This is a genomic window from Streptomyces sp. NPDC037126 (assembly GCF_055605965.1).
The window spans coordinates 1-57,671 of sequence record NZ_JBVJTD010000013.1 but is presented as its reverse complement, the minus strand read 5'-3'; the positions used below and the strand labels follow the sequence as shown (position 1 = coordinate 57,671).

40 protein-coding genes and 2 pseudogenes (1 of these 42 running past the window's edge) are annotated in these 57,671 nt (G+C 74.1%); 23 read left to right on the top strand and 19 right to left on the bottom strand.

Annotation, left to right across the window (positions count from 1 at the left end):
* From ACZ7FF_RS26215 to qcrB, 7 genes are all read left to right on the top strand, one after another.
* Positions 1-15,332, top strand: partial view of a non-ribosomal peptide synthase/polyketide synthase gene (locus ACZ7FF_RS26215; RefSeq protein ID WP_470814806.1) — the 3' portion only. The gene continues 4,807 nt to the left of window position 1, outside the view; the window shows 15,332 of its 20,139 coding nt (coding positions 4,808-20,139); its start codon lies beyond the left edge, outside the window; its stop codon occupies positions 15,330-15,332.
* Positions 15,333-15,512: 180 nt separating this feature from the next.
* Complete coding sequence (locus tag ACZ7FF_RS26210; protein WP_470814805.1) at positions 15,513-15,716, top strand: MbtH family protein; 204 nt, start codon at positions 15,513-15,515, stop codon at positions 15,714-15,716.
* Positions 15,717-15,978: 262 nt separating this feature from the next.
* The gene (locus tag ACZ7FF_RS26205; protein ID WP_470814803.1) at positions 15,979-16,653 is read left to right on the top strand and encodes a GNAT family N-acetyltransferase; all 675 of its coding nucleotides are present in this window, start codon (positions 15,979-15,981) and stop codon (positions 16,651-16,653) included.
* Entirely contained in the window at positions 16,650-17,909 is a 1,260-nt protein-coding gene (locus ACZ7FF_RS26200) for an MFS transporter (protein WP_470814801.1), read from the top strand. Before ACZ7FF_RS26205 ends, ACZ7FF_RS26200 begins: the two co-directional genes overlap by 4 nt.
* A 43-nt stretch (positions 17,910-17,952) precedes the next feature.
* Entirely contained in the window at positions 17,953-20,412 is a 2,460-nt protein-coding gene (locus ACZ7FF_RS26195; protein WP_470814800.1) for a SpoIIE family protein phosphatase, read from the top strand.
* Between the two features lie 143 nt (positions 20,413-20,555).
* Positions 20,556-20,831, top strand: a complete 276-nt coding sequence (locus ACZ7FF_RS26190; RefSeq protein WP_470814798.1) for a hypothetical protein — start codon at positions 20,556-20,558, stop codon at positions 20,829-20,831.
* A complete protein-coding gene (gene qcrB / locus ACZ7FF_RS26185; protein WP_470814796.1) occupies positions 20,828-22,321 on the top strand; it encodes a cytochrome bc1 complex cytochrome b subunit in 1,494 nt (497 codons plus the stop codon). The genes ACZ7FF_RS26190 and qcrB overlap by 4 nt, the downstream gene beginning before the upstream one ends.
* Here the strand turns inward: qcrB and ctaF are convergent.
* Entirely contained in the window at positions 22,257-22,640 is a 384-nt protein-coding gene (gene ctaF / locus ACZ7FF_RS26180) for an aa3-type cytochrome oxidase subunit IV (RefSeq protein ID WP_470814795.1), read from the bottom strand. The two genes, qcrB and ctaF, sit on opposite strands and share 65 nt — an antisense overlap.
* Complete coding sequence (ctaD, locus tag ACZ7FF_RS26175; protein WP_470814794.1) at positions 22,637-24,319, bottom strand: aa3-type cytochrome oxidase subunit I; 1,683 nt, start codon at positions 24,317-24,319, stop codon at positions 22,637-22,639. Before ctaD ends, ctaF begins: the two co-directional genes overlap by 4 nt.
* 144 nt (positions 24,320-24,463) lie before the next feature.
* Between ctaD and ACZ7FF_RS26170 the strand changes: the two genes are divergently transcribed.
* From ACZ7FF_RS26170 to ACZ7FF_RS26145, 6 genes are all read left to right on the top strand, one after another.
* The gene (locus tag ACZ7FF_RS26170; RefSeq protein ID WP_470814793.1) at positions 24,464-24,832 is read left to right on the top strand and encodes a DUF6479 family protein; all 369 of its coding nucleotides are present in this window, start codon (positions 24,464-24,466) and stop codon (positions 24,830-24,832) included.
* Between the two features lie 142 nt (positions 24,833-24,974).
* Positions 24,975-25,136: a hypothetical protein gene (locus ACZ7FF_RS26165; RefSeq protein ID WP_470814791.1), complete on the top strand. Its 162-nt coding sequence runs from the start codon at positions 24,975-24,977 to the stop codon at positions 25,134-25,136.
* 124 nt (positions 25,137-25,260) lie between these two features.
* On the top strand, positions 25,261-26,328 hold the full coding sequence (locus tag ACZ7FF_RS26160) for a glucose-1-phosphate thymidylyltransferase (protein ID WP_470814790.1): 1,068 nt from the start codon (positions 25,261-25,263) through the stop codon (positions 26,326-26,328).
* Positions 26,325-27,296: a dTDP-glucose 4,6-dehydratase gene (gene rfbB, locus ACZ7FF_RS26155; protein WP_470814788.1), complete on the top strand. Its 972-nt coding sequence runs from the start codon at positions 26,325-26,327 to the stop codon at positions 27,294-27,296. Before ACZ7FF_RS26160 ends, rfbB begins: the two co-directional genes overlap by 4 nt.
* On the top strand, positions 27,293-28,156 hold the full coding sequence (gene rfbD, locus ACZ7FF_RS26150) for a dTDP-4-dehydrorhamnose reductase (RefSeq protein ID WP_470814786.1): 864 nt from the start codon (positions 27,293-27,295) through the stop codon (positions 28,154-28,156). The genes rfbB and rfbD overlap by 4 nt, the downstream gene beginning before the upstream one ends.
* Positions 28,157-28,960, top strand: a complete 804-nt coding sequence (locus ACZ7FF_RS26145; RefSeq protein WP_470814784.1) for a class I SAM-dependent methyltransferase — start codon at positions 28,157-28,159, stop codon at positions 28,958-28,960. It begins immediately after the preceding gene.
* On the opposite strand, the gene rfbC is transcribed toward ACZ7FF_RS26145, so the two are convergent.
* The 5 genes from rfbC to ACZ7FF_RS26120 form a co-directional block, all read right to left on the bottom strand.
* Positions 28,950-29,558, bottom strand: coding sequence for a dTDP-4-dehydrorhamnose 3,5-epimerase (rfbC, locus tag ACZ7FF_RS26140; RefSeq protein ID WP_470814782.1), 609 nt, complete (start codon positions 29,556-29,558; stop codon positions 28,950-28,952). The two genes, ACZ7FF_RS26145 and rfbC, sit on opposite strands and share 11 nt — an antisense overlap.
* Positions 29,559-29,562: 4 nt before the next feature.
* Positions 29,563-31,500, bottom strand: a complete 1,938-nt coding sequence (locus tag ACZ7FF_RS26135; protein ID WP_470814780.1) for a glycosyltransferase family 2 protein — start codon at positions 31,498-31,500, stop codon at positions 29,563-29,565.
* Positions 31,501-31,625: 125 nt separating this feature from the next.
* Entirely contained in the window at positions 31,626-32,210 is a 585-nt protein-coding gene (locus ACZ7FF_RS26130) for a hydrolase (protein ID WP_470814778.1), read from the bottom strand.
* Between the two features lie 7 nt (positions 32,211-32,217).
* Positions 32,218-33,606 (bottom strand): MFS transporter, encoded by a 1,389-nt coding sequence (locus ACZ7FF_RS26125; protein WP_470814777.1) that lies wholly within the window; start codon positions 33,604-33,606, stop codon positions 32,218-32,220.
* On the bottom strand, positions 33,603-34,040 hold the full coding sequence (locus ACZ7FF_RS26120; RefSeq protein WP_470814775.1) for a MarR family winged helix-turn-helix transcriptional regulator: 438 nt from the start codon (positions 34,038-34,040) through the stop codon (positions 33,603-33,605). The genes ACZ7FF_RS26125 and ACZ7FF_RS26120 overlap by 4 nt, the downstream gene beginning before the upstream one ends.
* Before the next feature lie 125 nt (positions 34,041-34,165).
* Here ACZ7FF_RS26120 and ACZ7FF_RS26115 point away from each other — a divergent pair, with 125 nt between their 5' ends.
* The 5 genes from ACZ7FF_RS26115 (at position 34,166) to ACZ7FF_RS26095 (ending at position 40,524) form a co-directional block, all read left to right on the top strand.
* Complete coding sequence (locus ACZ7FF_RS26115; RefSeq protein ID WP_470814773.1) at positions 34,166-37,216, top strand: FAD-binding and (Fe-S)-binding domain-containing protein; 3,051 nt, start codon at positions 34,166-34,168, stop codon at positions 37,214-37,216.
* A 2-nt stretch (positions 37,217-37,218) separates the two neighbouring features.
* On the top strand, positions 37,219-38,328 hold the full coding sequence (locus ACZ7FF_RS26110) for an enolase C-terminal domain-like protein (protein WP_470814771.1): 1,110 nt from the start codon (positions 37,219-37,221) through the stop codon (positions 38,326-38,328).
* Between the two features lie 65 nt (positions 38,329-38,393).
* Positions 38,394-39,401, top strand: a complete 1,008-nt coding sequence (locus ACZ7FF_RS26105; protein ID WP_470814770.1) for an SDR family oxidoreductase — start codon at positions 38,394-38,396, stop codon at positions 39,399-39,401.
* Between the two features lie 9 nt (positions 39,402-39,410).
* Positions 39,411-39,911 (top strand): metallophosphoesterase family protein, encoded by a 501-nt coding sequence (locus ACZ7FF_RS26100; protein ID WP_470814768.1) that lies wholly within the window; start codon positions 39,411-39,413, stop codon positions 39,909-39,911.
* A gap of 22 nt (positions 39,912-39,933) precedes the next feature.
* Positions 39,934-40,524, top strand: a complete 591-nt coding sequence (locus ACZ7FF_RS26095) for a GNAT family N-acetyltransferase (RefSeq protein ID WP_470814766.1) — start codon at positions 39,934-39,936, stop codon at positions 40,522-40,524.
* Between the two features lie 135 nt (positions 40,525-40,659).
* On the opposite strand, the gene ACZ7FF_RS26090 is transcribed toward ACZ7FF_RS26095, so the two are convergent.
* From ACZ7FF_RS26090 to ACZ7FF_RS26060, 7 genes are read right to left on the bottom strand one after another with little or no spacing between them, the layout of a single operon-like run.
* Entirely contained in the window at positions 40,660-41,313 is a 654-nt protein-coding gene (locus tag ACZ7FF_RS26090) for an SRPBCC family protein (protein WP_470814764.1), read from the bottom strand.
* Between the two features lie 17 nt (positions 41,314-41,330).
* Positions 41,331-42,437: an XdhC family protein gene (locus tag ACZ7FF_RS26085; RefSeq protein WP_470814762.1), complete on the bottom strand. Its 1,107-nt coding sequence runs from the start codon at positions 42,435-42,437 to the stop codon at positions 41,331-41,333.
* On the bottom strand, positions 42,430-43,602 hold the full coding sequence (locus ACZ7FF_RS26080; RefSeq protein ID WP_470814761.1) for a vWA domain-containing protein: 1,173 nt from the start codon (positions 43,600-43,602) through the stop codon (positions 42,430-42,432). Before ACZ7FF_RS26080 ends, ACZ7FF_RS26085 begins: the two co-directional genes overlap by 8 nt.
* A gap of 5 nt (positions 43,603-43,607) precedes the next feature.
* Positions 43,608-44,483, bottom strand: coding sequence for an AAA family ATPase (locus tag ACZ7FF_RS26075; protein WP_470814759.1), 876 nt, complete (start codon positions 44,481-44,483; stop codon positions 43,608-43,610).
* Positions 44,484-44,498: 15 nt separating this feature from the next.
* Positions 44,499-45,353: an FAD binding domain-containing protein gene (locus ACZ7FF_RS26070; RefSeq protein ID WP_470814757.1), complete on the bottom strand. Its 855-nt coding sequence runs from the start codon at positions 45,351-45,353 to the stop codon at positions 44,499-44,501.
* The gene (locus tag ACZ7FF_RS26065) at positions 45,350-47,836 is read right to left on the bottom strand and encodes a xanthine dehydrogenase family protein molybdopterin-binding subunit (protein WP_470814755.1); all 2,487 of its coding nucleotides are present in this window, start codon (positions 47,834-47,836) and stop codon (positions 45,350-45,352) included. The genes ACZ7FF_RS26070 and ACZ7FF_RS26065 overlap by 4 nt, the downstream gene beginning before the upstream one ends.
* Complete coding sequence (locus ACZ7FF_RS26060; protein WP_470814753.1) at positions 47,833-48,333, bottom strand: (2Fe-2S)-binding protein; 501 nt, start codon at positions 48,331-48,333, stop codon at positions 47,833-47,835. Before ACZ7FF_RS26060 ends, ACZ7FF_RS26065 begins: the two co-directional genes overlap by 4 nt.
* Positions 48,334-48,586: 253 nt before the next feature.
* On the opposite strand from ACZ7FF_RS26060, the pseudogene ACZ7FF_RS26055 reads away from it, so the two are divergent.
* The 3 genes and pseudogenes from ACZ7FF_RS26055 to ACZ7FF_RS26045 form a co-directional block, all read left to right on the top strand.
* Positions 48,587-48,847: pseudogene (locus ACZ7FF_RS26055) on the top strand (GTP-binding protein); the annotation flags it as partial.
* Positions 48,848-49,280: pseudogene (locus ACZ7FF_RS26050) on the top strand (GTP-binding protein); the annotation flags it as partial.
* A gap of 69 nt (positions 49,281-49,349) precedes the next feature.
* Positions 49,350-51,203: an endoglycosylceramidase gene (locus tag ACZ7FF_RS26045; RefSeq protein WP_470814751.1), complete on the top strand. Its 1,854-nt coding sequence runs from the start codon at positions 49,350-49,352 to the stop codon at positions 51,201-51,203.
* Positions 51,204-51,268: 65 nt separating this feature from the next.
* Here ACZ7FF_RS26045 and ACZ7FF_RS26040 read toward each other — a convergent pair whose 3' ends face one another.
* On the bottom strand, positions 51,269-52,522 hold the full coding sequence (locus tag ACZ7FF_RS26040) for a YncE family protein (protein WP_470814749.1): 1,254 nt from the start codon (positions 52,520-52,522) through the stop codon (positions 51,269-51,271).
* Between the two features lie 162 nt (positions 52,523-52,684).
* On the opposite strand from ACZ7FF_RS26040, the gene ACZ7FF_RS26035 reads away from it, so the two are divergent.
* Both ACZ7FF_RS26035 and ACZ7FF_RS26030 read left to right on the top strand, forming a co-directional pair.
* A complete protein-coding gene (locus ACZ7FF_RS26035) occupies positions 52,685-53,347 on the top strand; it encodes a TetR/AcrR family transcriptional regulator (protein WP_470814747.1) in 663 nt (220 codons plus the stop codon).
* Positions 53,348-53,481: 134 nt separating this feature from the next.
* Positions 53,482-54,507 (top strand): alcohol dehydrogenase, encoded by a 1,026-nt coding sequence (locus ACZ7FF_RS26030; RefSeq protein ID WP_470814745.1) that lies wholly within the window; start codon positions 53,482-53,484, stop codon positions 54,505-54,507.
* Position 54,508: 1 nt separating this feature from the next.
* Here the strand turns inward: ACZ7FF_RS26030 and ACZ7FF_RS26025 are convergent, their stop codons facing one another.
* From ACZ7FF_RS26025 to ACZ7FF_RS26010, 4 genes are all read right to left on the bottom strand, one after another.
* Positions 54,509-55,741: a glycosyltransferase gene (locus tag ACZ7FF_RS26025; RefSeq protein ID WP_470815066.1), complete on the bottom strand. Its 1,233-nt coding sequence runs from the start codon at positions 55,739-55,741 to the stop codon at positions 54,509-54,511.
* Positions 55,742-55,865: 124 nt separating this feature from the next.
* Positions 55,866-56,423 carry a DoxX family protein gene (locus tag ACZ7FF_RS26020; protein WP_470814743.1) on the bottom strand — a complete coding sequence of 186 codons (558 nt, stop codon included), beginning with the start codon at positions 56,421-56,423 and terminating at the stop codon, positions 55,866-55,868.
* 235 nt (positions 56,424-56,658) lie between these two features.
* Positions 56,659-57,000, bottom strand: coding sequence for a hypothetical protein (locus ACZ7FF_RS26015; protein WP_470814741.1), 342 nt, complete (start codon positions 56,998-57,000; stop codon positions 56,659-56,661).
* A partial coding sequence (locus tag ACZ7FF_RS26010) for a cytochrome c oxidase subunit I (protein WP_470814739.1) occupies positions 56,997-57,671 on the bottom strand: 675 nt, incomplete at its 5' end. The genes ACZ7FF_RS26010 and ACZ7FF_RS26015, both read right to left, overlap by 4 nt.

The window sequence follows — 57,671 nt, the reverse complement described above, 5'->3', positions numbered from 1 at the left end:
CCGCCCTGCGCACGTCGGTGGTGTGGGAGGGGGTGCCCGCGCCGCTCCAGATCGTGCACCGCCATGTGCGGCTCCCCGTCGAGCAGCTGGACTGGCGCCCGGTGGCCGCGCGCGAGCGGGCCGACCGGCTCGGCCGGCTGCGCGCCGACGACCTGGCCCGCGGTCTCGACCTCGACCACGCGCCGCTGATGCGGCTCACACTGGTGCGCCTGCCCGACGCCCGCGTACACCTCCTGTGGACCTCCCACCACCTGATCCTGGACGGCTGGAGCCTCGCCCAGGTGCTCACCGAGGTCTTCGCGGAGTACGCCGCGCTCACCTCCGGCACCGAGCCCCGGCCGCCGCTGCGGCGCCCGTTCGGCGACTACGTGCGCTGGCTGGCCGGCCAGGACACCGCCGCCGCCCACGCCCACTGGCGTGACGTCCTCGACGGCTTCGCCACCCCCACCCCGCTGCCCGCGGACCGGGCCCGGCGGCCCGGGCACGACAGCCGCTCGGTGGGCCTGCACACCGCCGGACTGTCCGAGGAGGTCTCGGCGCGGCTGGCCCGTACCGCCCGGAGCGCCGGGCTGACCCTCGGCACCGTGGTCCAGGGGGCCTGGGCGCTCCTGCTCTCACGCTACGGCGCCGAGCGCGACGTGCTGTTCGGGACCACGGTCTCCGGCCGCCCCGACGACCTGCCCGGCGTCGAGTCGATGGTCGGCATGTTCATCAACACCCTGCCCACACGCGTCCGCGTGGACGGCGGCCGCAGCGCCGTCGCCTGGCTGCGGGAGCTGCAGGAGGCACAGGCGCAGGCGCGGCGGTTCGCCGCGGTCTCGCTCTCCGAGCTGACCGGGCTGAGCGACGTGCCCGCAGGCAGCCCGCTGTTCGACAGCATGGTGGCCTTCGAGAACTACCCCTTCGACGAGGCCGGTCCGGCCGGCTCGGGGATCCGCCTGGCCGAGGTGTCCTCGACGGACGCCACCAACTACCCGCTCGTGCTGCGGGCCCACCAGAGCGATCGCCTCGGCTTCGACCTCGCCTACGACCCGGAGCTGTTCGACGCCGCCACCGTACGGACCCTCGCCCGGCGGCTGTGCCTGCTGCTGACCGGGCTCGCCGACGACCCGGACCGCCCGCTCGCCCGGCTGCCCTGGACCACCGCCGACGAGGACCGGCGCGTCCTGCGGGACTGGAACGGCACCGAGGAGGGCCGCCCGGCCGACACCCTCGTGGACCTCTTCGAGGCCCAGGCCGCCCGCAGCCCCCATGCCGAGGCCGTCGCCTGTGGCGAGGACCGACTCGACTACGCCACGCTGGACGCCCGGGCGAACCGGCTGGCCCACCGGCTGGCCGAACTGGGCGCCGGGCCCGAGCGGTTCGTCGCCCTCGCGCTGCCCCGCTCCACCGACCTGGTCGTGGCCGTCCTCGCCGTCCTCAAGAGCGGCGCGGCCTACCTGCCCATCGACCCCGCGCTGCCCGCCGAACGCGTCACGCAACTCCTCGCCGACGCCGCGCCGGTGGCCCTGGTGACCGCCTCGGGCGCGCCGGCCGGCACCACCGTTCCCCTCCTGCCGCTAAACGACCCCGAGGTGCGCGCCGACCTGGCCCGGCGCCCGGCCACCGCCCCCGCGGACCCGGCCCGCCGCCCGGAGCCCGAGAGCCCGGCCTACGCCATCTACACCTCCGGCTCCACCGGCCGGCCCAAGGGTGTCGTCGTTCCGCACGCGGGCGTGGTACGGCTGTTCACCCGCACCGCGCACTGGTTCGGCTTCGGCGCCGACGACGTGTGGACGCTGTTCCACTCCTACGCCTTCGACTTCTCGGTGTGGGAGCTGTGGGGTCCGCTGCTGCACGGCGGCCGGCTCGTCGTCGTCCCCGAGGACACGGCCCGCTCCCCGGAGGACTTCCTGCGCCTGCTCGCCGACGAGCGGGTCACCGTGCTCAACCAGACCCCGTCCGCGTTCTACCCGCTGACCCGCGCCGACGCCGAACTCCCCGACGTGAGCGCCCGGCTGGCGCTGCGCACGGTCGTCTTCGGCGGCGAGGCGCTGGACGTGTCCCGGCTCGCCGGCTGGTACGCCCGCCACCCGGACACCGCGCCCCGGCTGGTGAACATGTACGGCATCACCGAGACCACCGTGCACGTCACCTACGCCCCGCTCGACCGCGACACGGCCCGCGCCGGCACGCCCAGTCCCATCGGCAGCGGCATCCCCGACCTGCGCGTCCATGTCCTCGACGACGCGCTCGCGCCCGTACCGCCCGGCGCCGTCGGCGAGATGTACGTGGCGGGGGAGGGCCTGGCGCGCGGCTACCTCGGCCGCCCGGGCCTGACCGCGTCCCGCTTCCTCGCCGACCCGTTCGGGCGGCCGGGGACCCGCATGTACCGCACCGGGGACCGGGCGCGCCGCCGGGCCGACGGCACCCTGGAGTACCTGGGCCGCGCCGACCAGCAGGTGAAGATCCGCGGGTACCGCATCGAGCCCGGCGAGATCGAGGCGGCCCTGCACGCCCACCCGCACGTGGGCGCCGCGGCCGTGGGTGTCCACGAGGACTCCTCCGGCACCCGGCGCCTGGTCGCCCACGTCGTCGGCACCGGCACCGGCGAGCACGCCGTACCGCCCCCGCCCGCCGCCGAACTCCGCGCCCACCTCGAACGGCTGCTGCCCGCGCACATGGTGCCCGCCGCCTATGTGCCCGTCCCGGCCCTGCCGCTCACCGTCAACGGCAAGCTCGACCGGCGCGCCCTGCCCGCCCCGGGCCCCGACGGGTTCGCCACCGGCGGCGAGCGCACCGCGCCGCGGACACCCGCCGAACGCCTGGTCGCCGCCGCGTGGGCGGACGTCCTGGACACCGACACGATCGGCGTCGAGGACAACTTCTTCGCCCTCGGCGGCGACTCCCTTCTCGCCGTCCGCGTCACGTCACGGCTGCGCGCCGCCTTCGGCCGGGACGTGACGCCCCGGCTGCTGTTCACCCACCCCGTCCTGTCCGGCCTCGCGGCCGCCCTCGGCGACCCGGCCGACGGGCTCGGCGCCCCGGACGACGTCATCCCGGCCCTCCCCGCGACCGAGCCTGCAGTCCTGTCGTACGCCCAGCAACGCCTGTGGTTCCTCGACCGGTTCGAGCCGGGCAGCACGGAGTACACGACCCTGTCGGCGCTGCGCCTCGTCGGCCCGCTCGACGTGCCCGCCCTGCGGACGGCACTGGACGGACTGGTCGCCCGGCACGAGTCCCTGCGCACGACGTTCGCCGAACACGACGGCACCGCACGGCAGATCGTCCACCCGGCGTACCCGGTGGACCTCCCCCTGGAGGACGTCCCCGACGCCGCCGCCCTGGACGCCCTCCTGGAGCGCGCCGCCACCACCCCGTTCGACCTGGCCGCCGGACCGCTGCTGCGCGCCCGCCTGGCCCGCCTCACCGCCGGGGAGCACGTCCTCGTCCTGGCCCTGCACCACATCGTCACCGACGGCTGGTCCCTGGGCGTGCTGGGCCGCGACCTCGGCGAGCTGTACACGGCGGCCCACGAGAGGCGCGCCCCGGACCTGCCCGCCCTGCCCGTCCGCTACGCCGACCACGCCGCCTGGCAGCGCACCCGCACCGACCGCGCCGAGGCCGACCTCGCCCACTGGCGCCGGGTCCTCGACGGCGTCACCCCGCTGGAGCCGCCCACCGACCGCCCCCGTCCAGCCGTCCGCACCCGCGAGGGCGCCCTGGTCACCTTCACCCTGCCCGTGGCGCTCACCGAACGGCTCACCGAGCGGGGCCGGGAGGCCGACGCCACCCTCTACATGACCCTGGTGGCGGCCTGCCAGCTGCTGCTGGCGCGCTGGGCCGGCCGGCACGACCTGACCGTGGGCACCGTCACCGCCGGCCGCGACCGGCCCGAACTGCACGACCTGGTCGGCATGTTCGTCAACACGCTGGTCCTTCGTGCCCACGTCCCCCCGGAGCTGACGTTTCGTCAGCTGCTGACCCAGGTGCGCGGCACCGTCCTGGACGCGTTCGCCCACCAGGAGGTCCCCTTCGAGCGGCTGGTGGACGCCCTCCAGCCGGAGCGGGACACCAGCCGCACCCCGCTGTTCCAGGTCATGGTGGCCCTGCACAACCTGGGCGCCGAGGCACCCCGGCTGCCGGGACTCCGGGTGGAGCCCGTGACCCCGCCGGTCCGCAACGCCACCTTCGACCTCGCCTTCGACTTCGTGCAGCACGACGGCGGCCTCACCGGCCACCTGGAGTACAACACCGGTCTCTTCGACCCGGAGACCGCCGAGCGCCTGGCCGCCCGGCTGCGGATCCTGCTCGAAGCGGCGGCGGCGGACCCCGAACGCCCCGTCGGTGAACTGCCGTTGATGACCGAAGCCGAGCGCCGGCAGGTGCTCCGGCAGGGCGAGGGTCCGCGGCTGCCCCGGCCGGACACCACCTTCCCCGCCCTCTTCGAGGCGCAGGCCGCGCGCACACCGCGCCGCACCGCCCTCGTCGCCCCCGACGCCGTCCTCGACCTCGCCGCGCTGAACGAGCGGGCCAACCGGCTCGCCCACCACCTCATCGGGCTCGGCGCCGGCCCCGAGCGCGTGGTCGCGGTCCGCCTGCCACGCACCGGCGACCTGGTGGTGGCGGTGCTGGCGGTCCTCAAGTCCGGCGCCACCCTGCTCTGCATCGACCCCGGACTCCCGCAGGCGCGAACCGAGTTCCTGCTCCAGGACACCCGGCCGCACACCCTGCTGACCGGCCTCGACGACGTGGCCTGGGACCGGCTCCCCGCGCACGACCCCACCGACGCCGACCGCGTCCGTCCGCTGCTGCCGGGGCATGCCGCCTACATCGTCCACACCTCCGGCTCCACCGGCCGCCCCAAGGGCGTCGTCGTCGAGCACCGTCAGCTGGTCAACCTCTGCCACGACCACCGCGCGAACCTGCTCGCCCCGCACACCACCGACGGGCGGCGGCTGCGGGCCGCGCTCAGCGCCTCCTTCTCCTTCGACACCTCCTGGGAAGGCCCGCTGCTGCTCGCCCTCGGCCACGAGGTGCACCTCGTCGCCGAGGACGTGCGCCTGGACCCGGAGGCGTTCTGCGCCCAGGTCGCCGAGCACCGGCTCGACCTGGTGAACGTCACCCCGTCCTTCCTGCGGGAACTCACCTCAGCCGGCCTGTTCGCGCCCGGCCGCCACCACCCGGGCCTCCTGCTCGTCGGCGGAGAGACCGTCCCCGCCGCCACCTGGCGCGAACTCGTCCGCGCGGGACGGGAGTCGGGCGTCACCGTGTACAACATGTACGGGCCCACCGAGTGCACCGTCGACGCCGTCTACGGCCGCCTGGCCGACCGCCCCGACCAGCCGGTCATCGGCCGTCCCGGCGGCAACCTGCGGGCGTACGTCCTCGACGCCGCCCTGCGCCCGGTGCCCCCCGGAGTGCCCGGCGAGCTGTACCTGGCCGGGGACCAGGTGGCCCGGGGCTATCTGAACCGGCCCGGGCTGACCGCCGCCCGTTTCCCCGCCGACCCGTACGGCGCACCGGGGGAGCGGATGTACCGCACCGGCGACCGGGCCCGCTGGGACAACCACGGCCTGCTGGAGTTCCTCGGCCGCGTCGACGAGCAGGTCAAGATCCGCGGGTTCCGCATCGAGCCCGGGGAGGTCGAGGCCGCGCTGCTCGCGCATCCCGGCGTGGCGGACGCCGCGGTGACCGCGCGCGAGCACGCGGGACGCCTGATGCTCGTCGCCTACGTGGTGCCCGCGGGCGAGCGCGTCCCCTCGGGGGACGACCTGCGCGTCGAACTGCGCCGCACGCTCCCGGACCACATGGTGCCCGCCGCCTTCGTGCCGCTGGCCCGCATCCCGCGCACCACGGGCGGCAAGACCGACCGGCGCGCCCTGCCCGCGCCTCCCGACCGGCCCGACGACGCCACCCCGTACGTCGCCCCCCGACCCGGCACCGAGGAACGACTCGCCGCGATCTGGGCCGAGGTGCTGGGCATCGAACGGGTGGGCGCCCGGGACAACTTCTTCGCCCTCGGCGGCGACTCCATCCTCAGCATCCAGATCGTCTCCCGCGCCCGGCAGGCCGGCTTCGCCCTCACCACCAAGGACGTGTTCCGCCACCAGACGGTGGCCGAACTCGCCCTGGGCGTGGGCACTCCCGCCGCCCACCCGGCCGCCGCCGACGTCCCGCCCGCCGAGGCCCCGCTCACCCCCATCCAGCACTGGTACCTGGACGGCCGCGACCCGGCCGGGCCGCTTCGCTTCGGCATGACCCAGCGACTGGAACTGGCCCCGGACACCGACCCGGAGGCCCTGCGCCGGGCGGTGGAGGCCCTCGTGGACCACCACGCCGCGCTGCGCAGCCGGTTCCGGCACACCGGCACCGGCTGGCTCCAGGAGGTCCTGCCCCAGGCGCCGGCGGCCGTGTTCACCCGGCACGACGTGGCCGGGCTGGACCCCACGGCGCTGGAGGCCGAGGCGCAGCGGCTCACCGAGGAGGCACAGGCCGCGCTCGACCCGGTCGCGGGCCGGGTCGTACACGGCCTCCATCTCGACCCCGGACCGGACCGCCCCGGCCAACTCGTGCTCACGGCACACCACTTGGTGATCGACGGAGTCTCCTGGCGCATCCTGCTGGGCGACCTGGAGACCGCGTACCGGGCGGTGGCGGCCGGACAGCCGGCCGAACTGCCGCCCGCGGGCACCTCCTACGGCCGCTGGGCGCAGCGGCTCGCGGCGCACACGCGCGCAGGAGCCCTGGACGGCGACCTGGCGTACTGGACGCGCGCGTGCGCGGCCCCGGCCGAGCTGCCCGCGGGGCGCCCGGGCCGCAACACCCACGGCACCGCCGCCACCGTCACCGTGGAACTGGACCCGGAGACCACCGGCGCCCTGCTGCGGAAGGTCCCCGAGGCCTACCGCACCCAGGTCAACGACGTCCTGCTCAGCGCCCTCGGCCACACCCTGGCCCGCTGGTGCGGCCGCGGCACCGTGTTGCTGGGCGTGGAGGGCCACGGCCGCGAGGACCTCTTCGACGACCTGGACCTGTCGCGGACGGTGGGCTGGTTCACCGCCGAGTTCCCCCTCGCCCTGCGGGTCGACCCCGAGGTGGGCTGGCACGACACGCTCCGGTCGGTCAAGGAACAGCTGCGCGGGGTCCCGCTGCACGGCCTGAGCCACGGCGCCCTGAGCCGGCTCCTGCCCGGCAGCCCGCTCGCGGGCACCCCCGCCCCGCAGGTCGGCTTCAACTACCACGGCCAGTGGGACACCGGCGGCGGCGACGGCCTGTTCCGCGCCGCCCTGCCCCCGGCCGGCCGCGACACCGACCCCGACGAGCCCCGCCCGTACCTGCTGGACGTCACGGGTGTGGTGCAGGAGGGGAGGCTCGAACTGGGCTGGACCTACCCGGCCGAGATCTACGACGAGGACACCGTCCGCGCACTGGCCGAGGACACCCTGGCCGCCCTGCGCGCCATAGTGGAGCACTGCGCCCGCCCCGGCGCCGGCGGCCGCACCCCCTCCGACTTCCCGCTGGCCGGCCTCACCCAGGACCAGCTGGACCGTCTGGTCGGCGACGGCCGGCGCGTCGAGGACGTCCTGCCGCTGACCCCGCTGCAGTCCGGCATGCTCTTCCACGGGCTCGTCGACACCGAGGGCGCCTACTTCGACCGCACCGCCGTACGGCTGTCCGGGGTGGCCGACCCGCAGGCGTTCGCCGAGGCCTGGCAGCAGGTCGCCGACCGCACCCCGGCGCTGCGCACCAGCGTGCACTGGCAGGGGCTGCCGGACCCGGTCCAGGTGGTCCACCGCCGGGCCGGGCTGCCCGTCACCCACCTCGACTGGCGGCACCTGGACCCGGGGCGGCGGGCGGCGGAGACCGAGCGGCTGCTCGCGGCGGACCGCGCGACGGGCCTCGACCTCACCACCGCACCGCTCACCCGCCTCACCCTGGCCGCCCTGCCCGGCGACGAGGTGCTCCTGCTGTGGTCCACCCACCACATCGCCCTGGACGGCTGGAGCACCGGGCAGCTGCTCACCGAGGTGTGCGAGCGCTATGCCGCGCTCACCGGTGGCGCACAGGCGGCGCCCCCCGTCCGGCGGCCGTTCGCCGACTTCCTGCACTGGCTGCGCGGCCAGGACGAGACGGCCGCCGAACGGCACTGGGCCGGCAGCCTCGCCGGCTTCGCCGCCCGCACCCCGCTGCCCTACGACCGCACGCCCACCGAGGCGCACCGCGCCCGCTCGGCCGCGGCCGTCACCCGCGCACTGGACGAACCGGTCTCGCGGCGGCTGCGGGAGACCGCCGCCCGCGCCGGGCTCACCGTCAACACCCTGGTGGAGGGCGCCTGGGCGCTGCTGCTGGCGCGCGGCTGCGGACGCGACGACGTGGTGTTCGGCACCACCGTCTCCGGCCGCCCGGCCGAACTGCCTGGCGTCGAGGGCATGATCGGCATGTTCATCAACACCGTGCCCACCCGGGTGCGCATCCCGCGGGGTGCGGTCCTGCCGTGGCTGCGGGACCTCCAGGAGCGGCAGAGCGACGCCCGCCGCTTCGACTTCCTCGCCCTGCCCCGTATCCAGGCCGCCTGCGAAGTGCCGCCCGGCGAGGCCCTGTTCGACAGCATGGTCGTGTTCGAGAACTATCCCGTCGACGAGGCGGCCACGGCCCGCACCGGCGTCCGGGTGGCGGAGGTCCGCGCCGACGACGCCACCACGTTCCCCTGGTGCCTGCGCGCCGACCTCACCGAACGGCTCGGCTTCGACCTGGCCTACGACCCCGCCCTCTTCGAGCGGGACACCGTCGAGCGTGCCGCCGACCGCCTGGCCGGCCTGCTGACCGCACTCGCCGACGGCCTCGACGGCACCGTCGACGGCCTGGACGCGCTCACCCCGGACGACCGGGAACTGCTCGCGGCCTGGAACGACACCGCCCGCCCGGCGGACCCGCGCAGCCCCGTCGACCTCTTCGCCGAGCAGGCCCGCCGCACCCCGGACGCCCTCGCGGTGCGCGACGGCGCACACCGGCTCACCTACCGGGAACTCGCCCACTGGTCCGGGCGGCTCGCCGCCCGGCTGCGGGCGGACGGCCTGGCCGCCGAGGACCGGGTGGCGCTCCTGATGGACCGCTCGGCCGAACTCGTCGTCGCCCAGCTCGCGGTCCTCATCGCGGGCGGCGCCTACGTCCCGGTCGACACCAGGGCACCCGAGGACCGCCGCCGGGCCCTGCTCGCGCAGGCGGGCGTGACGGCGCGGCTCACCGCGCCGGAGGTCGCGGCGGCCCGGTTCCCCGAGCCGCCCGACGGCACCCCGCACGCCGCGCCCGGGGGCACGACCGTCCGCGGCGGGACGGAGGGCGCCACCGTGCCCGAGGGCGACCACCTTCGCGCCGACCTTCGCACCGGCGGCACGGACGAGGCGTGGCTGCCCGCTGCCTCGGAGAACGACGCCCGGCGTACCGGCGTCGCGGACACGCCGCCGCAGCCCCCCGTCGCGTCCGGGGCCGCCACCGCCGTAGTGGACCTGCCGCCCGCCGATCCCGACCGGCTGGCCTACGTGATGTTCACCTCCGGGTCCTCCGGCCGGCCGAAGGCGGTCGCGGTGCGGCACCGGGACGTGGCGGCGCTCGCCACGGACGGCCGCTTCGCCGACGGCGTGTGCGCACGGGTGCTGCTGCACTCGCCGGTGGCCTTCGACGCCGCGACCTTCGAGGTGTGGGCGCCGCTCCTCACCGGCGGCTGTGTGGTCGTCGCGCCCGGCGAGCCCGTGGACGCGGCCCTGGTACGAAGGCTCGCCGCCGACGGCGGGCTGACGACGCTCTGGCTCACCGCGGGCCTCTTCCGGCTGCTCGCGCAGGACGCGCCGGACTGCTTCCGGGGCCTGAGGCAGGTGTGGACCGGCGGTGACGTCGTCCCCGCCCCGGCCGTGCGCCGGGTACTGGACGCCTGCCCGGGCCTCACCGTCGTCGACGGCTACGGGCCCACCGAGACCACCACCTTCGCCACCTCCTTCCCGCTCACGGACGCGGCGGCGGTGCCGGACACCGTGCCCGTCGGACACCCGCTCGACGACATGCGGGTCCACGTCCTCGACGGCCGGCTGCGGCCCGTCCCACCGGGCTGCCAGGGCGAGCTGTACCTGGCCGGGGAGGGGCTGGCCCGCGGCTACCTGGGCCGCCCCGGCGACACCGCGGCACGCTTCCTCGCCGACCCCCTCGGCGCGCCCGGCACCCGCATGTACCGCACCGGCGACCTGGCCCGGCGGCGCCCCGACGGCACCGTGGAGTTCCTCGGCCGCGCCGACGACCAGGTGAAGATCCGCGGCTTCCGGGTGGAGCCCGGCGAGGTCGAGGCCGCCCTCGCCGCGCATCCGGACGTCCACGACGTCGCGGTGCTCGCCCGCGAGGACCGGCCGGGAGCCAGGCGGCTGGTGGCCTACGTCGTCGGCCCGGCCGGACAGGACCCGGTAGGGCTCGGCGACTTCGCCGCCAGGGCCCTGCCCGACTACCTCGTCCCGTCCGCGTTCGTGCCGCTCGACGCCCTGCCGCTGAGCGGCAACGGCAAGGTCGACCGGACGTCCCTGCCGGCACCGGAGGCCCGCGCACCGCGCGAGCGCGTCGCACCCCGCACCCTGGCCGAGCGGCGGACGGCGGAGATCTTCGCGCAGGTCCTCGGCACCGAACCCCCAGGGGTGGAGGACGACTTCTTCCAGCTGGGCGGCGACTCGATCCTCAGCATCCGGCTCGCCTCCCGCCTGAGCGAGGCCTTCGGCGCCGGCCTCACACCCCGGGAGGTGTTCAGCCACACCACACCGGCCGCGCTGGCGCGGCTGCTCACCGACCAGGCGGGCACCGCACGCCCGGCCATCGTGCCGGTCGAGCGCGAGGCACCCGCGCCCATGTCGTACGCCCAGCAACGCCTCTGGTTCCTGGAGGAGTTCGCGCCCGGTGGCGCCGAGTACATCACCGCCCTCGCCCTGCGGCTGCGCGGCGCCCTGGACACCGGCGCCCTCGGCGCGGCGCTCACCGGCCTGGCGGCCCGGCACGAGGCGCTGCGCACCACCTTCGACAGCGTGGACGGCCACGGCGTCCAGATCGTCCACCCGCCGCAGGCCGTGCCCCTGTCCTCGCACGACCTCTCCGTGCTGTCCGGCACCGCGCGCGAGGACGCCCTGCGCCGCCTGCTCGCCGACGAGCGCACCCGTCCCTTCGACCTGCGCGAGGGCCCGCTGCTGCGCGCCACGCTCGTCCGGCTGGCCGGCGACGAGCACGTCCTCGCCCTCACCCTGCACCACATCGTCACCGACGGCTGGTCGAACGGCGTGCTGCTCGGGGACCTCGCCCACCTGTACCGCACCGAGTTGGGCGTGGAGACGGACCGACTACCCCCGCTGCCGGTGCAGTACGGCGACTACGCCCACTGGCAGCGCTCGGCCGCCGGCACCGCGGCGGACGGGCAACTCGCCTACTGGAAGGACGCCCTGGCCGGCGCCGAGCCCCTGGAGCTGCCCACCGACCGGCCCCGGCCCCCGGTACGCACCAGCAACGGGGCGACCACCAGGCTGGTGCTGCCCGCCCAGACGGTCCGGCGTCTCACGGGGCTCGCCCGGGACCGGGGCACCACCCTGTTCACCACGCTCGTCGCCGCGGCCCAGGCGTATCTGGCGCGGCTCTCCGGGGGGCGGGACATCGCCGTCGGCACCGTGACCTCCGGCCGCGACCGGCCCGAGACCCAGGCCCTCGTCGGGTTCTTCGTCAACACCCTCGTGCTGCGCTCCCGGGTCGACACCGGGCGGCCGTTCACCGAGTTCCTCACCGGGGTGCGGCAGACGGTGCTGGACGCCTTCGCCCACCAGGACGTGCCGTTCGAACAGGTGGTGGACGAGGTGCGGCCCGTCCGGGACACCAGCCGCAGCCCGCTCTTCCAGGTCATGGTCGTCCTGCAGAACACCCCCGCCGCCGACCCCGACCTGCCCGGCCTGCGCGTCACCGACGTCGAACCCGACTCCCAGCAGGCCGCGTTCGACCTCACGCTGGAGTTCGCCGAGACCGGCATCGGAGCCCTGGACGGCCTGATCACCTACAACACCGACCTGTTCGACCGGGACACCGCCGAACGGATGGCCCACCAGCTCGCCACCCTGCTGACCGCCGTCGCGGAGGACCCCGGACGTCCGCTCGGCGCACTCCCGCTGACCTCCCACGACGAGCTGAAGATCCTCCTGGACCAGGGGCGGAGCGGCTTCCACCCGGTGCCCGAGGCGACCCTGCCCGACCTGTTCGAACGCCGGGTGGCCGCCGCCCCGGACGCGGTCGCGCTCGTGGACGGCGAGCGGGAACTGACGTACGCCGAGGTCGACCGGGCCGCCAACCGGCTGGCCCACCGGCTGATCCGGTACGGCGTGGGACCGGAACGCGTGGTGGCCCTGGCGCTGCCCCGCTCGGCGGAGACGGTCGTGGCCCAGCTCGCCGTCACCAAGGCCGGCGGCGCCTTCCTGCCCGTGGACCCGAACTACCCCCAGCAGCGAAGGGAGTTCATGATCCGCGACGCGGGCGCCCACCTGGTGCTCGACGACCCGGCCGCGATCTGGACCGGCGGCGGACCGGAGTCCGCGCCCACGGACGCCGACCGTTTTGCCGCGCTCACCCCCGGCCACCCCGCCTACGTCATCTACACCTCGGGCTCCACCGGCACCCCCAAGGGCGTGGTGGTCACCCACCGGGGACTCGCCTCCTTCGCCGCGGCCGCCGCCGAGCAGTACGCGGCGGGTCCCGGCGACCGCGTACTGCAGTTCGCCTCGCCCAGCTTCGACGCCTCCGTGCTGGAACTGTGCGTCTCCCTCCTCTCCGGAGCCACGCTGGTGACCGGCGAGGAGGGCCCGCTGGTCGGGGAGCGGCTGGCCGAGGTGCTCGCCGCGCGGCGCGTCAGCCACACGCTGATCCCGCCCGCCGCCCTGGCCACCGTCCCGCCCGGCACCGCCGGCGCCCTGACCGGACTGCGCACCCTGATCGTCGGCGCAGAGGCCTGCCCGGCCGACCTCGTCGACACCTGGGCCGGGGGCCGGCGGATGATCAATTCGTACGGGCCCACCGAGGCCACCGTGGTCGCCACCTGGACCGGCCCGCTGGCCCCGGGCGCGGGCGCCCCGCCCATCGGCCGTCCCGCCGCCGGCACCCGCGTGTACGTCCTGGACGCGGCCCTGCGTCCCGTACCGCCGGGCGTGACGGGGGAGTTGTACGTCGCGGGGCCCGGACTGGCCCGCGGCTACCTCGGCCGGCCCGGGCTGACCGCCCAGCGGTTCCTCGCCGACCCGTTCGGCGCGCACGGGGAGCGGATGTACCGCACCGGTGACCTGGTGCGGTGGAGCGGCGACGGCCGACTGCGCTTCGCCGGACGCGTGGACGACCAGGTCAAGCTGCGCGGCTTCCGCATCGAGCCGGGCGAGATCGAGAGCGCGCTGCGCCGCAGCCCCCTGGTCCGGGACGCGGCCGTCGTCGTACGCGCCGACGCGCCCGGGGAAGGGGCGGCCCCCGGACCCGCCCGGCTCGTCGCCTACGTCGTACCGGCGGATCCCTCCGACGACGACGTGCCCGCCGGTGAGCTGCGGGAACACCTGGCCGGGCTGCTGCCGCCGCACATGGTGCCCTCGGTCGTCGTGCCGCTCCCGCGGCTGCCGCTCACCCCGAACGGCAAGACCGACCGGCGCGCCCTGCCCGCACCGGCGGCCGGCCGGACGGCGCACGGCCCGCGCACCGCCCCGCGCACCGCCCCGCGCACCGACACCGAGCGGCGCATCGCCCGGATCTGGTCCGACGTCCTCGGCATCGAGGAGATCGGCGCCGACGACAACTTCTTCGCCCTCGGCGGCGACTCGATCCTGACCATGCAGGTGGTCTCGCGGCTGCGCCGGGACGGCCTGCACGTGGCCACCCGGGACCTGTTCACCCACCAGACCGTCGCCGAACTCGCCGGTGTCGTGACGCAGGCGCCCCGGCACGCCGGGGCCGGCCCGGTGACCGGCGAGGTGCCGCTCACCCCGATCCAGGAGTGGTTCCTGACCACCCCGCGCGCCGCCCACCACCATTTCAACCAGTCCGCGCTGCTCGAACTGGACGGCGCCCCCGACCCGCGGGCGCTGCGCGCCGCCCTGGACGCCCTGCTGGAGCACCACGACGCCCTGCGCATGCGGTTCACCCGGGAGGAAACCACAGGCGGCTGGCGGCAGTTCAACCCGCCGCCCGCCGAGCAGGACGGCCTCCTCGTCCACCACGACCTGTCGGGCCTGTCCGCCGCGGAGGCCGACACGGCCATGGAGAAGGCGGCCGACGACCTGCACTCCGGCTTCCGGCTGTCCGACGGCCCGAAGCTGCGGGCGGCCCTGTTCACCGGCGACCCGGACCGGCCGGTGTTCCTGCTGCTCGTCGCCCACCACCTGGTCGTCGACGCCGTCTCCTGGCACATCCTGCGGGACGACCTGGAGACCGCCTACCGCCAGGCGCTGCGCGGCGAACCGGTCCGCCTGGGGGAGCGGAGCACCAGCTTCCGCGACTGGGCACGGCGACTGGCCGCGCACGTCGCCGAGGGCGGGCTCGACCACGAACTGCCCTACTGGGAGGAGGCGGTGCGGGCCGCACCCGCCCCGGCGGCCGCGGTGCCCCGCTCCGAGGAGGACCGGACCGCCGTGGTGAGCGTGGAACTCGACGAGGAGGACACCACCGCGCTGCTGCGGGCCGCCCCGACCGCCTACCGCACCCGGGTCAACGACGTGCTGCTCGCCGCCCTCGCCCTGGCCCTGGCCCGCTGGACCGGGCACGACCGGGTCCGCCTCGACCTGGAGGGCCACGGCCGGGAGGATCTGCTCGACGGGGTCGACCTGTCCCGCACCGTCGGCTGGTTCACCACCGTCCACCCGGTCGCCCTGCGGGTGCCGGCGCCCGACGGCCTCGGCCCGGACCGGGACTGGCGGGACCTGGTGAAGTCGGTGCGCCGGCAGCTGCGCGCCGTCCCGGGCAACGGCATCGGCTTCGGCGCGCTGCGCACCTTCGGTCCGCCCGAGGTCCGCGAGCGCCTCGGGGGCACCGCGCACAGCGAGGTGGTGTTCAACTACCTCGGCCAGTGGGACGCCCGGCCCGAGGTCGCGGACGGCGGTCCGGTGCGCGCCGAGCACGGTTCCTTCGGGCAGGACCACGACCCCCGGGACCCGGGCTCCCACCCCCTGGAGGTGGTGGGCGCGGTGCAGCACGGCCGCCTCGCCTTCAGCTGGCACCACCGGCCCGCGGCGCACGACACGGCGACCGTACGCCGCGTGGCGGAGGAGTTCGCGTCCGCCCTGCGGCACATCGCCCGGCACGCCCGGGGAGGCAGGTGACCACCTCCCGCACGCGGGGCGCCCCACCGGGCCACGCGGCCCGCCGGGGCCCGCACTCGCCCCGCGCCCCGAACCGCGCCCAGAACGAGCAAGCCCAGAACGACCGAGCCCGGAACGACCGAGCCCGGAACGACCGAGCCCGGAACGACCGAGCCCGGAACGACGACGGAGGAACGAGACATGGACGAGAACACCCGCTACCAGGTGCTGCGCAACGACGAGGAGCAGTACTCCCTGTGGCCGGCCGACACCGAGGTGCCCGCCGGCTGGCAGCCCGTCGGCAAGGAGGGCACCGAGGCCGAGTGCACCGCCTACGTCGACGAGGTCTGGACCGACATGCGCCCGCGGAGCCTGCGCGAGCGCATGGAGAACGCCGAAGCCTGACCGGCCGCGACGGCGTCGCCCTGCCGGGCCGGCCACACGGCACAGGCCCGGCAGGGGCCCGCCCCCGCCCCCCCCACGTCCCGCACCCCCGCCCACCGACCCGCGGCGCCACGCACCCCCGCCCACGGCCCGGCGCCCCCGCTCCGAGGCCACCCCGCCCCACCGCCCACGCCCCGCCCCACGGCCACCCCGCCCCACCGCCGCACCGGCGCCCCACCGCCCTCGGCCCCACCGCAGCACGCCCTTCACCGAGGAGCCCGCCATGACCCCCGTACTGCGCACCGAGCACCTGGAGTTCCTGCCCTACCGACCCGAGGACGAGGACGTCTTCGTCGGCCTCCTGCGCAATGTGGAGGTGTGCCGCTGGATGGGCCAGGACCTGGTGCCCGAACCGGACCTGCGCGCGCTCTTTCGCGCGATCCTCACGGACGTCTACCCCGAGCGCCGCTTCGACGTGTGGGGCCTGTGGCTGGACGGCGCCTACGCCGGCCACGCCGAGGTGAAGAAGACCGGCAACGTCCCCGGTCACGAACTCGTCACCGCCCTCGCCCCCGAGTACTGGGGCCGCGGACTGGGCGGTGAGGTGGTGCGCGGCCTGCTGCGCCACGCGGCCGACGGCCTCGGCCTCCAGGAGGCGTACGGCATGGTGGGCGCCGACAACACCGCCAGCCTGGCCATGTGCCGCCGCCTGGGGTTCCGGCACCTGCGCGACGTCGTCGGGGACGACGGCTCGGTCACCCGGATGCTGGTCGTCGCCACGACACCGACCGCCCCCGCGCACGCGCCCGGACCCGCTCGCGCGGGACAACCAACCCACGCCACCGCCCCCATGGCCGCTCCGGGGGAGGCGCCCCGCCCCGCCCCGCCGGTGGCACCGGTGCCGGGCGGTCCCCGCCCGACGGCGGACCGCGCACGCGTCACGGGGGGTTCGGCGTGAGCAATCCACCGACGGCGGCCCATGACACGGGCGGTCCGGACACCGACCGCCCGGCGAGCCTGTGGCGCAACCGGGCGTTCAACCTGCTGTGGACCGGTCAGTGCCTCTCCGACCTCGGCGGGGCCATGGCCGATCTGGCGCTGCCGCTGCTGGTACTGCAGCGGACGGGGTCGCCGGAGCGCGCCGGGCTCGTCGGGACCGTCGGGCTCGCGGCCACCCTGCTGTGCCGGCTGCCCGCCGGTGTCCTCGCCGACCGCTTCGACCGGCGCCGGCTGCTGCTCGCCTGCGACCTGTTCAGGCTCGCCGCGTACGCCCTCCTGGCCGTCATGGTCGCCGTGGGCGTGGCCGGTCTCCCGGTGATCCTCGCGGTCGTGACCGCGAGCGCGGCCGCCACGGCCGTGTTCAGCACCACGGAGCACGCCGCGATCCGCACCCTGGTGGGGCCCGGGCAGATCGCGGCGGCGGTCGCCCGGAACGAGGCACGCTCGTACGGCACCTCGCTGGCCGGCCCGCCGCTGGGCGGCCTGCTCTTCGGGATCGGCCGGTCCCTGCCGTTCATCGGCAACGCCCTCAGCTTCCTGCTGTCGCTGATCGCCGTCGCCTGCATCCGCCGGCCGCTGCAGGAATCCCCGCCGGGCACGACCGGGACGGTCGTGCCCACCGGCGTGTCCGTCACGGCGGGCCTGCGGTTCGTGCTGCGCCACCCCTTCCTGCGGGGTCTGCTCGTGATCGCGGCCCCGCTGAACATGGCCTTCACCGGCATGATCTTCGCGATGACCCTCGCCCTCAGACGGGCCGGCGTCTCCCCGTTCCTGGTCGGCCTCGCCGGCACCGTCTTCGCGCTCGGCGGTTTCCTCGGCGCCTTCGCGGCCCCCACCCTGCAGCGGTGGCTGCGCCTGCCCGCCCTGGTCACCCTCCTGTGCTGGGTCACCGCCGCCCTGATGGCGCTGGCCACCCTCGTCTCCACCAGCGTCCTGGCTGCCGTGCCCCTGGCGGCCGCGGTGTTCCTCGGCCCCACGGCGAACGCCGCCCTCTTCGGCCACCAGGCCGCCGTCACCCCCGATCACCTGCAAGGGCGCGTGGTCAGTGTGCTCCTGCTCGCCGCGGGTTCGGCGGCCGCCGCGGCACCCGCCCTGGCCGGGCTGCTGCTGGCCCACTGGCCACCCGGCACGGCGATGCTGGTCTTCCCCCTGCTGGTCTCCGTCGCCGCGGTGACGGCCACCTTCGGGCGGGGCCTGCGCACCATGACTTCATGACCCGCGTTCACAGGGGCTGCGCCGGAGGCTCACACGCGCTCTAATGGCGAACGTGGTGAGTGAGGGCGCCGCTGCGGTCGGCAGAACCAGGACGGAGCGTGCCGAAGCCGCCCTGGAGGCGCTCACCGCCCTGCCCGACACACCCGACCGACTTCGCCGGGTCCTCGAGCAGGCGCTCGTGTGCGCCGGGGCGGCCTTCGCCGGCGTGTATACGCCAGGCGACGATCCCGCGCTGCTCTGTCTGGCCGAGTCGGCGGGTCTGCCGCGCACGATGTACGGCCTCAGGGACGGCTATCCGGCCGGTGTCCGCTCGCCGGTCGCCGAGGCCCACCGCACCGGCCAGGCGCAGTGGCTGGGCCCCGAGGAGCTGGCCGCCTGCCCCGAGGCCCGGCGCACCCCCTCCGTGGACTTCTCGGTGGCCGTGCTGCCGCTCGGTCCGGTGGGCAGGGGCTGTCTGCTGGCCGTCAGCGAGAACCCCGGGGGCTTCGGCACCGACGACCGCGCCTGCCTGGAGCTGATCGCCCGCGCGATCGTCGTACCCTCCGTGCCCGGCATCGTCGACGAGACGGGGGAACTGTCCCCGGACGCCTTCAGCCTGGCCATGGACACCGGCCGGGTCGACGTCGGGGACGAGATCCTGCGGCTGTTCGGGATCGCCCGGGGGACCTTCGACGGCCGGGTGGAGACGCTGCTCGGGCTGACCGTGCCCGAGGACCTGCCCGCGCTGATGTCCGTGGTCGAGGCCGACCACATGTCCATCGGCGAACGCGAACTGGAGTTCCGCGTCCTGCAGCCCTCCGGGCCGCCCAAGTGGCTCCGGCTGCGCGGCCGGCTGCTGCCCGGCGGTGAGGGGCGCTCGGCCCGGCTCGTCGGCACCGTCGCCGACGCCTCCACCCTGCGCTCCGACGTCACCGACGTGGCCCGTGTGCAGCGGCTGGCCGCCGCCCTCGCCACCGCCGGCACCGTCAAGGACGTCGGCAAGGCCGTCGTCGCCGCCCTGCGCAAGCCGCTCAAGGCCGACCGGATCGCGCTCGCCGAGCTCGAGAACGACCGGCTGGTGGTCACCGTCCTCGATCCGCCCGAACCGGAGGCATGGCCCGAGGTGTGGCGCACCGAGTGGCGCACCGAATGGCCCGACGCACCGGTGCGGGCCATGCCCACCCTGGCCGCCGCCCTGCGCGAGGGCCGCTCCCGGATCTGGCCGGCGGGCACCCCGCTGGAGCCCACGCTCGCCGAGGTGGGGCCCGGGGGCCTCGCGGTGCTGCCGTTGCCCGCCGGCGGCCGGATGGCCGGGGCCTGCCTGATCGGCTGGGACAGCCCCCACGACTTCGCGCCCGACGAGCGGGCCCTGCTCACCGCCTGCGCGGGCCTGACCGGCCAGGCCCTGCTGCGCGCCCACGCCTTCGACGCCGAGCACGAGCTCGTCGGCATGCTCCAGCGCACCCTGCTGCCGCGCCGCCTGCCCCGGCTGCCGGGCGCGGTCGCCGTCGCCCGCTACCTGCCGACCACCGCCGGTCTCGAGGTCGGCGGCGACTGGTACGACGTGATCCCGCTGGCCGACAACCACGTGGCCCTCGTCATCGGCGACGTCCAGGGCCACAACGCGGGCGCGGCGACCCTGATGGGGCAGATGCGCACCGCGCTGCGCGCCTACGCCGCCGAGGGGCACGCGCCCGACGTGGTCGTCGCGCACGCCAACCGGCTGCTGCTGGACATGGAGACCGACCTCTTCGCGACCTGCGCCTACGTCGACGTCGACATGGAGCAGGGCACCGCCTGGTGCGTGCGCGCCGGCCACCTGCAGCCCGTGCTGCGCCACCCGGACGGCACCGCGGAGATCGTGCAGACCGAGGGCGGCCCGCCGCTCGGCGTGCTCACCCAGGCCGAGTTCCCGATGACCCCCCTGCGGCTCCAGCCCGGCACGGTGCTCGCACTGACCACCGACGGCCTGGTGGAGTCCGCCGACGCCGACATCGACGTCGGCATGGACCGGCTCGCCGCGGAGCTGTCCGCGGCCGACCCCGCGCACCTCGGCCTGGTGGCCGACGCCCTGCTCGCCGGGGCCCACCGCGGCGACGACGTCGCCCTGCTGCTCATGCGCTACGACGGCATGGCGGTACGGCCGCTGCGCGAGAGCTGGACGGTGTGGCGGGTGCCCGAGGCGGTACGGCACGCCCGCCGCTTCACCCGGCGCACACTGCGCACCTGGGGCGTCCCGCCGGACTGCCTCGACGCGGCCCTGCTGGTCGTCTCCGAACTCGTCACCAACGCCCTCGTGCACACCGGCGGGCAGGTGCGCCTCGACCTCAGCATGCTCAACCACCGGCTGCGGCTGGCCGTCGCCGACACCTCGCCGCGCAGCCCGGTCCAGCCCACCAGCATCGGCTGGGAGGCCACCGGCGGCCGCGGCATCCTCCTGGTCGAGGCCGTCTCGGTGGCCTGGGGAACCCTCCCGGTGAGCGGCGGCAAGCAGGTCTGGGCCGACCTCCTCCTGGGGGACTGACACCACGGGCGGCCGACGGGGGAGCCGGGCGCCCGGCTCCCGATGCACGACGGCGCGCTGCGGCCCGCCGTCCGGGCAGGGGTGGGGCCGTTCGGAGGAGGCTGGGCGGGCGGGGTGCGCGCACCGCCCCTAGGGTCGGTTGGGTGGCTCACACCTTCGAAGAACTGGTGCAGAAGCAGCGTGCGGCCGACGCGGCCCAGTCCACGGTCGACGACCTGCGGGAGACCTACGGTCCGCCGGCCGAGCGGGGGATGACCGGCGCCCAGTCGGGCACCTACGAGACCGCCCTGCGCGCCTGGCGGGACCTCGCCCGGGACGTGCAGACCGCGGTGAGCGAGTACGCCAGGGAGACCGGCCGGCCCCGCCACGAGATCGAAGCGGAAGTGGAGCGGGCGGCGGCGGCGCCGGAGGACAGATGAAGCGCGGTGCCCGCCGCGGCGAGCGGTTCGCCGACGCCGTCGACGGCCGGCTGCCGCTCTCCGAGGGCGGCTCGCTGCTGCGCAAGGCGTTCCCCGAGCACTGGGCCTTCCTGCTCGGCGAGATCGCCCTGTACAGCCTGGTGGTGCTGATCCTCACCGGTGTGTGGCTGACGTTCTTCTTCCACCCGGACATGCGCGAGGTCGTCTACCGGGGCTCGTACGTGCCGCTGCAGGGGCTGCTCGTGTCGGCCGCCTACGACTCCACCCTGAACATCAGCTTCGAGGTGCGCGGCGGACTGCTGATGCGGCAGACCCACCACTGGGCCGCGCTGGTCTTCGTCTCCGCGATCGGCGTGCACATGCTCCGGATCTTCTTCACCGGTGCCTTCCGCCGCCCCCGCGAGCTCAACTGGGTGATCGGCGTGACCCTGTTCGCGCTCTCCCTCGCCGAGGGCTTCGCGGGTTACTCGCTCCCCGACGACCTGCTCTCCGGCACCGGGCTGCGCATCGCCGAGGGCATCATGCAGTCCCTCCCGGTGGTCGGCACCTACGTGGCGTTCTTCATGTTCGGCGGTCAGTTCCCCGGCCACGAGATCGTCAGTCGCCTGTACTCCCTCCACATCCTGCTGCTGCCCGGCGCGATCCTGGGCCTCGTCGTCGTGCACCTGATCCTGGTGTTCTACCTCAAGCACACCCAGTGGCGCGGCCCGGGCCGCACCAACCACAACGTCCTCGGCAAGCCGCTGGTCCCGCAGTTCACCGCCTCCTCGCTGGGCCTGAACATGACCGTCTTCGGCCTCCTGGTGGCGCTCGCCGGAGTCGCGCAGATCAACCCCATCTGGACCTACGGCCCCTACCAGCCCGACCAGGTCTCGACCGCCTCCCAGCCCGACTGGTACGTCGGCTTCCTGGAGGGTTCGCTGCGGCTCGTGCCGCCGTGGGAGACGAACTTCGCCGGACACACGCTCATGTGGAACGTGCTGCTCCCGGCCGTCGTGCTGCCCACGCTGGTCTTCCTCGTGCTGTACGCCTACCCGTTCGTGGAACAGCGCCTGACGGGGGAGTGGCACCGCGAGCAGCACCTGTGCGACCGCCCGCGCGAGCGGCCCGTGCGCACCGGCCTCGGCGTCGCGGGCACGGTGTTCTTCGGTGTGTTGATGCTGGCCGGCGGCAACGACGTCATCGCCGAAACCTTCCACATCTCCGTCAACGCCATCACCTGGGTGCTGCGCGTCTCCTTCGTCGTGGCGCCCGTCCTCGCCTTCCTGGTGACCAGGTGGGTGTGCCGGGCGCTGACCGAGGCCGAGCGGGAGCGGCTCGCCGAGGGCGTGCCCACCGGCGAGATCCGGCAGACCGTCGCCGGCGGCTTCGAGAGCGGTCACGAGCCCGTCGAGTCCTTCCGGCCCGGCGCCCCGCGCAGACCGCTCACCGGTCCGCGAACTGGAAGACCAGACCGAACACGCCGCGAGCAAGAATCCCCAGACCGATGAGGAACAGCCAGAGCCCGTAGACCACGCCCAGCGCCGACACCGCGAAACCCAGCGCGGTGATGATCGGCCACGAGCTCTCGTCCGGGAAGAACGTCAGCGGCCCGGCCGTGTCCGCCACCTCGGCGTCTGTGCGGTCCTGTGCGCGGGGCCCCCGGCGCCGGTACTGGATGAGGCAGTAGAAGGACACCACGGACGCCATCGCGCCCGCCACGATCAGCGCCGCGGTGCCCGCCGCCTCCCTCGACCACAGCCCGTACAGCGCGGCGGCCCCGCCGAAGAACAGCGCCACCCCGCCGAACAGCATCGACTCGGCCTTCATCGCACGCTCTCCTCGCCGGCCGGCAGCTCGGCCTCCGGATGATGCAGGTCGAAGGCGGGCGCCTCCGAGCGGATCCGGGGCAGCGCCACGAAGTTGTGCCGCGGCGGCGGGCAGGAGGTCGCCCACTCCAGGGCGCGCCCCCAGCCCCACGGGTCGTCCAGGGTGACCCGCTCGCCCTTGGTGGCGGTGCGCCAGACGTTGTACAGGAACGGCAGGGTGGAGACGCCGATCACGAACGCCCCCGCCGAGGAGATGGCGTTGAGCAGCGTGAAGCCGTCCGACGGCAGGTAGTCCGCGTACCGGCGGGGCATCCCCTCCTCGCCGAGCCAGTGCTGCACCAGGAAGGTCGCCTGGAACCCGGGGAACAGCAGCCAGAAGTGCCACTTGCCGAGCCGCTCGTCGAGCATCCTCCCGGTGAACTTCGGCCACCAGAAGTAGAACCCGGCGAACATCGCGAACACCACGGTGCCGAACAGCACGTAGTGCAGGTGGGCCACGATGAAGTAGGAGTCGGTCAGGTGGAAGTCCAGCGGCGGCGAGGCGATCAGCACCCCGCTGAGCCCGCCCAGCAGGAACGTCACCAGGAAGCCCAGCGACCACAGCATCGGCGTCTCGAAGGAGATCGAGCCGTTGACCATCGTCCCGATCCACGCGAAGAACTTGATGCCGGTGGGCACCGCGATCAGGAACGACATCACGGAGAAGAAGGGCAGCAGCACCGCTCCGGTGGCGAACATGTGGTGCGCCCACACCACCGCCGACAGCATGGTGATCGCGATCGTCGCCCCGATCATCGGCAGATACCCGAACATGGGCTTGCGGGAGAAGACCGGCAGGATCTCCGAGATGATCCCGAAGAACGGCAGCGCCACGATGTACACCTCCGGGTGCCCGAAGAACCAGAACAGGTGCTGCCACAGCAGCGCCCCGCCGTTCGCCGCGTCGAAGATGTGCGCGCCGAACTTGCGGTCCGCCTCCAGGCACAGCAGCGAGGCCGTGAGCACCGGGAACGCGGGCAGGACCAGGATCGAGGTGAACAGCACGTTCCAGGTGAAGATCGGCATCCGGAACATGGTCATGCCGGGGGCGCGCAGGCACACGATCGTGGTGATGAAGTTGACGCCGGTCAACGTGGTGGACACACCGCTGACCACGAGGCCCATCGCCCACAGGTCGCCGCCCGCCCCGGGCGAGTAGTAGGAGCTGTTCAGCGGGGCGTAGGCGAACCAGCCGAAGTCGGCCGCGCCGCCCGGCACCAGGAACCCGGACACCACCATCAGGCCGCCGAACAGGTACATCCAGTACGACAGGGCGTTCAGCCGCGGCAGCGCCAGGTCCGGCGCGCCGATCTGCAGCGGCATCACCGCGTTGGAGAACCCGGCGAACATCGGCGTGGCGAACAGCAGCATCATGATCGTGCCGTGGAGGGTGAAGAACTCGTTGTAGCCGTGCTGGCTCAGGAACTGCAGGCCCGGCTGGGCCAGTTCCGCACGCATGCCGAGCGCCAGCAGCCCGGCGAGCAGGAAGAAGCAGAACGCCGTCACCATGTACAGCCGGCCGATCACCTTGTGGTCCGTCGTGGTGACCCAGCGCAGCAGCGTACGGCCGGGCCGCGGGGCCGGGGCCAGGTAGCGTACGACGATCTCGCGGGTTTCCGGCATCTCGGGTAGCTCGGTCATCCTGGGCGACGCTACTCCGGGTGGCCGGGCGCCCACCCACGCCACGCCCTGCACGTCCACCGCGGTGACCGGCCCCCGCTGCGCCGATCGGCCGAGGCGCTCCGGACCAGGCATCCGCCCCGGGTCCCCGGGTACCCGGCGTGCATGAACACTGCCATGTACCTAGCAGCCACGAGCCGACAGGTGTTCGGGTACGTCCTCATCCTGATCGCGGGCGTCGTCCTCGCCGCCGGGCTCATCTGGGCCTTCCGGCTGGGCTTCAAGGTGCGTCAGGACGAGTCGGCGCCGCCCCGCCCCGACGAGCAGCCCAGGGTGCCGCCGTCGGGCCCGGTGCGTGAGATGCGCGAGGTGCGCGAGCCCGACGAGGTCCCTCACGCCGCCGACGACAGCGAACGGCTCACCCCCCACCAACTCGGCAACGTCGGCACCCGGCGCGCCGCGGACCAGCGCCGCCCGCGCTGGTCGCCCGGGTCCAGCGGGTCCTTCGGCGGCGGTGGCGGCGGACGCACCTGAGCGGCGGCCCGTACGCCGGTTTGCCCGCCCCCGGGCGCGGGGACCCGGCCGGTCACACATCGTTCCGCACGGCCGCGCCGGCCGAAGCCGCCGGCCGGTGTGCCCGAGCCAGGAAAGTGGATGAAGCGTCGTGACCGCGCACATGAGTGAGAAGCCCGAAGCGCCGTACGCCGAGACCGGCTGGTCCAAGGCCCGCCGCCGGCGGGGCCAGGGCGTGCGCACCTGCCTGCCGGCCGTGGCCGACCGAGCCGCCCGGGAGCGGGACACGGCCGTGGAGGACAACATAGTGCGGGGCGAGGACTGAACGGCGGGGGCGCGGCCGCCGACAACCCTGGCAAAGCGTCGTCGACCGCAGGGTCAAGTCGTAGTAACCATCCGGTCATGCAAGGGCAGGTCCGATCCGGACGATCGCCATTAGGGTGTGGCGAATGAAGGCTCTGGTGCTCTCGGGCGGCACCGGCAGCCGGCTGCGCCCGATCACCCACACATCGGCGAAACAGCTGGTACCGGTGGCCAACAAGCCCGTCCTCTTCTACGGCCTGGAATCGCTGGCCGAGGCCGGGATCACCGAGGTCGGGATGATCGTCGGGGACACCGCGGCGGAGATCGAGGAAGCGGTCGGCGACGGCTCGAAGTTCGGCCTGGACGTCACCTACATACCTCAGGAGCGCCCCCTCGGACTCGCCCACGCCGTGCTGGTGGCCCGGGACTTCCTCGGCGACGACGACTTCGTGATGTACCTCGGCGACATCTTCATCGTCGGCGGCATCCGCTCCCTGGTCGAGGAGTTCCGCACCACCCGCCCCGACGCCCAGATCCTGCTCACCCGCGTCCCCGACCCGCGCGCCTTCGGCGTCGCCGAACTCGGCCCCGACGGCAGGGTGGTGGGCCTGGAGGAGAAGCCCGAGCGCCCCAAGAGCGACCTCGCGCTGGTCGGCGTCTACCTCTTCACCCCGGCCGTCCACGAGGCCGTACGCGCCATCCGGCCGTCCTGGCGGGGCGAGCTGGAGATCACCCACGCCCTCCAGCACCTCATCGACCGCCGTGCCGACGTGCGTTCCACGATCGTCCGGGGCTACTGGAAGGACACCGGGAACGTCGAGGACATGCTGGAGGTCAACCGGACCGTGCTGGAGGGCGTCGAGCGGCGCATCGACGGCGAGGTGGACGACGCCTCCGAGACCGTCGGCCGGGTGGTGGTCGAGGAGGGCGCGAGGATCGCGAACTCACGGATCGTCGGCCCGGCCGTCATCGGCGCCGGAACCGTCGTCAGCGACTCCTACGTCGGCCCCTTCACCTCCGTCGCGGAGAACTGCCGGATCACCGACAGCGAACTGGAGTTCTCCATCGTGCTGCGGGACTCCTCCATCGACGGGGTGGGCCGGATCGAGTCCTCGCTGATCGGCCGGCATGCCGAGGTGACCCCGGCGGCCGGAGTTCCCAGTGCACACCGACTCGTCCTCGGAGACCACAGCAAGGTGCAGATCCGTTCATGAACCTCCTCGTCACCGGCGCCGCCGGGTTCATCGGTTCCCGCTACGTCCGTACGCTCCTCGCCGACGACCCGCCCGGCGCGCCCCGCGTCACCGTGCTGGACCGGCTCACCTACGCCGGCACGCGCACCAATCTCCCGTCCGGCCACTCCCGCCTCGACTTCGTGCACGGCGACATCTGCGACGCCGCGCTGGTCGACACGTTGATGGCCGACGCCGACCAGGTGGTGCACTTCGCCGCCGAGTCGCACGTCGACCGGTCCATCGAGGGCGCGGCCGAGTTCGTGCGCACCAACGTCCTCGGCACCCAGACCCTGCTGGACGCGGCCCTGCGGCACGGCGTCGGCCCGTTCGTGCACGTCTCCACCGACGAGGTGTACGGCTCCATCGACACCGGCTCCTGGCCGGAGGAGCACCCCCTCGCCCCCAACTCCCCGTACTCCGCGTCCAAGGCCTCCTCGGACCTGCTCGCCCTCGCCCACCACCGCACCCACGGCCTGGACGTGCGGGTCACCCGCTGCTCCAACAACTACGGCCCGCACCAGTTCCCCGAGAAGGTCATTCCGCTCTTCGTCACCAACCTCCTCGACGGACTGACCGTCCCGCTGTACGGCGACGGCCGCAACGTCCGCGACTGGCTGCACGTCGACGACCACTGCCGGGGCGTCGACCTCGTCCGCACCCAGGGCCGCCCCGGCGAGGTCTACAACATCGGCGGGGGCACGGAACTGAGCAACAGGGAACTGACCGGCCTGCTCCTCGACGCCTGCAGCGCGGGCTGGGACCGGGTCGAGTACGTCACCGACCGCAAGGGACACGACCTGCGCTACTCGGTCGACTGGAGCAAGGCCCGCGACGAACTCGGCTACCGGCCCCGCCGCGACTTCACCACCGGGCTCGCCGAGACCGTCGCCTGGTACCGCGACCACCGGGACTGGTGGGAGCCGCTGAAGCGGCCGGGTGCGCGATGAGGTGGCTGGTCACCGGCGCGGGCGGCCTGCTCGGCCACGACACCGTGCACGCACTGCGCGAGCGCGGCAAGGAGGTGAGCGGCCTCGACCGGGCCGCCCTGGACATCACCGAACCGGACGCCGTGGCACGGGAGCTGGCCCGGCACCGGCCGGACGTCGTCGTCAACTGCGCCGCCTACACGGCCGTGGACGACGCCGAGAGCGACGAGGCGGCGGCCCTGCGCGTCAACGGCGGCGGCCCCCTGCTGCTCGCCCGTGCCTGCGCCGCACACGGCGCCCGCCTGATCCACCTCTCCACCGACTACGTCTTCTCCGGCGAGGACCGCGCCACCCCGTACCCCGAGGACCACCGGCCCGACCCGCGCACCGCCTACGGCCGCACCAAGCTCGCCGGGGAACGCGCCGTGCTCGCCGAACTCCCGCACACCGCCGTCGTGTTGCGCACCGGCTGGCTCTACGGCGCCCGCGGCCGCAACTTCGTGAGCACCATGCTCGAACTCGAGGCCCGCCGTCCCGCGGTCGACGTCGTCGACGACCAGCGCGGCCAGCCCACCTGGAGCGCGGACGTGGCCGCCCGCATCGCCGACCTCGGCGACATCGCGGTGCACGGTGTCCTGCACGCCACCAGTTCCGGCGAGGCCAGCTGGTACGAGCTGGCGCGCGAGGTGTTCCGGGCGGCCGGCGCCGATCCGGACCGGGTACGCCCCACCGACAGCCGGGCCTTCGTCCGGCCCGCGCCCCGCCCCGCCTACAGCGCCCTCGGCCACGACGGCTGGCGGTCGGTCGGCCTCCCGCCGCTCAGGGACTGGCGGTCCGCACTGCACGAAGCACTGCCCCACATCCGCAAGGAGACGTCTTAAGTGAAACGGCACGAGTTCCTGCGGGAACTCCACAAGGTCACCGCGAACCGCAACTACCTGGAGATAGGCGTCAACGACGGCCGGAGCCTGACGCTCTCCCGGGTGCCCAGCATCGCGGTCGACCCCGCGTTCAAGGTGGTCACGGAGATCCGCTGCGACGTGCACCTGGCGAAGGCGACCAGCGACGCCTTCTTCGCCCGCGAGAACCCGCTCGCCCATCTGCGGGGCGGCCGCCACCCGTTGCGCAACCTGGCGCGCAACCGCAGCCCGTTCGGCTACTGGCGGCGCACCACCCTGGACCTGTCGTTCATCGACGGCATGCACCTCTTCGAGTACGCGCTGCGCGACTTCATGAACATCGAGAAGCACGCCGACTGGGCGAGTGTGGTGGTGTTCGACGACATGCTGCCGCGCAACGTCGACGAGGCCGCCCGCGACCGGCACACCGACGCCTGGACCGGCGACGTCTACAAGTTGGTGGAGATTCTCGGCCGGTACCGCCCCGACCTGGTGACGGTCCTGGTCGACACCGTGCCCACCGGCCAGCTCCTGGTGTTCGGCGCCGATCCCGCCAGCACCGTGCTCCAGGACAAGTACGACGAGATCATCGCGGAGTTCGAGGTCGCCGACCCGCAGAGGGTGCCCGAGTCGATCCTGGGACGCACCACCGCGGTCGAGCCCGGGGAGTTCCTCGCGGCAGGCTTCTGGAAGCCGCTGGCCGCCGCCCGCAACCGGGGGACCGGGCGGTCCCGCGGCTGGGAGCCGCTGCAGCGCGCGCTGGCCCCTTACGCCGTCATCCGCTGAAGTCCCCCGAGCGCAGCCGCTCGTAGTGGGCGGAGCAGTCCGTGTAGCCGGGCAGCAGCCCGGACCGTTCCGCCTCGGCGAGCGTGGGCGCCTGCGCGTCCTTCGCCGACAGCACCGGCCCGATGCCCTCCGGCCAGGTGATGCCGAGCTGCGGATCGAGCGGGTGCACCCCGTGCTCGCGCCCCGGCGCGTACCCGGCCGAGCACAGGTACACCACCGTGGCCTCGTCGGTCAGCGCCATGAACGCGTGCCCGAGGCCCTCCGCCAGGAACACCGCGCGCCGGGCGCCGTCGTCCAGCCGTACGGCCTCCCACTGTCCGTAGGTGGGGGAGCCGACGCGGATGTCCACCACCACGTCGAGGACGGCACCGCGCACACAGGTGACGTACTTGGCCTGGCCGGGCGGCACGTCCGCGAAGTGGATGCCGCGCAGCACCCCCCGCCGGGACACCGAGCAGTTGGCCTGTGCCAGGGCGAGGTCGTAGCCGGTGGCCTCGCGGAACTCCGCGCCCCGGTACCACTCGTGGAAGCTGCCCCGGTCGTCCGGGAACACCTGGGGCTCCAGCACCCAGGCGTCCGCCATCCCCAGTCGCCGCACGCCGTCACGCCTTCCGTCTCGTGGTCGTCCCGAGCGCGGCCCCCACCAGGCGGCGCGCCACGCGTATCAGCCGCCGCAGCGGCCCGGGCGGCGCCGGACGGGTCACCTCGACGCCGCCGCGGCCCACGGTGAGCAGCAGCGGGAGCCCGAGTACCCGGCCGCCGGGCAGGCACAACTGCGTGCGCCAGGCCGCGCCGTGCAGCTCGCGCCGCGGCAGCGCGGTGTCCAGCAGCGAGTGCACGCCGTCGGCGGGGGTCAGCACGGCCGGCCGTTCGACGGTGCGGCCCGGGCCGCCGGCGGTCAGCCGGAGGACGGCCTCGGTGCTGTCCGGCACGTACAGCGGCAGCGCGAGGCTGAGCGTCTCGGTGTCGGAGACCGCCGCGTCCGCCGGGGTGAGCCGGTGCAGACCGAGGGACTTCGTGGCGCGGTCCACGTCCAGCGAGAGGTTGCGGTACTGCTTCGTCCAGTACGGCAGGACCACCCGGCCGGCGACGATCCCGGCCGGGGGCAGCGCGGGCCCCTGCGCGGGGGCGGGGCCCAGGCGGCACTCCTTGGTCCAGCCGCCCAGTCCCACGCGCACGTACAGGTCCCACAGCCCTGCGCCCAGCGGGGCGCCGCCCGCCGCTGCGGCGGGGTCGACGGTGGCCGTGGCGCGCAGCACCAGCCGGGTGCCGCCGTCCCCGGCGGGGACCCGCTCGCGGGTGACCGTCACCGGCTGGAAGAAGGAGGCGGCGCTCTCGCGGTCGCGGACGATCAGGTCGGCCGTGGCCTTCTCGAAGCCCTCGGCGGCGGCCGCGCCCAGCCAGGCCACGGCCTCCGCGAGGTCGCGGGGCGCGCCGTCCACGGGCGGCCCGGGCGTGTCGGCGGGTACCGTGAGCGGGCCCGTCGCGGTGGCGTACTCGGCGGTGAGGTCCACGCGCAGGCCGCCGCCCAGCCACTCGACCCGGGCCGGGACCGCGCCGGGCCGCACACCGGCCTCCCACTCGGCGAGGGCGACGAGGTCGTCGTAGCGGTTCTCGCGGATCAGCGCGGCCACGATCCGCCCGCCGGGCCGCAGCCCCGGGGCGACGGCCGGGCCGAAGCGCTCCACGACCACCGCGTGCATCTCGCGCAGCAGTTCGCGCCGGTAGTCGTCGGGCATCGCCAGCAGCCGGCGGCCGCTCATCCGCTCCACCATCTCCACACGCAGCCAGCGGCGCAGAAGCTTGTCGCGCAGCGGGCCCGGTTCGGTGTACCGCTCGACCACGTCGAGGGCCTCGCGGAGGTTCGCGAAGTACCCGGCCGGGTCGAAGCGCTGGAACCCGGCGTTCGAGGCGTCGTCGCGCTTGAGGTGGTAGTAGCAGACGTAGTCGCTGAGCACGCTGACGTTGTCCGCGCGCAGATAGGCCTCGGCGACGAAGACGTGGTCCTCCAGGCGCCGCCGGCCCTCGGGGAAGCGCAGTCCGGTGCGGTCCAGGAAGGAGCGCCGGAGCATCTTGTGCGGGGTGAGGCTGTCGATCAGGGGCGCGTTCTCGACGGTGGCCCGGGGGTGGTTGCGGCGGAACAGCTCCACCGGCACCGGGCGGCCCTTCCCGGCCATCTTGCCGACGATCACGTCGGCGCTGTTCGCGACCCCGTACTCGTACATCCGCTCGAGGGCCTCGTCGCCGAGCCGGTCGTCGTTGTCGACGAACATCACGAACTCGCCGCGGGAGGCCTCGATGCCGACGTTGCGGGGCCGCCCGGACCAGCCGGAGTTCTCCTGGCGGACGACCCTGACGTGCGGGTGCTCGGCGGCGAGCGCGTCCAGCCGGGCGGGGGTGGCGTCGGTGGAGCCGTCGTCCACGAAGACGACCTCGTACTCGTCGACGGGCAGCGACTGGCGCAGCAGCGAGGCGATGCAGTCCTCGATGTAGGGCCCCGGGTTGTACACGGGGACGACGACGCTGACCTTGACCGGCATCCGGTTCCAAGCCCCCTTTGTTCGCTGGCTGTTGCCCGCGTGACATGGTGCGCGTGGCCGAATGCTAACCCGGCCCCTCGCGCGGATGTGCGGACAACCCGCGGCGAAGGGGCCGGGACGGCGGCTCAGCCGTGCGTCTTGGCGAGCATCTCCAGGATCTCGGCGGTGGTGCCGGACTCACCGAGCCGCGGGAAGATCCGCTCGACGCTGTTGGCGTGCGCCTCGGCGTCGGCGTCGGCCATCGCGTCCGTGGCGAGGGTGACGTGGTAGCCGTGGGCGTAGGCGTCACGGGCGGTGGACTCCACGCCGATGCTGGTGGCGACGCCGGTCAGCACGATCTGGGTGACGCCGCGGCGGCGCAGCTGGACGTCCAGGTCGGTGCCGAACAGGGCGCTCCAGTTGTGCTTGGTGACGTGGATGTCGCCGGCGTGCCCGGACAGCTCGTCGACGATGACGTCCCAGCCCTCGGGGAAGGAGAGCCCGCGCGGCTGGCGCTCGGTGCGGCCGGGGACGGCGTCGGCCCCGTCGGACGCGAAGGAGACCCGGACGAGGACCACCGGCAGGCCGTGGGAGCGGAAGGCGTCGGCGAGTTCCACCGCACGGGAGACGACCTCCGGGCCTGCGTACGGCTGGGTGGGCATGCCCACGATGCCGTTCTGCAGGTCGATCACGACGAGGGCGGTACGGGGGTCGAGCGTGGTGAGCGACATGAGTCGGTCAGGCCTTTCGAGGGGAGAGCCGGCCGAGGGAACGGTCCGGCAGGGTCGTCGCCAGCAGCAGGACGGAGCCGGCGAGCATGAACATGGCCAGGCCGTGCAGCCCGGCCGTGTCGGCGCGGTGGGGGTAGAAGGCCGCGGTGGCGGCGGACGCGCCCAGCGCGCCGAGGTACATGAAGGTCCGCAGCAGTCCGGCCGCGGAGGCTATCCGCTCCGGGTCGGCCTGCCGGTACAGGGCGTTCTGGGTGGCGAGGCCGATCAGCCCCTGCGGGATGCCGAGCAGCGCGCCGACCACGAGCAGCAGCCACAGCGAGCTGTCCGCCCGGACCAGCAGCAGCACGGCACAGCCCGCGATCTGCAGGGCGGCGCCGGTGAGCAGCTTGGCGCGCACCGCCTCGCGGCGGCCGGTGAGGGTGGACACGGTGAGCGCGGTCACCGACAGCGGCAGCAGCGCGAGACCGGCGCTGGAGGCGCCCAGACCGCGGCCCTCCTCCAGCCACTGCGTGTAGCCGTACATGAAGGCGTAGCTGGTGGTGTAGCCGAGCAACTGGCGCAGGTAGGTGGCGAGCAGGGGTCCGTTGCCGCCGAGGACACGCAGGTCGACGAAGGGGTCCGGCACCCGTAGCTCGCGCGCCGCGAAGAGCGCGGCCGCGGCGACGGAGAACACCGGCAGGTACCAGTGGTCGGCGCGCGGTGCCATCAGGAAGATCATCAGCGCGACCAGCAGCACCGCGAACAGCGCCATGCCGGGCACGTCGACGGCCTGCCGCCGGGTCCCGGTCCGGGGCAGCCGCAGTGAGCCGAGCACCAGACAGGCCGCCGACAGCGGCACGTTGACGGTGAACACGGCGCGCCAGCCGCCCAGCCCGATCAGCAGACCGCCGAGCGCCGGCCCGACGACGGCCACCGTCTGGTTGGCGACGGCGAGCGCGGTCAGCACGCCCGCCGGGCTGTCCTGCCCGGTGCGCTCGGCCTCGCTGCGGGTGAGCCGCATGGCCGCCGGGTACGCCGCCGAGGTGCCGAGGCCCAGCAGCACCCGGGCCGCGATCAGCGCGCCGAGGGTGGGGGCGAGGGCGCCCAGCAGGCCGGCGACGCCGACGAGGGCGGTGCCCATGAGGTAGAGCCTGCGCGGGCCGTACATGTCCACCAGGCGCCCGATGACGGGCTGGCCGACGGCGGTGGCCAGGTAGAGCGCGGAGACGAGCCACACCGTCTCGGCGGGAGGGGCCCCGAAGGCGACGCCGATCGGCACCAGCGCCACGGCGATCATCGAGGAGTTGATCGGGTTCAGTACCGAACCGAGGATCATCGGCGGGATGAGCCGGCGGTCGAACCCGGTCGCGGGGGGCGCGCCGGTCCTGCGGGTGGCGCCGGTGAGCCTGGGGGTCACGGCTGCGACAGCCGTTCCATCAGCTCCAGCGCCGTGAGGACCGTCCGGCGCTCCTCGTCGGTGAACCGGTCCTGGAACGCGCGTGCCAGCCACTCCTCGCGCACCTGCTTGTTGCCCTCGATGCGGGCCCGGCCGGAGTCGGTCAGGGTGATCAGCTGGCGGCGGCCGTCATCGGGGTCCGGGGCGCGGCGGATCAGCCCGTGCTGCTCCAGCGCGCCCAGCGTGGTGGCCATGGACTGCGGACGCACCCCCTCGGCGGCGGCGAGCGCGCTGGCCGTGGCCGCGCCGTGCTTGCCGACCAGGGTGAGCGCCGACTCCTGCGACGGGGTCAGGTCCGCGTCCTGGGCGATCTCGCGGATGCGGCGCCGCAGCCGGCTGAAGACCACCCGCAGATCGCGGGCGGCCCGCACGGCCGAGTCGGAGATGTGGTCCATACCGCCAGCCTAGGTCCGTCAGCCACAACTGTCCAGTCGAAACTGTTCAGCTTTGCCTGGCGAATTGTCGGGTACTCGCCGGTCGTCGGGACAAGGCAGTACGACGGTGGGATCGAGGAGTGCAGATGACCCCTGCGGACATGTCCGCGCTGGAGGCGGCACTCGGTGCCGAGGTGGACGGCGAGGTCCGCTTCGACGCGGGCAGCCGCGGCGCCTACGCCACGGACGGTTCCAACTACCGGCAGGTCCCGCTGGGGGTGGTGGTCCCCCGCACGGTGGAGGACGGGGCCCGGGCCCTGGCGGTGTGCGCACGCCACGACGCCCCGGTCCTGTCCCGGGGCGGCGGCACCAGCCTGGCCGGGCAGTCCACCAACGCCGCGGTGGTGATCGACTGGAGCAAGTACTGCACGGGCCTGATCTCCGTCGACGCCGAGCGGCGCACCTGTGTGGTGGAGCCCGGCATCGTCCTGGACGAACTCAACCGGCAACTCGCCCCCCACAAGCTGCAGTTCGGGCCGAAGCCGTCCACCCACACGCACTGCGCGCTCGGTGGGATGATCGGCAACAACTCCTGCGGCGCCTCCGCCCAGGCCTACGGCAAGACCGTCGACAACGTCCGCCGGCTGGATATCCTCACCTACGACGGGCAGCGCGCCTGGGTCGGCCCCACCCCGCCGGCCGAGCGGGCCCGGATCATCGAGGGCGGCGGCAGGCTCGCCGAGATCTACGCCGGGCTCGACCGCATCTCCACCGAGTACCTGGCCGACATCCGCCGCGGCTACCCGAAGATCCCGCGCCGCGTCTCCGGGTACAACCTCGACTCCCTGCTGCCCGAGAACGGCTTCGACGTGGCCAGGGCCCTCGTCGGCAGCGAGAGCACCCTCGTCACCGTCCTGCGCGCCGAACTCGACCTCGTACCCGTGCCGCCGTACCAGTCGCTGCTCGTCCTCGGCTACGAGGACATCTGCGCCGCCGGCGACGACGTCTCGCGTCTGCTGGAGCACTGCTCGCCCAGCCAGCTGGAGGCCCTGGACGGCCGCATGGCCCAGCTGATGCGCGAGGAGGGCGCCTACCTCGACTCCCTCAACACCCTCCCCGAGGGCGACAGCTGGCTGCTCGTACAGTACAGCGGCGACAGCCAGGAGGACGTCGACGAGCAGGCGCACGCGCTGCTGCGCGCGATCGGCCGCGACGAGAAGGACCCGAGCGTCGGCTTCTCCGACAACCCCGAGCGCGAGCAGAAGATGCTCAAGGCCCGCGAGGCCGGGCTCGGCGTCACCGCCCGCCCGCCGGACGACCGCGAGACCTGGGAGGGCTGGGAGGACTCCGCCGTACCGCCCGAGCGGCTCGGCGACTACCTGCGCGACCTGAAGAAGCTGTTCGAGGAGTTCGACTACGACCACCCCTCCCTGTACGGCCACTTCGGACAGGGCTGCGTGCACACCCGCATCCCGTTCGGCCTGAAGACCGCCGAGGGCGTCGCCGACTTCCGCCGCTTCGTGGAGCGCGCTGCCGACCTCGTCTCCTCCTACGGCGGCTCGCTCTCCGGCGAGCACGGCGACGGCCAGTCCCGTGGCGAACTGCTCACCCGGATGTTCGGCGAACGGCTCGTCACCGCCTTCGGCGAGCTGAAGACCCTCTTCGACCCGCGGGGCCGGATGAACCCCGGCAAGATCGTCGACCCCAACCCGGTCGACGGCCAGCTGCGCCTCGGCCCCGACTGGCGGCCGGACACCCCCGCGACCCACTTCGGCTTCCCCGAGGACGACCACTCCTTCGACCGCGCGGTGATGCGCTGCGTCGGCATCGGCAACTGCCGGGGCCACTCCGGCGGCGTGATGTGCCCCTCCTACCGGGCCACCATGGAGGAGGAGCACTCCACCCGCGGCCGGGCCCGGCTGCTGTTCGAGATGCTCGACGGGCACGCCGACTCCGCGATCAAGGACGGCTGGCGCTCCACCGCCGTCAACGACGCGCTCGACCTGTGCCTGGCCTGCAAGGGCTGCAAGTCGGACTGTCCGACCGGCGTCGACATGGCGACCCTCAAGGCGGAGTTCCTCTCCCACCACTACGAGGGCCGCGTCCGGCCCGCCGCCCACTACTCCATGGGCTGGCTCCCGCTGTGGGCACGGCTCTCCCGCCTCGCCCCCGGCCTGGTCAACTCCGCGCTGCACGCGCCCGGTCTGGCCCGCGCGGGCAAGCGGCTGGCCGGTGTGGACGAGGCCCGCTCGGCCCCCGTCTTCGCCCGGAAGTCCTTCGTGCAGGGGTGGGAGGCAGCCGGCCGGGCGGAGCCGGACCCGGCCGACCCGCGCACCGTGGTGCTGTGGCCCGACACCTTCAGCAACTACTTCCACCCCTCGATCGCGTGGTCGGCGGTGCGCGTCCTGGAGGACGCCGGGTTCCGGGTCACCGTCCCCACCGAGCCGGTGTGCTGCGGCCTCACCTGGATCTCCACCGGACAACTTCCCCTCGCCAAGCAGAAGTTGCGCCACACCCTCGACGTGCTCGGCCCCTACCTGGAGGCCGGCACCCCGATCATCGGCCTCGAACCGTCCTGCACCGCGGTGTTCCGGGCCGACGCCCCCGAACTCATGCCCGCCGACCAGGACGTGCAACGCCTCGCCGGGCAGGTCCGCACCTTCGCCGAACAGCTCGTCCACCACGCCCCGGACGGCTGGCACCCACCGCGGATGGGCCGGCGGGCGACCGTGCAGACCCACTGCCACCAGCACGCCGTCATGAAGTTCGACGCCGACCGCGAACTCATGCGCCGGGCCCACCTCGACGCCGACGTCCTCGACGAGGGATGCTGCGGCCTGGCCGGCAACTTCGGCTTCGAACGCGGTCACCACGAGGTCTCCATGGCCGTCGGCGAACAGGGCGTGCTGCCCGCCGTCCGGGGCGCCGCCCCCGGCAGCCTGGTCCTCGCGGACGGCTTCAGCTGCCGCACCCAGATCGAGGAGGGCGGGACCGGGCGCCGCGCCCTGCACCTCGCCGAGGTCCTCGCACTCGGGCTCGACGGCAATCTGCCGAGCGAGCAACCGGAACGACTGGCCGACCGCCCGTCCCGGCCCTCCGCCACCGTCCGCTGGGCGACGACCGCGACCGCGGCGGGGCTCGTCGCCGCCGGCGCCGCGGGCACCGCCCTCGGACTGCGGCGCCTGGTGAGGAGGTGACCATGACCGACCTGCCGACCGTCGACGCGGTCGACGCCACCGTCTACACCGTGCCCACCGACGCCCCCGAGGCGGACGGCACCCTCGCCTGGGACAGCACCACCCTCGTCCTGGTCACCGTCCGCTCCGGCACCACCACCGGACTCGGCTACACCTACGCGCCCGCCGCCACCGCCCACATGGTCCGCGAACTGCTCGCGGACACCGTCACCGGCCTCCCGGCCCTCGACGTGCCGCGCGCCAACGAGGCCATGTGCCGGGCCGTGCGCAACGCGGGACTGCCCGGCGTCGCCGCCCAGGCGATCGCCGCCGTCGACATCGCCCTGTGGGACACCAAGGCCCGCCTGCTCGGCCTGCCCCTCGTCCACCTGCTGGGCGCGGCCGCCGACGAGGTGCCCGTGTACGGCAGCGGCGGCTTCACCACCTACGACGCCGAACGGCAGGACCGCCAACTGCGCGGCTGGACCGAGGACGAGGGCATCCCCCGCGCCAAGATCAAGATCGGGGAGTCGTGGGGCGGCCGGGAGCGGCGCGACCTGGACCGCGTCGCCCGCGCCCGGGCCAGTATCGGCGACACGGCCGAGCTGTACGTGGACGCCAACGGCGGCTACACCGGCAAACAGGCCGTACGGATCGGCGGCGCGCTCGCCGACGCCGGCGTGACCTGGTTCGAGGAACCCGTCTCCTCCGACCACCTCACCACCCTCGCCGGCCTGCGTCACCGGCTCCCCATGGACGTCACCGCCGGCGAGTACGGCTACACGCTGCCCTACTTCGAGCACATGCTGGCCGCCGAGGCCGTGGACTGCCTCCAGGCCGACGTCACCCGGTGCGGCGGCATCACCGTCTGGCTGCGCGCCGCCGCGCTCGCCCACGCGCGCGGGACCGACATCTCCGGGCACTGCGCGCCGCACGCGCACGCGCACGTGGCCGCAGCGGTGCCCAACCTGCGCCACCTGGAGTGGTTCCACGACCACGCGCGCATCGAGCGGCTCCTCTTCGACGGAGTCCTCGACCCGGGCGGCGGCAGCATCACCCCGGGCGCCGACGGGACGCCCGGACTCGGCCTGACCCTCGTCGAGGAGCGGGCAAAGCGGTACCGGGTGGAGTGAGTCCCGGGAAGTGCCGCACCGCATCGGAAACCACCACGCTCACCACGCCGGAACAGGAGTTGATCATGCCCACCACCGTCGTCATCACCGGTGCCAGCGCCGGGATCGGCCGCGCCACCGCCCGCCTGTACGGCCGGCGCTGCGCGAACGTCGTCCTCGTCGCGCGCGGCGAGGGCGGGCTGAGGGCTGCGGCGGACGAGGTCGCGGCCCTCGGCGGCCGCCCCCTCGTCCAGCCCGCCGACGTGGCCGACCCCGCACAGACGGAGGCCGTCGCGAGGGCCGCCGAGAAGGAGTTCGGGCCGATCGACGTCTGGGTCAACTGCGCCTTCGCGTCCGTGTTCGCGCCGTTCGACGAGATCACGCCGGAGGAGTACCGGCGGATCACCGAGGTGACCTACCTGGGCTTCGTCAACGGCACCCGGACCGCCCTCGCGCACATGCTGCCGCGCGACCGGGGCACCATCGTGCAGGTCGGCTCCGCGCTCGGCGAGCGGTCGATCCCGCTCCAGTCGGCCTACTGCGGGGCCAAGCACGCCATCAACGGGTTCACCTCCTCCCTGCGCACCGAACTGCTGAACCGCGGCAGCCACGTCCACGTCACCGTCGCCCAGATGCCCGGCGTCAACACACCCCAGTTCGGCTGGGTGCGCTCCCGCCTGTCCCGGCACCCCATGCCGGTGCCGCCGATCTACCAGCCGGAGGTCGCCGCCCGAGGCGTGGCGTACGCCGCCGACCACCCGCGCCGCAAGCAGTTCTACGTCGGCGCCGGCACCGTGGCCACCATCTGGGCCAACCGGCTCGTCCCGGCCCTGCTCGACCGCTACCTGGCCCGCACCGGCGTCGACTCCCAGCAGACCGACGGCGTCCCGCCCACCGGCCTGGACAACCTCTTCGAACCGGTCGACCGCGAACCCGCCGACGACCAGGGCGCGCACGGCGCCTTCGACGACAGCGCCCACCCCCGCTCCTGGCAGCTCGCCCTGGTCCGGCACCCCGCCGCCACGGCCCTCGGCGCGGGCGCCGCCGTCCTGGGCGCCGCACGCGGAATCCGCCGGCTGGCCTCCTCCGTCTAGGCTGGCGGTGTGCGCCTCCTGATCATGTCCGACACGCACCTGCCGAAGCGCGCCAAGCGGCTGCCGGACGCGCTGCTGGCCGAACTCCCGCACGCCGACGTCGTGTTCCACGCCGGGGACTGGGTCGACACCGACACCCTCGACCTGCTGGAGAGCCGCAGCCGGCGGCTGGTGGGCGTGTACGGCAACAACGACGGCCCCGCGCTGCACGCCCGCCTCCCCGAGGTGGCCCACGCGGAACTGGGCGGCCTGCGCTTCGGCGTGGTGCACGAGACAGGACCCGCCCAGGGCCGCGAGGCCCGCTGCGCCGCCCGCTTCCCCGACCTGGACGTGCTGGTCTTCGGCCACAGCCACATCCCGTGGGACACCACCGCGCCCGGCGGGCTGCGCCTGCTCAACCCCGGCTCCCCGACCGACCGCCGCCGCCAGCCCCACTGCACCTACCTGACGGCCAGGCTCACCGGCGGGGCGCTCACCGAGGTCACCCTGCACCGGCTGCCCCAGCGGTAGCCCGCCGTGCGATCATCGCGGAGTGATCTCCAGGACCGGCATACCCGACGCCGTACCCCCGGGCCGCATGGCCGGCGCCGGCCAGCCGGTGCTGGGCCTCGGTGACGACGCCGAGCTGCGGCCCTGGCGGCCCGACGACGCCGGCACGCTGCTCACCGCCGGACAGGACGCGGCGATCCGCCAGTGGAACCTGTTCGCCGTGGCCGACCGCGCGGAGGCCCGGCAGCGGATCGCCCGCATGCACGCGCGGTGGCGGGCCGAGACCGGGGCCGTCTGGGCGATCGCCCGGCCCGGCGGCGCGCCGCTCGGGCTGATCGGCCTGAACGACGTCGACCTCGCGGGCGGCGGCGCCGAGATCGTCTACTGGCTGCTCCCCGGGGCACGCGGCGCGGGCCTCGCCGTCGCGGCGACCCGGCGGCTCGCCCGGTGGGCCCTGCACGACCTGGGGCTGCACCGGCTGCGGCTGTGCCACTCCACGGCCAACCCCGCGTCCTGCCGGGTGGCCGAGAAGGCCGGGTTCGGCTTCGAGGGCACCATGCGCGGCGCCCTGCTGCACGCCGACGGCTGGCACGACCAGCATCTGCACGCCCGGCTGGCCGCCGACCCCGAGTAGCCCGCCGGTGCCGCGAGCGGATGCCTACTCGTCTGCCGGGATCGGTGTGTCGGCGGGTGCGGGTGCGTGGTGGTTGTTCGCGCTGGCGGGTGTCTGGTGGTGCGCGCTGTTGCACGCGTCCTCCGGGAGCGCGTGTCAGCGGCGTCGGCGGGTGGGGTGCTTCTTCCTGTGGCGTAGCAGGCGGGTCGCCGTCCAGGTGAGGGCGGCGAGGGCTGCTGCCAGGGCCGCCGCGCGTTTGGCCACCGGCAGGCCCGCCGTGCGCAGGAGGTCCAGAGGCTCGGGCTCCTGCCGGGGCGCGGGCTGGGTCTCCGCGGGGTGCTCGGGGTGTTCCTCGGTGGACGGGGCCGGTTCGGTCAGCCGGTCCGCGAGACAGGTCGCGAACTGCCCCACCAGCCGGTCGCCCACCTCGGCCAGGACGCCCCGCCCGAACTGCGCGGGCCGCCCGGTCACGGTGAGGTCGGTCCGCACCGACACCGCCGTACCGCCCTCCTGCCCGACGAGCGTGCCGGTCACGGTGGCCCGTGCCGTGCCCTGTCCTCGGGTCTCCCGGCCGCTCGCCACCAGCACCATCCGGTGCGCCCCCTCGTCCTGCTCCTCGAACACCGCCGTGCCCCGATAGGTCACCGCGACCGGGCCGACCTTGACCTTCACCGATCCGGTCACGGTCTTGCCGTCGTACTCCTCCACCACCGCGCCCGGCAGGCAGGGCGCGACCCGTTCGATGTCGAGGAGCGCGTGCCAGGCGTCGTCGACCGGGACGGGGACGGTGAACTCGTGCTGCAGCTCCATGACTTGCTCCTCGGGACTCAGGAAGCGACGCGCGGGTGGATGGCCCCGCCGGTCGTGGTCAGGGGCGCGCCGGTGCCGCCCCAGCGCAGGGCGACGATCTCGGACGCGACGGACACGGCGACCTCCTCGGGCGTACGGGCCCCGAGGTCGAGCCCGAGCGGCGAGCGCAGCCGGGACAGCTCGGCCTCGGTCAGGCCGGCCCCGGTGAGCCGGGCGCGCCGCTCGTCGTGGGTCCTGCGGCTGCCCATCGCCCCGATGTACGCGGCCGGCCGGCGCAACGCCTCCTCCAGCAGCGGCACATCGAACTTCGGGTCGTGGGTGAGGACGCAGATCACCGTGCGCTCGTCGGTGCCGGTGCCGCTCAGATAGCGGTGCGGCCAGTCGACGACGACCTCGACGGCGGCCGGGAAGCGCTTGGGCGTGGCGAAGACCGGCCGGGCGTCGCACACGGTGACCCGGTAGCCGAGGAAGTCGCCGATGCGGGCCACCGCGGCCGCGTAGTCGATCGCGCCGAAGACCAGCATGCGCGGGGGCGGCGCGAACGACTGGAGGAAGACGGTGACCGCGTCCTCGCGGCGCTCCCCGTGCGGCCCGTAGTGCCGCAGGACCGAGGCGCCGAGCGCGAGTTCACCGCGGGCGTCCGCGGTGACGGCGGCGTCGAGGCCTTTCGCGCCGAGCGTCCCGACGGCCCGGTCCGGCCAGACGGCGAGCGTGCCGCCCTGCGGCGCGGGCCCGTCCACCACCGTGGCCACGGTCACCGGCTCGCCCGCGGCGACCGACCCCGCGACCGCGCCGAACCCCGGGTCCGACCCGGCGGTCACCGGCCGGACCAGCAGGGTGATCTCGCCGCCGCAGGTGAGCCCGACCGCGAACGCGTCCTCGTCGCTGTAGCCGAAGGTCTGGAGCTGGGGTTCCCCGCTCGCCACGACCTCCTGCGCCAGTTCGAACACCGCGCCCTCGACACAGCCGCCGGACACACTGCCCACGACCTCGTCGTCCGGCCCCACCGCCATGGCCGCGCCGGGCCCGCGCGGCGCGCTGCGGCTGACCGCGACGACCGTGGCCAGACCGAACGGTTCCCCCGCCGCGTGCCAGCGGGCCAGCGCCGGCAGAATCTCACGCACGATCCGCTCCCTTCACCGGGGCCGTACCGGCCTCCGCCCCGCGCACCACCGCCGCGAGCCGTTCCAGCGCCGCCAGACTGTGCCCCTCCACGAACGCGTCCACACTGGGCAGCGCCGCCGCCATGCCGGCCGCCAGCGGCGCGTATCCGGGACGGCCCTTGCGGGGGTTCGCCCAGACCACCTGGTACGCCAGGCCGTGCAGCCGGCGCATCTGCTCCCCGAGCAGCCGCGGATCGCCCCGCTCCCAGCCGTCCGACAGCAGCACGACGATCGCGCCCCGGGCCGTCCCGCGCTGCCCCCAGCGGTTCAGGAACTCGCGCAGCAGTTCGCCGAGCCGGGTGCCGCCGCGCCAGTCGGGGACGGCCGCCGCCAGGTCCGCCATGGCCAGGTCCGGGTCGCGGTGCGAGAGTTCGCGGGTGACCCGGGTCAGCCGTGTGCCGATGGTGAACACCTCGGTGCGGCCGGCGCGCACCGCCGCGTGCGCGAACCGCAGCAGCGCGTCGGCGTACGGCCCCATCGAACCGCTCACGTCGACGAGCAGCACCACCCGCCGGGGCCGCTCCACCCGCGCGTGCCGCCGGAGCAGGGCCGGTTCCCCACCGCGTCGCAGCAACTCCCGTACCGTGCGGCGCGGATCGACGTCCCCGCGCCGGGCGGGCCGCCGCCGCGCCGAGCGACGGGCCTGCCCGCGCAGCGCGAACGCGGCCAGCAGGCGCCGCAGTTGGGCCCGCTCGGCGGGATCCAGCTCACTGACGTCGCGGTGCCGCAGCACCTCCGAGGAGCTGGCTAGGGTGGCGGTGGGCGGGCCGGGCGGCTCGTCCCCGCCGGGCCCGCGCGGCCCCGCGGAGCCCTCACGGGTCACGAGCCGCAGCCGGGGCCGGGCGGCCGTGCGCACCGCCTTCGGGGCCGGCCCGGCGGACGGCCCGAAGTACGCGGCGAACACCCGCTCGTACCGCTCCAGATCGTCGTGCCCGCCGCACAGCGTCGCCCGCCCCGCCCAGTACACGTCCGCCCGCATCCCCGGCCGCAGCGCGGACACGGCGCGCAGGAACGCGTATCCGCGCTCGGTGCTCGCGTCCACGCCCGCCGCCCGCAGCGCCCGTACGAAACCGAGCAGCACGGCGTCCGCCGGCAGCCCCTGCGCCCCCGGTACAGCCGTGCCCATGCCGCTCACCCGCCCCGGGCCGCGAGGACTGCGGCGAGATCGAGCCCCCGGGCCCGGTCGGTGTCCTCCCGGTACTTCAGGACCGAGCCCAGCGTCGCCACCGCCAGCTCCGCGTCCACCTCGCTCGCCCCCAGCGCGTCCAGGGCCTCCGCCCAGTCGAGCGTCTCGGCCACGCCGGGCGGTTTGACCAGGTCCGCGGCGCGCAGCGCCTGTACCAGGGCCGTGACCTGCTCGGCCAGCCGCGCCGACACCTCGGGCAACCGGGCCCGCACGATGGCGAGTTCGCGGGCGAAGGACGGGTGGTCGAACCAGTGGTAGAGGCACCGCCGCTTCAGCGCGTCGTGCACCTCCCGGGTCCGGTTCGAGGTCAGCACGACCACCGGGGGCACCTCGGCCCGCAGCGTGCCCAGCTCCGGGATGGTCACCGAGTACTCGGACAGCAGCTCCAGCAGGAACGCCTCGAACTCGTCGTCGGCCCGGTCGATCTCGTCGACCAGCAGCACCGAGGGCTCCGTCTGCAGGGCCCGCAGCAGGGGCCTCGCGATCAGGAAGCGCCGGTCGTACAGCTCGCTCTCCAGGCGGTCCGCGTCCTGCACCCCGGCCGCCTCGGCGGCTCTCAGGTGCAGCAGCTGGCGCGGGAAGTCCCAGTCGTACAGGGCCTGGGAGGCGTCGATGCCCTCATGGCACTGCAGCCGGATCAGCGGCGCGCCCAGCGCCTGTGCGAGGGCGGCGGCGAGCGCGGTCTTGCCCACGCCCGCGTCGCCCTCGCAGAAGAGCGGCCGGTGCAGCCTGAGGGCCAGGAAGCAGGCGACGGCCAGCCCCTCGTCGACGAGGTACCCCGTCTCCTCCAGGCGGGCCCCCACCTGCTCCGGGTCGTCCATCCGGATGATCGGCGCTCACCCCATTCCGCCGGCGGTCAGCACGGCCCGCCTGGTCAGCACCCGCGCGAGGTGTGCCCGGTACTCGGGCGAGGCGGCCAGGTCCTGCGACGGCTGGGTGCCCTCGGCCGCCGCCTCCGCGGCCCGGGCCACGGCCCCCGGGCCGTCGGCGCCGGACAGCGCCCGCTCGGCCGCCGTGGCCCGCAGCGGCGTCGAGCCCATGTTGGTCAGCCCGATGCGTGCCTCGGCGATGTGCCCGTTCTCGCGCCGGACCAGCGCGGCGACGCCGACGATGGCCCAGGACTGGGCGACCGGGTGGAACTTCTCGTAGTGGAAGTTCCAGCCCTCCGTCTTCGGGACCCGCACCTCGACGAGCAGTTCGTCGGGTGCCAGGGCCGACTGGAGGTAGTCGACGAAGAACTCCCGCGCCGGGATCGTGCGCCGGCCGCCGGGGCCGGTGACGACCAGTTCGGCGTCCAGGGCCAGGGCCACGGCGGGCAGGTCCCCGGCCGGGTCGGCGTGGGCGAGGGAGCCGCCGAGGGTGCCGCGGTGCCGTACGGCGGGATCGGCCACGGTGGCCGTCGCCTCGGCGAGCAGCCCGGCGTACCGGCGCACCAGGGGGTCGTGGACCACGTCGTGGTGCGTGGTCATCGCGCCGATGGCGAGCGCGTCGCCGTCCTCGCGGACCCCGCGCAGTTCCGGGATCCGGCCGACGTCCACGACCAGCTCGGGGAAGGCGAGCCGCAGCCGCAGCAGTGGCAGCAGGCTCTGCCCGCCGGCCAGCACCTTGGCCTCCTCACCGGCGTCGGCGAGGGCGCGTACCGCCTCGTCCACGCCGGCCGGACGGGTGTACTCGAACGCGGGGGGAATCATGCCGGACCCTCCTCGGCCGACTGGTCGTACTGGCCGATGTCACCGGACTGGGCCGCCTGCCCGGACTGACCGGACTGGGCGGGCCCCGTGCCGCCGGCCTCCTCGCCGGCGCTCTCCCGGCCGGCGCGGGCCGCCTGGACGGCCTGCCACACCCGGTGCGGTGAGCAGGGCATCCGCACGTCCTGCACGCCGAGCGGGCGCAGGGCGTCCACCACCGCGTTCACGACGGCGGGCGTCGAGGCGATCGTCCCGGCCTCGCCGACCCCCTTGACCCCGAGGGCGTTCGAGGCCGCGGGCGTCTCCGTCCGGTCGGTCACGAAGTCCGGCAGGTCCGCGGCCGACGGCACCAGGTAGTCGGCCATGGTGCCGGAGACCAGGTTGCCCTCGTCGTCGTAGACGGCCTCCTCGAACAGCGCCTGCGCGATGCCCTGGGCGAGTCCGCCGTGCACCTGGCCCTCGACGATCATCGGGTTGACGACGTGGCCGACGTCGTCGACGCAGACGTAGGAGCGGATCCTCGTCTTGCCGGTCTCCGTGTCGACCTCGACCGCGCACAGGTGGGTGCCGTGCGGGAAGGAGAAGTTCTCGGGGTCGATCACGTGCTCGGCGTTGATGGACGGCTCCACGCCGTCGGGCAGGTCGTGGTTGGTGAACGCCTCGAAGGCGATCTCCTGGATGGTCTTGCGGGCCTCCGGGGAGCCCTTCACGGAGAACACCCCGTCCCGGAACTCCAGGTCCTGCTCGCTCGCCTCCAGCAGGTGCGCGGCGACCTTGCGGGCCTTCTCGACGACCGTCGTCGCGGCCCGGTGCACGGCCTCGCCGCCCACGGCCAGCGACCGCGAGCCGTAGGTGTCCATGCCCTGCGGGGCGGCCTGGGTGTCGCCGTGCAGCACCTCGATGTCGTCGAAGGGCACGCCCAGCACGTCGGCCGCGATCTGGCTCCAGCAGGTCACGTGGCTCTGGCCGTGCGGGCTGGTGCCGGTGACGACCTCGACCTTGCCCGTGGGCAGCATGCGGATGCTCGCCGCCTCCCAGCCGCCGGCCCCGTACCTCAGGTCGCGCAGCACCCGGCTCGGTGCCAGGCCGCACATCTCCGTGAAGGTCGACACGCCGATGCCGAGGCGTACCGGGTCGCCGCTCTCGTTGCGCTTGCGCTGTTCGGCCCGCAGTTCGTCGTAGCCGAACAGGGCGAGCGCCTTGTCGGTGGCGGCCTCGTAGTTGCCGCTGTCGTAGGTCAGCCCGGCGATCGTGGTGTACGGGAACTCGTCGTGCCGGATCCAGTTGCGGCGCCGCACCTCCACCGGGTCCAGGCCCAGTTCGGCGGCCAGTTCGTCCATGATCCGCTCGATGGCGAACGTGGCCTCGGGGCGTCCGGCGCCGCGGTAGGCGTCGGTGGGCGTGCGGGTGGTGAAGACGCCGGTGCAGTTGAACTCGTAGGAGTCCATCTTGTAGATCGCCGGGTACATGAAGGCGCCGAGGATGGGGATGCCCGGGGTGACGAGCATCAGGTAGGCGCCCATGTCGGCGATGAGGTCCACCTTCAGGCCGAGCAGCCTTCCCTCGCGGGTGGCGGCGATCTCGACGTCCTGGATCATGCCGCGCCCGTGGTGGGTGGCGAGGTAGCCCTCGGAGCGGGACTCGGTCCACTTCACCGGCCGCCCGAGCCTGCGGGCGATCGCGAGCGCGAGGGCCTCCTCGCCGTAGACCTGGAGCTTGGAGCCGAAGCCGCCGCCCACGTCCGGCGCGATGACGCGCAGCTTGTGCTCGGGGATCCCGGTGACCGTGGACAACATGATCCGCAGGATGTGCGGGATCTGGGTCGCGGAGTACACGGTGTACTCGCCGGAGGCGGCGAGCGGGGTGACGACGACCGCGCGCGGTTCCATGGCGTTGGGGATCAGCCGCTGCTGGTGGTAGCGGCGCTTGAGCGTCACCTCGGCGCGTTCGCGCACCGCGTCGAAGCTCTCGCCGGTGGCCAGCGGCCACAGGTACGCGCGATTGGTGCCCTTGTCGGCGTGGACCAGCGGGGCGCCCTCCGCCAGGGCGGCCTCCAGGTCGAGGACCGGGGGCAGCGGGTCGTAGTCGACCTCGACCGCCTCCAGGGCGTCGGCGGCGGCGTACCGGTCCCGGGCCACGACGACCGCCACCGGGTCGCCCGCGTGGCGGACCTCCTCGACCGCGATCGGCGGGTGGTCGGGCTGCACGAGGTCCTCGGTCACCGGCCAGGCGCAGGGCAGGGAGCCGAGCCCCTCGGCGAGGTCGGCGCCGCTGAACGCCGCGACGACCCCGGGGCGTTCGAGGGCGGGGGAGACGTCGATCCGGGTGATGCGGGCGTGGGCCATCGGACTGCGCAGGACGGCCAGGTGGAGCAGCCCGGCGACCTGGATGTTGTCGGTCCAGTTGGTCTGGCCGGTGATCAGCCGGGCGTCCTCCTTGCGCAGCCGGGAGCGGCCGACCTCGTGTTCGACGGCCTGATCGGTCATGCCGTGACCTCCTCGCCGACCTGGTGCCCGGAGGCGTCCTGCCCACCGGACGCGGCGAGCACCGCGCGGACGATGTTCTGGTAGCCGGTGCAGCGGCAGAGGTTGCCCTCCAGGGCCTGCCGCACCTCGTCGGCGCTGGGCCGCGGGTTCTCGCGGAGCAGATCGCGCGCGGCCATGATCATGCCAGGCGTGCAGTACCCGCACTGGAGGGCGTGCTGCTCGTGGAAGGCGCGCTGGAGCGCCGTCCACTCCCCGTCCTTCGCCAGGCCCTGGACCGTGGTCACCGCGCACCCGTCCGCCTGGACGGCCAGCACCGAGCAGCTCTTCGCGGTCGCCCCGTCCAGGTCGACCGTGCACGCTCCGCAGTTGGAGGTGTCGCAGCCGATCGGGGTGCCGGTCAGACCCAGTCGATCGCGCAGGTAGTGGGCGAGGAGGAGGCGGGGTTCCACGTCGTCCTCGTACGTCGTGCCGTCCACATTCACCTTGATGTGGGTCATTGGCCCTCCAGACCGTGCGGCAGGGGCGAGGGTGGCCAGCCGATGGCTGTGGTGTAGGTCACTCTATGACCGTGTCCTGCGGGCGGCGAGTGCTGCGGCGGGGCATTCGTTGAGCGTTGATCCATTGCGGCCGCCGATACGGCCTGCTGCACTGATCGCTGCCCGACGGCACACGGAGAGGACCGTCAGATGCGCGCTGCGTGCATGTCCACCCAGGAAGGAACCCACCCCATGCCGAAGGACATCACGCTCAGTGCACCTGCTCGATCTGGGAATCCTCGCGCCCGTCGACGCCGGTAGGACCAGCCTGAGCGAACGGCTGCTGCACACGGCCGGGGTCATCGGCGAGCCCGGCAGTGTCGACGCCGGCAGCACCCGCACCGACACCCTCGCGCTGGAACGGCGGCGCGGCATCACCATCAGGTCGGCGGTCGTGTCGTTCCCGCTCGACTCCGTGACCGTCAACCTGCTCGACACCCCCGGCCACCCGGACTTCATCGCCGAGGTCGAGCGGGTGTCGAGCACCGGACACGACTTCCGCGGCCTGACCCCGCTCGTCCTGGCCGAGGCACTGCGCCGCGCCCGCACCCTCGTCCACGAGCCGGTGCACCGCTTCCGCGCCGAGGCCCCCGCGGACACCCTGGGTGTCGTGCTCCCGGTGCTCGCGCGGCTCGGCGGAGTCCCCGGGACCACGGGTACCGACGGCCGGGCGGGGGTGCTGGAGGGCACGGTGCCCGCCGCCCGGGTCCACGAGCTGGGCCGGCGGCAGCCGGGGCTGACCCGGGGCGAGGGCGAGCTGGAGACGGCCTTCGACCACCACGCGCCGGTCACCCGCGGCCCCCCTCCCGAAGCGGCCGCGCACCGACCACAACCCGCTGAACCGGAGGGAGTACCTGCTGAACGTGACGCGGAGGATGGGGGATCGAGCCACGGGACCACGGGACTGACCGGCAGTCAACTTACCCGTGAGTCAGCAGGTATTGACGCCGACCGGGCCGCGCCGGACTGTAGTGGACATGGCGAATCTTCGGGCGCGTCTGCTGGTCGTACTGGTCGTCCTGTGCGGATGCCTGGCGGTGGCGGGTGCCCCGCCCGCCGGCGCCGCCCCCGCCGGCTCCCTGTGGTTCGACGGCACTCCGCTCACCGTGCGGGGCGGGCGCCTGACCGACGGCCAAGGCCGCGAGGTCGTGCTGCGCGGCTACGACGTCTCCGGCGAGACGAAGCTGGAGGAGAACGGCGGTCTGCCCTTCGCCTCGGTCACGGACGCGGCGAAGTCCGCCACCGCGCTGCGCGCCCTCGGCGGCGGCAACGCGGTCCGCTTCCTGCTCTCCTGGGCGCACGCCGAGCCGGTGCGCGGCCAGGTGGACACCGCCTATCTCGCCGCCGTCACCGCGCAGATGCGCGTCTTCCTGGACGCCGGCATCCGCGTCTACCCCGACTTCCACCAGGACCTGTACTCCCGCCACCTGTTCGGCGCGGGCAGCTGGTACTCGGGCGACGGCGCCCCCGAGTGGGCGGTGCGGGCCGGGGGTTACCCGGCGGAGTCCTGCGGGATCTGCCTCTTCTGGGGGCAGAACATCACCCAGAACGCGGCCGTGCGGCAGGCGCAGTACGACTTCTGGCACAACGCCCACGGCCTTCAGGACGCCTTCCTGGCCACCGCCGGGACGACCATGGCCTATCTCCGGCAGCACCTCGGCGCCGAGGAGTTCGCGGGCATCGCGGGCCTCGACCCGTACAACGAGCCGTACGCGGGCGGCTACGACTCCGGGCAGACCTCGCGCACCTGGGAGCGGGACCTGCTCTGGCCGTTCTACGTGCGGTTCCGCGCCCGTATGGACGCCGCGGGCTGGCAGGACAAGCCCGCGCTCGTCGAGCCGAACCTCTTCTGGAACGCGAACATCTCCACGCAGAGGCAGGAGGGCGGCCTGCTGGACGCGGGCACGCTGGGCCCGGGATACGTCCTCAACACCCACTTCTACGACCAGAAGGCCATCTCCGGCATCCTGATGTGGGGCAAGGCCGCGGACGGCCAGTACGCCTCCGACTTCGGCGCGATCCGCGACCGCGCCGACGCATCCGGCACCGCGGCCGTCGTCAGCGAGTTCGGGCACCCACTGTCCGGCACCGTCTCGGACAAGGCCCCGACCGTGCTGAAGGCCATGTACCAGGCCCTCGACTCCCGTCTGCCCGGGGCGCGTTGGTGGTCGGACCCGGCCGCCTCGGGACCGGTGCTGTCCGGCACCCAGTGGCAGTGGGACGTCTACAGCGGCCGGCACCACGAGGCGATGAACGGCAACCCGGACAAGGTGCTCACCGCGGGCGACGCCTGGAACGGCGAGGACATGTCCGCGGTGCGGTTCGACGACGCGGGGGACGTCGTCCTGCGGCAGGACGCGCGTCTGCTGGACCGTCTCTACCCGAGCGCCACCGCCGGCACGGCCCTCGCCTTCACCTACGAGGACCGCTCCCGCGACGGTTCGGCCACCCTCACCTGGAACCCGGTGCCCGCCGCGCTGCCGGACGTGGCGAAGCTGGTGGGCTCCGGGCAGTACGGGCTGCTGGTGTGGCGCTCCGGGAGCGGCACCGCACCCACCGAACTGCACCTGCCGGCGTCCTTCCCCACCGCGTCGACCACCGTCGTCTCCGACCTGGGCACGGTGTTCGCGCCGCCCGCGTACACCGCGTCCGCCCCGGTAGGCGTGGCCCCCGAGCCGGGCGGCACGGGCAGCCGCCGGCTGCTGCTCACGGACGCCGACTCCGGCGTGCCGCACTACGCCCTGGTGACCAACGGGGCGACGGCGCCGTCGGCGGACCTGCTGGGCGCGGCGAGGTCCGAACTGGCCGGCTGGGTGGCGGCGCACTTCTGACCCACAGCCGTACGGCCCCCGGGCGAGTGGGGCGTCCCGGGAACCGTACGGCCGCTCGATCCCCCTCAACTCCCCTTCGGGCCGGTCCAGTCGGCGGGCACATGTCCCAGCCTGACGCGCTGCGGATGGTCGCCGACGGGTACCGACAGCACCTTCTGCCCGGTGGCGAAGTCGATCGCCGTGATCCGGTCGGCCCCGGCCTCGGAGATGACGCAGTCCCTGCCGTCGCCGCTCACCGTCGCCCAGTACGGCGTGGAGGCGGGGACCAGCGGCCCCTCCTGGAGCGAGGCCCGGTCGACGACGGTCGCGTAGCCGTCCATGGTCCCGGCGACGCACAGCTTGGTGCCCTCCGGGTTCATGGAGATGCCGTGGTGGCGCGAGTCGAGCAGCCAGGTGGTGCGGTCCTTGCTGGTGGCCGGGTTCTCCGGCAGCGTCTTCACCCGGGTGATGCGGTCGGCGGCGACGTCGTACTCCAGGAAGCCGTTGAAGAAGGAGACCTGGAAGTACAGCTTGGACCAGTCGGGTGTGAAGGCGGCGGGCCGGACCGCGTCGGAGAAGTCCTTCAGACCGATCGCGTCCAGCCGGTCCCGCATGTCGATGGTCCGCACCTGCTTGAAGGTGGTCGCGTCGACGACGGTGATGTGACGGTCGCCCTTCGTCCAGTCCCAGGCCGGATCGTCGAGGGAGGTGGTGACCTCGCCGATGGACATGTTCCAGATGTACCGGCCGCCGTCGGTGAAGAAGTTCTCGTGCGGCTTGTCGCCGGTGGCGAACTCGCCGACCTCCCGGCCCGTGTCGATGTCCAGCACCTGGACCTTGTTCGCGGTGGAGGCCGAGACCGCGACGCGGGTGCCGTCGGGGGAGACGGCCATGTGGTCGGCGCGGTAACCGGCCACCGGGAAGCGCCAGTTGATCCGGTCGGTGGCCAGATCGATGGAGACGACGTCGGCGAAGCTCGGCCGGGAGACGACCACGGACCTCCCGTCGGGCGTGGAGTACATGTCGTCCGCGTACTGGTCGTGTCCCTGGCCGACCTCGTTGCGGATGGACATGTAGTAGATCCACTTGACGGGGTCGGCGTCGATCTCCGCGAGCCGCTGCTCCTTGTCGGGGACGACGTCGATCCGGCCGATCCGCGCGAAGTCGCCGGAGGACGCGACCACGTCGGCGGTGCCGTCCCAGTTGTTGCCGACGAACAGCACCTCGCGCAGGCCTCCGGACCCGGCCGGAGCGGCGGAGGCGGTGGTCGCCGGGGCGGCGAAGGTCAGGGCGAGGGCGGCGGCCACGGAGCACAGGTGCCTGGTTCTGGAGGCAGGCATGGCTGCTCTCCTTCCTCGGAGGAATCTGAACACGGGCGGATTCACAGTAACTTACTGAAAAGTAAGGAAGAGGTGGGCTTCTCGACAAGATGTGTGCACGACAAGATTGGGTGTCGGCGGCACGACCCGGGGGTGCCGCCGGCGGGTGACGGAGGGGGACGGGTGACGGGCAGGCTCAGGGCGCCGACGGGCCGGTACGGCGGCAGGTCCGCCGAGGAGCGGCAGGCGGAGCGGCGCCGCCGGTTCCTGGACGCGGCACTGGGGCTGTTCGGCGACATGCCGGGCTACCGGGGCACCACCGTCGCCGCGCTCAGCCAGGCCGCGGGCCTGTCCACGCGCCAGTTCTACGAGGAGTTCCACACCCTGGAGGACGTGCTCGCCGCACTCCACCTGGAGGTCAACGGCTGGGCGGAGCGCGCGGTGCTGGACGCCCTCGCCGGGGCCGGGGGACTGCCGCTGGCCGAGCGGGTCGCCGTGCTCTTCCGGGCCTACGCCCGCGACGTCACCCGCGACCCGCGCCGCATCCGCGTCGCCTTCGTGGAGATCATCGGCGTCAGCCCGCGCCTGGAGGAGCAGCGGCTCGCCCGCCGGGCCCGCTGGGTCGACCTGATCCGCGCCGAGGCGGACGCGGCCGTGGCGCGCGGGGAGGCCGCGCCACGCGACTACCGTCTCCCGGCCACCGCCTTCATCGGCAGCGTCAACGGTCTGCTGCACGACTGGAGCTCGGGCTGGGTGGACGCCACCCTGGACGAGGTCGTGGACGAACTGGTGCGGCTGCTGCTCGGCATGCTGAGGCCGGCGGGCTGGCGTCCCGGCACCTGCTGACACGGTGGTCGCCGGGGCCGCGGGAACCGGGGCCGGGCACCGGCCCCGCGGTCCGCCGGTTCGGCGCGCGTGATCGGCCCGTAACTGATGTGCTGGGGGTGGGGGGCCGTCGTACCCGTTCTCCGGAGAGACCCATGAGTACCTATCGAGTCGCACAGGTGACCGCCCCGAACGGCACCTTCGAGCTGGTCGAGCGCGAGGTGCCGCAGCCGGGACCCGGCCACGTGAGGATCGCCGTGGAGGCGTGCGGGATCTGCCACAGCGACGCGCTGTTCGTCGGCGCCGGGCTGCCGGGCGTGACGTTCCCGGAGGTGCCCGGGCACGAGATCGCCGGGCGGATCGAGGAGATGGGCGAGGGAGTGCAGGACCGAGGGTGGCAGGTCGGCGACCGGGTGGCCGTCGGCTGGTTCGGCGGCAGCTGCGGCCACTGCACACCCTGCCGTGAGGGCGACTTCGTCGTGTGCCAGTACCTGAAGGTCCCGGGCTGGGCCTACGACGGCGGCTTCGGCGAGAAGGTGATCGCGCCCGCCGACGCCCTGGCCCGCATCCCCGAGGCCCTCGCAGCGTCCGACGCGGGCCCCCTGGCCTGCGCGGGCGTCACCACGTACAACGGGCTGCGGCGCAGCTCCGCGAGGCCGGGCGACCTGGTCGCGGTACTCGGCATCGGCGGCCTGGGACACCTCGGGGTGCAGTACGCGGTCGCGATGGGCTTCGAGACGGTGGCGATCGCCCGGGGCGCCGAGAAGGCCGACTTCGCCAAGCAGCTCGGCGCCCACCACTACGTCGACAGCACCTCGGGCACCCCGGTCGCCGAGGCGCTGCAGTCGCTCGGCGGCGCCAAGGCGGTCCTGGCCACCGCGGGGAACTCCGAGGCCATCACGGCCACCGTGGACGGCCTGTCCCACCGCGGGGAGCTGGTGGTCATCGGGGCCGACACCGCGCCCCTGGGCATCAGCCCGGCCCAGCTGCTCATGGCCGGCCGCGTGGTCCGGGGCCACCCGTCCGGCACGGCGCAGGACGTCGAGGACGCCATGGCCTTCAGCGCGCTGCAGGGCATCCGCCCGATGACCGAGGTGGTGCCGCTGGCCGACGCGGACGAGGCCTACCGGAAGATGCTCGCCGGTTCCGCGCGCTTCCGGATGGTGCTCACCACCGGCTGACCTACCGGCCGCCGAGGCGGCCGACCGCCTCGATCACCGGCGCGGCTCCGTCCTCGCCCCGGATCCGGGCCCCCACGGCACGGGCGCGCTCCCGGTACGCCGGGTCCCGTACGGCCCGCAGCAGTGCCGGGGCCAGCGCCTCGGCGGTGAGCCCGCGCAACGGCACCGCGCACGGCGCCACGCCCAGCCGGACCAGCCGCGCCGCCCAGAAGCCCGCGTCGAACTGCACCGGCACCGGCACGGCCGGCACCCCGGCGCGCAGTCCCGCCGCGGTGGTGCCCGCGCCGGCGTGGTGGACCACGGCGGCCGTGCGCGGGAAGAGCGCCGCGTGCGGTACCTCGCCGATGGTCAGCATGTCGTCGCCGTCGGCCGCGAGTCCGCCCCAGCCGCGCTGGACCACCCCGCGCAGCCCGGCCCGGCGCAGTGCCGCCACGACCAGGGCGCTGAGCCGGCCCGCGTCCGGCACGGTGGCGCTGCCCAGGCCGACGAAGACCGGCGGCGGCCCCGCGGCGAGGAAGTCGTCCAGGGGCTGCGGAAGCGGGGACCCACCGTCGTAGGGCCACCAGTACCCGCACACCTCCAGGCCCGGCCGCCAGTCACGGGGCCGGGGGACCACCGTCGGGCTGAAGCCGTGGAGCACCGGCCAGCCGTGCCGCTCCCGCGCCCGGCGCGCGGCCCCGGCCGGGACCCGGGGCAGGCCGAGGCGGGCCCGCACCGAGGGCACGGTCGCCGCGAAGACGCGCTCCACGCCGAGGCTCACGCCGTGCCCGGCGATCCGGTTGGCCGTGGCGCCCCAGGTGCCGCTGCCGAGCACCGGCGGCGCGAACTCCCCGGTCGGTGCCAGGGGTTGCAGATAGAGGCCCATGCTGGGCAGTCGCAGCCCCTCGGCGATCGCGTGCCCGAGCGGGGCCAGGGACGCCGAGAGCAGCAGCGCGTCGCTCTCCCGCGCCGCCGCCAGCAGGTCGTCCGTCATCCGCTCGACCAGGCGCCGTGCCATCTCCAGGACCCTGGCCAGCTTTCCCGCGCCGCTCGGGCTGCGGTGCAGGCCCCGGCCGCGCGCGGACTCCAGCTCCGCGCGGGGATCCACGGGCAGTGCGTGGAACCGGGCTCCGGAGCCCGTGACCAGCGGCTCGAAGCGCCCGTGCGTGACCAGGGTGACCGTGTGCCCGGCGTGGCGCAGCCGGTGGCCGAGCCCGGTGTAGGGGGCGACGTCGCCGCGTGAACCCGCCGTCATGATCGCGATGCGCACGGGCGCCAGTATGGCGCAGGCGCGTCCGCCCGGGGCCCGACGACCCGCTGCGGTCCGGGAGTTGCCCCTCGGCACGGCGCGGCGGCCGAGCCCCGGGCGGGGGCCCGGGTCACAGGGCCAGCGTGATCGCGGCGCCCGCACCGCCCACACCGAGGGCGAAGGCGGCCTCGCCCCAGCCACCCGTGCCCCAGCGGAAGAACCGGTCGACGGCCAGTCTGCCCGGGCCGACGGCCGCGACGGCCAGGGCGACCACGCTGATGCACACGTTGTACTCGACGCCGCCGTCCGTCTCCCACAGACCGTGGGCGCCGGTCACGGTCACCATCGCGTTGATCATCACTCCGATCAGGGCCGCGGCCGCGAGAGGGGTGAACAGACCGAGGGCCAGACCGAGGCCCCCCAGGAGTTCGGAGGATCCGCCGATCGCGGCGAACAGCTTTCCCGGTTGGTAACCGAGGGCGGCGAACCCTTTTGCGGTCGAGGTCAGGCCATGTCCACCGAAGAGCCCGAACAGCTTCTGGGCGCCGTGTCCGGCCATCAGCAGACCGAAAGTGAGACGGAGAAGCAAGAGGCCCCCGTCCGCGGCGAACGATGCCGACGCGGCGGGCCGGGGCGCGAGTGAGTCCTGAGAACTCGTGGGACGGTACAAGATGCGCTGGGCAAGCATTTCCGCTGCTCCCATGAGAATGCCGGGAGGGGTGTGCGGTACGGTCCGGGGCGCGGGCACGCTGGATCCGGGGACCCCGCACACTCCGAAATGACAGCCGAAGCACTGATCGACGCCATGGATCAGCCACTTCACTATGAGTACATATTCGTTATTACGGCTTATGCACTTATTATACGGGCTGCGTGCTTGAAGGGATTGCCTCTCCCGTGACCGGCGTGCGCCGGTCGCCGCGTCAGCCGGGCGCCGCCGCGAGCGCCGGCAGGCAGGCCGCCGCCAGCAGGGCGCAGCCCAGCACGCAGCAGACCGCCAACCGCAGCCGCAGCGCCCGGTACCTGGTCTCGTAGGCGGTCCGCAGTTCCTCGGCGCGTTCCGCGGTGCGGTACCACGAGGTGCGGGCGACGGTCAGGTACTCCGCCTCGAACTGCCGCTCCAGGTCATCGCGTTGGGTGTCGGTCAGCCAGCCCAGCCGGGACGAGGCGCGCCGCGCCGCCGCGCGGCCCTCCTCGCGCGTGGCGGCCAGCAGCAGGTGCCCCTCGATCTCCTGGACGAGGTCCCGGGCCCCATCGGTGCTCACCGCCCGGTCAACTCCCTTTCCAGCGGCCGGAACTCGGGGTGGTGCAGGTCGAACGCCGGGGATTCGCTGCGGATCCGCGGCAGGGTGAGGAAGTTGTGCCGCGGCGGCGGGCAGGAGGTCGCCCACTCCAGCGAGCGGCCGTAGCCCCACGGGTCGTCGACCTCGACCGGCCTGCCGTACCTGGCCGTCTTCCACACGTTGTAGAAGAAGGGCAGCAGGGAGGAGCCGAGCAGGAACGAGAAGATCGTGGACACGGTGTTGAGCGTGGCGAACCCCTCGGCCGCCAGATAGTCGGGAATCCGGCGCTGCATCCCCTCGGCACCCAGCCAGTGCTGCACCAGGAACGTCCCGTGGAAACCGACGAACAGCATCCAGAACGTCATCCTGCCCAGGCGTTCGTCCAGCATCCTCCCGGTGAATTTCGGCCACCAGAAGTGGAAGCCGGCGAACATCGCGAAGACGACCGTACCGAATATCACATAGTGGAAATGGGCCACCACGAAGTAGGAGTCGGAGATGTGGAAGTCGATCGGCGGCGAGGCGAGCATGACGCCCGTCAGCCCGCCGAACAGGAACGTGATCAGGAAGCCGGTCGCCCAGAGCATCGGTGTCTCGAAGGACAGCGAGCCCTTCCACATGGTGCCGATCCAGTTGAAGAACTTCACACCGGT

Coding starts and splice junctions, on each gene's coding strand:
- ACZ7FF_RS26210 (WP_470814805.1), top strand. CDS start 15,513: ATGGACGAGAACACCCGCTACCAGGTGCTGCGCAACGACGAGGAGCAG.
- ACZ7FF_RS26205 (WP_470814803.1), top strand. CDS start 15,979: ATGACCCCCGTACTGCGCACCGAGCACCTGGAGTTCCTGCCCTACCGA.
- ACZ7FF_RS26195 (WP_470814800.1), top strand. CDS start 17,953: ATGGCGAACGTGGTGAGTGAGGGCGCCGCTGCGGTCGGCAGAACCAGG.
- qcrB (WP_470814796.1), top strand. CDS start 20,828: ATGAAGCGCGGTGCCCGCCGCGGCGAGCGGTTCGCCGACGCCGTCGAC.
- ctaF (WP_470814795.1), bottom strand. CDS start 22,640: ATGAAGGCCGAGTCGATGCTGTTCGGCGGGGTGGCGCTGTTCTTCGGC.
- ctaD (WP_470814794.1), bottom strand. CDS start 24,319: ATGACCGAGCTACCCGAGATGCCGGAAACCCGCGAGATCGTCGTACGC.
- ACZ7FF_RS26170 (WP_470814793.1), top strand. CDS start 24,464: ATGAACACTGCCATGTACCTAGCAGCCACGAGCCGACAGGTGTTCGGG.
- ACZ7FF_RS26165 (WP_470814791.1), top strand. CDS start 24,975: ATGAGTGAGAAGCCCGAAGCGCCGTACGCCGAGACCGGCTGGTCCAAG.
- ACZ7FF_RS26160 (WP_470814790.1), top strand. CDS start 25,261: ATGAAGGCTCTGGTGCTCTCGGGCGGCACCGGCAGCCGGCTGCGCCCG.
- rfbB (WP_470814788.1), top strand. CDS start 26,325: ATGAACCTCCTCGTCACCGGCGCCGCCGGGTTCATCGGTTCCCGCTAC.
- rfbD (WP_470814786.1), top strand. CDS start 27,293: ATGAGGTGGCTGGTCACCGGCGCGGGCGGCCTGCTCGGCCACGACACC.
- ACZ7FF_RS26135 (WP_470814780.1), bottom strand. CDS start 31,500: ATGCCGGTCAAGGTCAGCGTCGTCGTCCCCGTGTACAACCCGGGGCCC.
- ACZ7FF_RS26130 (WP_470814778.1), bottom strand. CDS start 32,210: ATGTCGCTCACCACGCTCGACCCCCGTACCGCCCTCGTCGTGATCGAC.
- ACZ7FF_RS26120 (WP_470814775.1), bottom strand. CDS start 34,040: ATGGACCACATCTCCGACTCGGCCGTGCGGGCCGCCCGCGATCTGCGG.
- ACZ7FF_RS26115 (WP_470814773.1), top strand. CDS start 34,166: ATGACCCCTGCGGACATGTCCGCGCTGGAGGCGGCACTCGGTGCCGAG.
- ACZ7FF_RS26110 (WP_470814771.1), top strand. CDS start 37,219: ATGACCGACCTGCCGACCGTCGACGCGGTCGACGCCACCGTCTACACC.
- ACZ7FF_RS26105 (WP_470814770.1), top strand. CDS start 38,394: ATGCCCACCACCGTCGTCATCACCGGTGCCAGCGCCGGGATCGGCCGC.
- ACZ7FF_RS26090 (WP_470814764.1), bottom strand. CDS start 41,313: ATGGAGCTGCAGCACGAGTTCACCGTCCCCGTCCCGGTCGACGACGCC.
- ACZ7FF_RS26080 (WP_470814761.1), bottom strand. CDS start 43,602: ATGGGCACGGCTGTACCGGGGGCGCAGGGGCTGCCGGCGGACGCCGTG.
- ACZ7FF_RS26075 (WP_470814759.1), bottom strand. CDS start 44,483: ATGGACGACCCGGAGCAGGTGGGGGCCCGCCTGGAGGAGACGGGGTAC.
- ACZ7FF_RS26070 (WP_470814757.1), bottom strand. CDS start 45,353: ATGATTCCCCCCGCGTTCGAGTACACCCGTCCGGCCGGCGTGGACGAG.
- ACZ7FF_RS26065 (WP_470814755.1), bottom strand. CDS start 47,836: ATGACCGATCAGGCCGTCGAACACGAGGTCGGCCGCTCCCGGCTGCGC.
- ACZ7FF_RS26060 (WP_470814753.1), bottom strand. CDS start 48,333: ATGACCCACATCAAGGTGAATGTGGACGGCACGACGTACGAGGACGAC.
- ACZ7FF_RS26045 (WP_470814751.1), top strand. CDS start 49,350: ATGGCGAATCTTCGGGCGCGTCTGCTGGTCGTACTGGTCGTCCTGTGC.
- ACZ7FF_RS26040 (WP_470814749.1), bottom strand. CDS start 52,522: ATGCCTGCCTCCAGAACCAGGCACCTGTGCTCCGTGGCCGCCGCCCTC.
- ACZ7FF_RS26030 (WP_470814745.1), top strand. CDS start 53,482: ATGAGTACCTATCGAGTCGCACAGGTGACCGCCCCGAACGGCACCTTC.
- ACZ7FF_RS26025 (WP_470815066.1), bottom strand. CDS start 55,741: ATGACGGCGGGTTCACGCGGCGACGTCGCCCCCTACACCGGGCTCGGC.
- ACZ7FF_RS26020 (WP_470814743.1), bottom strand. CDS start 56,423: ATGCTTGCCCAGCGCATCTTGTACCGTCCCACGAGTTCTCAGGACTCA.